The organism is Leptospira ognonensis, from assembly GCF_004770745.1.
In the GTDB taxonomy this organism is placed as follows: domain Bacteria; phylum Spirochaetota; class Leptospiria; order Leptospirales; family Leptospiraceae; genus Leptospira_A; species Leptospira_A ognonensis.
On record NZ_RQGD01000020.1, the window covers coordinates 57,672 to 115,342 of the forward strand.

49 protein-coding genes (2 of these 49 cut by a window edge) are annotated in these 57,671 nt (G+C 39.9%); 12 read left to right on the plus strand and 37 right to left on the minus strand.

What is annotated here, in order from left to right; genetic code table 11:
• From EHQ58_RS05460 to EHQ58_RS05470, 3 genes are all read left to right on the plus strand, one after another.
• On the plus strand, positions 1-29 hold the 3' end of the coding sequence (locus EHQ58_RS05460; protein ID WP_135622868.1) for an LIC10235 family protein. 286 nt of this gene lie to the left of the window's left edge; only the last 29 of its 315 coding nucleotides appear in the window; the start codon falls outside the window, past its left edge; it ends in the stop codon at positions 27-29.
• A 111-nt stretch (positions 30-140) separates the two neighbouring features.
• Positions 141-971, plus strand: coding sequence for a hypothetical protein (locus EHQ58_RS05465; protein WP_246047176.1), 831 nt, complete (start codon positions 141-143; stop codon positions 969-971).
• 59 nt (positions 972-1,030) lie between these two features.
• On the plus strand, positions 1,031-2,395 hold the full coding sequence (locus EHQ58_RS05470; protein WP_135622869.1) for a FliI/YscN family ATPase: 1,365 nt from the start codon (positions 1,031-1,033) through the stop codon (positions 2,393-2,395).
• Here the strand turns inward: EHQ58_RS05470 and EHQ58_RS05475 are convergent.
• A complete protein-coding gene (locus EHQ58_RS05475; RefSeq protein WP_135622870.1) occupies positions 2,392-5,529 on the minus strand; it encodes a SpoIIE family protein phosphatase in 3,138 nt (1,045 codons plus the stop codon). The two genes, EHQ58_RS05470 and EHQ58_RS05475, sit on opposite strands and share 4 nt — an antisense overlap.
• Positions 5,530-5,614: 85 nt before the next feature.
• Here EHQ58_RS05475 and EHQ58_RS05480 point away from each other — a divergent pair, with 85 nt between their 5' ends.
• The gene (locus EHQ58_RS05480; protein WP_135622871.1) at positions 5,615-6,214 is read left to right on the plus strand and encodes a flagellar export protein FliJ; all 600 of its coding nucleotides are present in this window, start codon (positions 5,615-5,617) and stop codon (positions 6,212-6,214) included.
• Positions 6,215-6,217: 3 nt separating this feature from the next.
• Complete coding sequence (locus tag EHQ58_RS05485) at positions 6,218-6,877, plus strand: periplasmic-type flagellar collar protein FlbB (RefSeq protein ID WP_135622872.1); 660 nt, start codon at positions 6,218-6,220, stop codon at positions 6,875-6,877.
• Here the strand turns inward: EHQ58_RS05485 and gmk are convergent.
• From gmk to flhF, 9 genes are all read right to left on the minus strand, one after another.
• Positions 6,829-7,422 carry a guanylate kinase gene (gene gmk / locus EHQ58_RS05490; protein WP_135622873.1) on the minus strand — a complete coding sequence of 198 codons (594 nt, stop codon included), beginning with the start codon at positions 7,420-7,422 and terminating at the stop codon, positions 6,829-6,831. The two genes, EHQ58_RS05485 and gmk, sit on opposite strands and share 49 nt — an antisense overlap.
• Positions 7,423-7,427: 5 nt before the next feature.
• Positions 7,428-7,709: a DUF370 domain-containing protein gene (locus EHQ58_RS05495; protein ID WP_135622874.1), complete on the minus strand. Its 282-nt coding sequence runs from the start codon at positions 7,707-7,709 to the stop codon at positions 7,428-7,430.
• Positions 7,710-7,721: 12 nt separating this feature from the next.
• Positions 7,722-8,660, minus strand: coding sequence for a hypothetical protein (locus EHQ58_RS05500; RefSeq protein ID WP_135622875.1), 939 nt, complete (start codon positions 8,658-8,660; stop codon positions 7,722-7,724).
• A gap of 56 nt (positions 8,661-8,716) precedes the next feature.
• Positions 8,717-9,004 (minus strand): hypothetical protein, encoded by a 288-nt coding sequence (locus tag EHQ58_RS05505; protein WP_135622876.1) that lies wholly within the window; start codon positions 9,002-9,004, stop codon positions 8,717-8,719.
• A gap of 8 nt (positions 9,005-9,012) precedes the next feature.
• On the minus strand, positions 9,013-11,007 hold the full coding sequence (locus tag EHQ58_RS05510) for a DUF342 domain-containing protein (RefSeq protein ID WP_135622877.1): 1,995 nt from the start codon (positions 11,005-11,007) through the stop codon (positions 9,013-9,015).
• A gap of 5 nt (positions 11,008-11,012) precedes the next feature.
• Positions 11,013-11,813: an RNA polymerase sigma factor WhiG gene (whiG, locus tag EHQ58_RS05515; protein WP_135622878.1), complete on the minus strand. Its 801-nt coding sequence runs from the start codon at positions 11,811-11,813 to the stop codon at positions 11,013-11,015.
• Positions 11,814-11,921: 108 nt separating this feature from the next.
• The gene (locus EHQ58_RS05520; RefSeq protein ID WP_135622879.1) at positions 11,922-12,392 is read right to left on the minus strand and encodes a hypothetical protein; all 471 of its coding nucleotides are present in this window, start codon (positions 12,390-12,392) and stop codon (positions 11,922-11,924) included.
• 5 nt (positions 12,393-12,397) lie between these two features.
• Positions 12,398-13,321, minus strand: coding sequence for a MinD/ParA family protein (locus tag EHQ58_RS05525; protein ID WP_135622880.1), 924 nt, complete (start codon positions 13,319-13,321; stop codon positions 12,398-12,400).
• Positions 13,322-13,365: 44 nt separating this feature from the next.
• The gene (gene flhF / locus EHQ58_RS05530) at positions 13,366-14,688 is read right to left on the minus strand and encodes a flagellar biosynthesis GTPase FlhF (RefSeq protein WP_135622881.1); all 1,323 of its coding nucleotides are present in this window, start codon (positions 14,686-14,688) and stop codon (positions 13,366-13,368) included.
• Positions 14,689-14,804: 116 nt separating this feature from the next.
• On the opposite strand from flhF, the gene mnmC2 reads away from it, so the two are divergent.
• Positions 14,805-15,509, plus strand: coding sequence for a tRNA (5-methylaminomethyl-2-thiouridine)(34)-methyltransferase MnmC2 (gene mnmC2 / locus EHQ58_RS05535; RefSeq protein WP_167883545.1), 705 nt, complete (start codon positions 14,805-14,807; stop codon positions 15,507-15,509).
• The gene (gene mnmC1 / locus EHQ58_RS05540; protein WP_135622882.1) at positions 15,493-16,713 is read left to right on the plus strand and encodes an FAD-dependent 5-carboxymethylaminomethyl-2-thiouridine(34) oxidoreductase MnmC1; all 1,221 of its coding nucleotides are present in this window, start codon (positions 15,493-15,495) and stop codon (positions 16,711-16,713) included. The genes mnmC2 and mnmC1 overlap by 17 nt, the downstream gene beginning before the upstream one ends.
• Here the strand turns inward: mnmC1 and lpxK are convergent.
• Both lpxK and hisE read right to left on the minus strand, forming a co-directional pair.
• Positions 16,664-17,740 (minus strand): tetraacyldisaccharide 4'-kinase, encoded by a 1,077-nt coding sequence (lpxK, locus tag EHQ58_RS05545; RefSeq protein ID WP_167883546.1) that lies wholly within the window; start codon positions 17,738-17,740, stop codon positions 16,664-16,666. The genes mnmC1 and lpxK overlap by 50 nt on opposite strands.
• An 11-nt stretch (positions 17,741-17,751) precedes the next feature.
• Positions 17,752-18,030 carry a phosphoribosyl-ATP diphosphatase gene (hisE, locus tag EHQ58_RS05550; RefSeq protein ID WP_135622884.1) on the minus strand — a complete coding sequence of 93 codons (279 nt, stop codon included), beginning with the start codon at positions 18,028-18,030 and terminating at the stop codon, positions 17,752-17,754.
• A 96-nt stretch (positions 18,031-18,126) separates the two neighbouring features.
• On the opposite strand from hisE, the gene EHQ58_RS05555 reads away from it, so the two are divergent.
• Positions 18,127-18,957, plus strand: coding sequence for a thioredoxin family protein (locus tag EHQ58_RS05555; protein WP_135622885.1), 831 nt, complete (start codon positions 18,127-18,129; stop codon positions 18,955-18,957).
• On the opposite strand, the gene EHQ58_RS05560 is transcribed toward EHQ58_RS05555, so the two are convergent.
• From EHQ58_RS05560 to EHQ58_RS05575, 4 genes are all read right to left on the minus strand, one after another.
• Entirely contained in the window at positions 18,958-20,262 is a 1,305-nt protein-coding gene (locus EHQ58_RS05560; RefSeq protein WP_135622886.1) for a UDP-glucose dehydrogenase family protein, read from the minus strand.
• Positions 20,263-20,307: 45 nt separating this feature from the next.
• Positions 20,308-21,513, minus strand: coding sequence for an ABC transporter ATP-binding protein (locus EHQ58_RS05565; protein ID WP_135622887.1), 1,206 nt, complete (start codon positions 21,511-21,513; stop codon positions 20,308-20,310).
• A gap of 6 nt (positions 21,514-21,519) precedes the next feature.
• Positions 21,520-22,269: an ABC transporter permease gene (locus EHQ58_RS05570; protein WP_135622888.1), complete on the minus strand. Its 750-nt coding sequence runs from the start codon at positions 22,267-22,269 to the stop codon at positions 21,520-21,522.
• Between the two features lie 194 nt (positions 22,270-22,463).
• Positions 22,464-22,679, minus strand: coding sequence for an LIC12298 family protein (locus EHQ58_RS05575; protein WP_135622889.1), 216 nt, complete (start codon positions 22,677-22,679; stop codon positions 22,464-22,466).
• Positions 22,680-23,090: 411 nt separating this feature from the next.
• On the opposite strand from EHQ58_RS05575, the gene EHQ58_RS05580 reads away from it, so the two are divergent.
• Entirely contained in the window at positions 23,091-24,521 is a 1,431-nt protein-coding gene (locus EHQ58_RS05580) for a hypothetical protein (protein WP_135622890.1), read from the plus strand.
• Here EHQ58_RS05580 and EHQ58_RS05585 read toward each other — a convergent pair.
• The 8 genes from EHQ58_RS05585 to EHQ58_RS05620 are packed head-to-tail and all read right to left on the minus strand — an operon-like array spanning position 24,518 to position 32,243.
• Positions 24,518-25,018 carry an LIC_11959 family protein gene (locus tag EHQ58_RS05585; protein ID WP_135622891.1) on the minus strand — a complete coding sequence of 167 codons (501 nt, stop codon included), beginning with the start codon at positions 25,016-25,018 and terminating at the stop codon, positions 24,518-24,520. The genes EHQ58_RS05580 and EHQ58_RS05585 overlap by 4 nt on opposite strands.
• A 12-nt stretch (positions 25,019-25,030) precedes the next feature.
• A complete protein-coding gene (locus EHQ58_RS05590; protein ID WP_246047178.1) occupies positions 25,031-26,242 on the minus strand; it encodes a HEAT repeat domain-containing protein in 1,212 nt (403 codons plus the stop codon).
• The gene (locus tag EHQ58_RS05595) at positions 26,151-26,624 is read right to left on the minus strand and encodes a response regulator (RefSeq protein WP_135622892.1); all 474 of its coding nucleotides are present in this window, start codon (positions 26,622-26,624) and stop codon (positions 26,151-26,153) included. The genes EHQ58_RS05590 and EHQ58_RS05595 overlap by 92 nt, the downstream gene beginning before the upstream one ends.
• A 48-nt stretch (positions 26,625-26,672) precedes the next feature.
• Entirely contained in the window at positions 26,673-29,186 is a 2,514-nt protein-coding gene (locus tag EHQ58_RS05600) for a glycogen/starch/alpha-glucan phosphorylase (RefSeq protein ID WP_135622893.1), read from the minus strand.
• Between the two features lie 59 nt (positions 29,187-29,245).
• Entirely contained in the window at positions 29,246-29,701 is a 456-nt protein-coding gene (locus EHQ58_RS05605) for a DUF192 domain-containing protein (RefSeq protein WP_135622894.1), read from the minus strand.
• Between the two features lie 4 nt (positions 29,702-29,705).
• Positions 29,706-30,476 carry an enoyl-CoA hydratase-related protein gene (locus EHQ58_RS05610; RefSeq protein ID WP_135622895.1) on the minus strand — a complete coding sequence of 257 codons (771 nt, stop codon included), beginning with the start codon at positions 30,474-30,476 and terminating at the stop codon, positions 29,706-29,708.
• 15 nt (positions 30,477-30,491) lie between these two features.
• Complete coding sequence (locus tag EHQ58_RS05615; RefSeq protein WP_135622896.1) at positions 30,492-31,853, minus strand: PP2C family protein-serine/threonine phosphatase; 1,362 nt, start codon at positions 31,851-31,853, stop codon at positions 30,492-30,494.
• A 6-nt stretch (positions 31,854-31,859) separates the two neighbouring features.
• Positions 31,860-32,243: a hypothetical protein gene (locus EHQ58_RS05620; protein ID WP_246047180.1), complete on the minus strand. Its 384-nt coding sequence runs from the start codon at positions 32,241-32,243 to the stop codon at positions 31,860-31,862.
• On the opposite strand from EHQ58_RS05620, the gene EHQ58_RS05625 reads away from it, so the two are divergent.
• The gene (locus tag EHQ58_RS05625; RefSeq protein WP_135622897.1) at positions 32,242-33,273 is read left to right on the plus strand and encodes a hypothetical protein; all 1,032 of its coding nucleotides are present in this window, start codon (positions 32,242-32,244) and stop codon (positions 33,271-33,273) included. The two genes, EHQ58_RS05620 and EHQ58_RS05625, sit on opposite strands and share 2 nt — an antisense overlap.
• 23 nt (positions 33,274-33,296) lie before the next feature.
• Complete coding sequence (locus EHQ58_RS05630) at positions 33,297-34,652, plus strand: hypothetical protein (protein ID WP_246047182.1); 1,356 nt, start codon at positions 33,297-33,299, stop codon at positions 34,650-34,652.
• Between the two features lie 47 nt (positions 34,653-34,699).
• Here EHQ58_RS05630 and purM read toward each other — a convergent pair whose 3' ends face one another.
• The 4 genes from purM to EHQ58_RS05650 are packed head-to-tail and all read right to left on the minus strand — an operon-like array spanning position 34,700 to position 38,970.
• Positions 34,700-35,728, minus strand: a complete 1,029-nt coding sequence (gene purM / locus EHQ58_RS05635) for a phosphoribosylformylglycinamidine cyclo-ligase (protein ID WP_135622898.1) — start codon at positions 35,726-35,728, stop codon at positions 34,700-34,702.
• On the minus strand, positions 35,721-36,521 hold the full coding sequence (gene murI / locus EHQ58_RS05640; protein WP_135622899.1) for a glutamate racemase: 801 nt from the start codon (positions 36,519-36,521) through the stop codon (positions 35,721-35,723). Before murI ends, purM begins: the two co-directional genes overlap by 8 nt.
• A 5-nt stretch (positions 36,522-36,526) precedes the next feature.
• Positions 36,527-37,828, minus strand: a complete 1,302-nt coding sequence (locus EHQ58_RS05645) for a pyridoxal phosphate-dependent aminotransferase (RefSeq protein ID WP_135622900.1) — start codon at positions 37,826-37,828, stop codon at positions 36,527-36,529.
• Between the two features lie 14 nt (positions 37,829-37,842).
• Positions 37,843-38,970 (minus strand): S1C family serine protease, encoded by a 1,128-nt coding sequence (locus EHQ58_RS05650; protein ID WP_135622901.1) that lies wholly within the window; start codon positions 38,968-38,970, stop codon positions 37,843-37,845.
• Positions 38,971-38,973: 3 nt separating this feature from the next.
• Between EHQ58_RS05650 and EHQ58_RS05655 the strand changes: the two genes are divergently transcribed.
• Complete coding sequence (locus EHQ58_RS05655; RefSeq protein ID WP_135622902.1) at positions 38,974-40,065, plus strand: aminopeptidase; 1,092 nt, start codon at positions 38,974-38,976, stop codon at positions 40,063-40,065.
• A 3-nt stretch (positions 40,066-40,068) separates the two neighbouring features.
• Here the strand turns inward: EHQ58_RS05655 and EHQ58_RS05660 are convergent, their stop codons facing one another.
• The 9 genes from EHQ58_RS05660 to EHQ58_RS05700 form a co-directional block, all read right to left on the minus strand.
• Positions 40,069-48,027 carry a biopolymer transporter TolR gene (locus tag EHQ58_RS05660; protein WP_246047184.1) on the minus strand — a complete coding sequence of 2,653 codons (7,959 nt, stop codon included), beginning with the start codon at positions 48,025-48,027 and terminating at the stop codon, positions 40,069-40,071.
• Positions 48,028-48,621: a DUF1318 domain-containing protein gene (locus EHQ58_RS05665; protein WP_135622903.1), complete on the minus strand. Its 594-nt coding sequence runs from the start codon at positions 48,619-48,621 to the stop codon at positions 48,028-48,030.
• 10 nt (positions 48,622-48,631) lie between these two features.
• The gene (locus EHQ58_RS05670) at positions 48,632-51,667 is read right to left on the minus strand and encodes an LIC_11026 family protein (protein WP_135622904.1); all 3,036 of its coding nucleotides are present in this window, start codon (positions 51,665-51,667) and stop codon (positions 48,632-48,634) included.
• 23 nt (positions 51,668-51,690) lie between these two features.
• Complete coding sequence (locus tag EHQ58_RS05675) at positions 51,691-52,032, minus strand: STAS domain-containing protein (protein WP_002989181.1); 342 nt, start codon at positions 52,030-52,032, stop codon at positions 51,691-51,693.
• A gap of 64 nt (positions 52,033-52,096) precedes the next feature.
• Positions 52,097-52,915, minus strand: a complete 819-nt coding sequence (locus tag EHQ58_RS05680; protein ID WP_135622905.1) for an RNA polymerase subunit sigma-70 — start codon at positions 52,913-52,915, stop codon at positions 52,097-52,099.
• A gap of 105 nt (positions 52,916-53,020) precedes the next feature.
• Positions 53,021-54,397, minus strand: coding sequence for a Na+/H+ antiporter NhaC family protein (locus EHQ58_RS05685; RefSeq protein ID WP_135622906.1), 1,377 nt, complete (start codon positions 54,395-54,397; stop codon positions 53,021-53,023).
• Entirely contained in the window at positions 54,398-55,654 is a 1,257-nt protein-coding gene (locus EHQ58_RS05690) for an NRAMP family divalent metal transporter (RefSeq protein WP_135622907.1), read from the minus strand.
• 120 nt (positions 55,655-55,774) lie between these two features.
• The gene (locus EHQ58_RS05695; RefSeq protein ID WP_135622908.1) at positions 55,775-57,412 is read right to left on the minus strand and encodes a hypothetical protein; all 1,638 of its coding nucleotides are present in this window, start codon (positions 57,410-57,412) and stop codon (positions 55,775-55,777) included.
• A gap of 14 nt (positions 57,413-57,426) precedes the next feature.
• Positions 57,427-57,671: the final stretch of a porin OmpL1 gene (locus EHQ58_RS05700; protein ID WP_135622909.1), read on the minus strand. Its footprint extends 658 nt past the window's final position; the window shows 245 of its 903 coding nt (coding positions 659-903); its start codon lies beyond the right edge, outside the window; its stop codon occupies positions 57,427-57,429.

Sequence of the window (57,671 nt, forward strand, 5' to 3'; positions counted from 1 at the left end):
AAAAAGCAAAAGCTAAAAAAGGTAAATAATACCTGACTTAGTTTTTTTCTTTAAAGGGGATCTTAATGATCCCCTTTTTTTTTCACTGACATCACTCTTCTTTTGGTTTACTTTCTTTAAGGACCAAGTCTGATTCTAGTATGAAGTTACAAGTCTTAGCATTAACAAGTATCACACTTTTTTCCTTAGGTTGCTCCCAGATGATATGGAAAGAAACAAACCTTCAGCAGGAATTATCGCCGAGTAGCTCGGATACCGCGATTGCCGTGGAAGTGCATTATAAAGAAAAACAATCTTGGAACCCTTTGAACGGTACCACAGACAAGAAAGACTATACGACAAAGTTAAACTTGATACGAGGAAACGCTTCCCTTCGAACTTGGGAGATTCCTTCTTGGGTCTTGGCAGACTCCGTTTTCTACCACCCTGAGTCTGGTCTTCTCGTATTGCTGCATGGAAAGAATGACGAATACGGGACTTTGGCTCAAAGGCTTTCGGTTTATCCTGACAAAGAAGCCTCCTTTTCCTATCCTGCTTCTCCCGAAAACTTAGTGATCTTCCAGGCCAGTCCCTCTCCCAACGGAAAACAAATCGCACTCATCACAGCACTTTCGGATCAGAATTGGGAGTTTTCCGAGTTTGAACTGAGGCTTCTAGATCCGAAAACCAAAGCGGTGGTCTCTCTTCCCATCAGTTTCTGGACCGCACTTCCCCTTTATGGGATGAAATGGGCAAAAGATGGCTCTGCACTCTATCTTCGTACACCCGATCGGATCCTCGTCGTCAAGGATGGTAAATTAGGCGAAGCAAATTCTTTTCCAGAATGCTTTCACCCCAGCACATCTTACGGAAAAGGCGCCTTTGAAGCGAGCTTTGTGGAAAGTCAGAATCCATGGAAATTAAAGATTGGTGCAAAAATCCCTGAGCCAAAGACGATCAACTCTCTGGATAAGATTCAGAACTGTCTTTAAAAAGACCTTCAAATCGCTTGATTTAATTATGTCACATTGCTAGGTTACCCCTAGCCGCCATGATTGAAAAAAAATTTACGGAGCACATCGACGCCATCTCAAAGTATTTGAATGTCGTCGAAAGAATCGAACCGATTCGAAAGAGCGGTGTCGTTGTTTCCGTGGTCGGCAATGTGATTTATTCGCAAGGACCACCAGACTCGAAAGTCGGAGAGATTTTAGAAGTCGAAAGAGGGAGTGACAAAGGTTATTTGGCCTGCGTTCTTGTTGGATTCAAAGACCATTTATATACCTTAATGCCATTAGGTGATACCCAGGAAATTTTTCCTCACGCTTTCGTTTTTTCCTCTGGTAGAAAAATAACTTTAAATGCAGGTGATGAATTACTTGGTCGAGTTCTTAACGGTCTAGGAAAACCAATTGATAGTAAAGGTCTCCTCATTACGAAAGAAGAGCGTGGTTCGGAGCCAAAATTTCTCAATCCCTTAGATCGCCCACCTATAACAGAAATATTAGAAACTGGAGTACGCGCGATTGATGGTATGTTAACTGTTGGTCGTGGTCAAAGAATTGGAATCTTTTCTGGATCTGGGGTTGGTAAATCTAGTTTACTAGGTATGATTGCTCGTTACACGAATGCGGATGTGAACGTGGTTGCATTGATCGGAGAAAGGGGAAGAGAGGTAAACGAATTTCTCCAAGTGGAACTTGGAAAAGAAGCACTCACCAAGTCAGTAGTGTTTGTTTCCACATCTGATTCTTCAAAGATGGAACAAGTGAGCTGTGCTCACCTCGCATGCTCTGCAGCAGAATACTTTAGAGACAAAGGCATGTCAGTAAATCTTTATATGGATTCACTTACGCGTTATGCGGAAGCATTGCGCGAGTTGTCTATTGGTGAACCAGTAGTGACAAAAGGATATGCATCTAGTGTTTTTACAAAAATGGCTAAACTTGTGGAAAGAGCTGGTACTTCACATAATGGTGGATCGATCACTGGATTCTATACAGTTTTGACTGATGCTGAAGATGATATGGATGATATTGTTGCGGATAAAGTACGAGGTTTTATAGACGGACACATTGTCCTCACTCGTAAATTAGCGGAACGTAGTCACTATCCTGCCATTGATGTTCCAGCATCTTTATCTAGACTTATGCAAAAGATCGTTGGCGAAGATCATTATATGCATGCCTCTCTCATACGTGAATTGATATCAAAGTATAAAGGTTCCGAGGACATCATCCTCCTAAATGCTTATGCACGCGGCGCCGATCCGAAAATCGACATGGCGATTGATAAAAAAGATGAAATTGATGATTTTCTAATTCAGAGGATAGAGCAAAAGTCTTCCTATAAGGATTCAGTTAGAAAACTTTCTCAGATATTAAGTAGTAGAGTCAATAAAGAGGATGATTTTTAATTTATTTCAAGTAAGACCAAAGTCACATCGTCATCAGGAGATTTGCCTCCAGTAAAACTTTTTAGTTCTTCCAATATCTTAGCTTTTGCATCGCTTAGACTAAAATTTTTTGAATCTTTTAACATACTCTGCCATTTGTCTTCACCCAACATCGTTTTATCTATCCCCATTGCTTCAGTAATCCCATCCGTATAAAGAGCTAGGCGATCTCCGGATCTAATTTTCACAATTTCAGCTTTCATATCGAGTTCAGGGATCCAACCGATGAGTTTACCTTGAGGCAAGCTGAGTCTTGGCTCTACCTCATTTTTATTTAGTAAGATGAGTGGCAAATGTCCACATCTAGCATGCGTTAATTCCATTTTATCTAAGTTTATATATATATAACTCGCAGTTAAAAATGCACCCTTGGTTTTTCCCATAAGCGTAGAATTGATCTGAGACAATAAGGATACGGGCTCTTTCGAATAACGAAATTGTGTTGAAAAGGCGATCTTTAACATCGCTGAAACGAGCGCTGCAGGAATGCCGTGCCCAGAAACATCGGCTATGATGACCCCAAGCTCATTTGGTGAGATGACATGAAAATCAAAAAAATCTCCTCCTACACTATCCATTGGCTCGTAATAAAAAACCGACTCAATCCCTTTCATTTCCGGAGCCTTTTCGGGAAGAATGGAACTCTGAAGTTTGCGGGCGACATTCAATTCATTTTGGAAGGCAAGAAATTTGTTTTGCTCTGCAACTGCCTTTTTTAATGTGATTAAATTTTTTGCTCTTGAGATTAACTCTCGTTTATCGAATGGTTTTGAAAGATAATCATTCCCGCCTGCCTCAAGCGCAGCTACAATGTCTGTGATCTGGTTTTTGGCCGTTAAAAATAAAATTGGGAGTTCATAAAGCGAATGTGATTCTCGAATGACGGAACAAACGTCATACCCACTCATTCCTGGCATCATAATATCTAACAACATTAACTCGAAAGGTCCTGAGTCTCGGATTTGACTAAGCGCTTCGCCACCGTTTGCAGCATCAAATACCTCACACCCAATCAAAGTAAGATGATTTCGCAGTACTTGACGGTTGATTGGCTCATCATCAACAACAAGAACTTTGACCCTGTCTCCTTTGTTAGAGTTTAAATCTTCATCTTCAATCGGATTAAAGTTAGCGATTTCTGGAATCGAAATCCAAAGATCCCTTTGGATGAGAGCGGATCTTTCTAAAGGGATCTGATTTTCTTTTGCGAGTGGTAAAGTAAAATAAAAAACTGATCCCGTTCCGAGGCTCGATTCAACCCAAATCGTGCCGCCGTGAAGTTCGACTAATCGTTTCGTGATCGCAAGTCCTAACCCTGTACCACCAAACTGCCGTGTTGTGGAAGAATCAACTTGCTCGAAGGATTGAAAAATTTGTTCAAATTTATCTGGTGCGATTCCAATACCTGTATCCGAGATGGAAAACTTCGCCATCTTCTCTAATATTTCTCCAGCGATCTCAATTTTACCGCTATCTGTGAATTTAATCGCATTTCCAATCAAATTAAAAAGAATCTGTTGGATACGCGCTTCATCTCCCAATACGGGTGGGAAATCCATCGGTATCTTATTTCTTACAAGAATATTTTTTTTAACATACAAAGGCCTTGATATCACTAAAACCAAATCCAAAAGCTGCTGCAGGTTAATGGAACGCAGTTCTAAATTCAAATCTCGATTTTTCATTTTTGAAAAATCCAAAATATCATCCACGAGAGAATTCAGTCGTTTCCCTGAACTTATAATCATACCTAAATTCTGTCTCTGCTCAGAATTTAAGGCACCACCAATGCCATCAAACATAGATTCCGCGATCCCAATAATCCCATTCAAAGGTGTCTTCAACTCATGGGAAGTATTTGCGAGAAATTCATCTTTCAACTTATCCAAGACCAAAAGTCTCTTTGACAAAGTCTCAACCTCAGAAAAGGCTCTGCTAAACTTCCGCGATAAGGTAAGAGATTGGATTAAGATAAACAAAAAAATTCCAATCGGGACTGCTTCGATCGAAAACAAAATCTGGTAGGCATTTAAAACATCGATGATGGTGGCAATGGCCATCGCTAATAGGCCCAATAAAAAAAGTATACTCCCTTCTTGTTTGTCCCAGACTGCTCGAAAAACCCCTTGGAGAATGATTCCAATTTCGTATAACAAAACTATGTTAAAGTAGACATTTGTAGATGTGAAGAAAATGGTATCAGTAAAAAACAAGAGCGACATAAAAAAAACAGTGGGAACGCTTACAGACCAGTTCATCCATTTTGCATAGTAAGAAGGATAAAACTCTTTAAAAAAGGAGTAAAATAAATAAGGAGAAAGATAAAAAGTTAAATATTCAAGTCTTAAAAATAGATCCCATCCAAATATGTTCTCATATTCGTTAACTAAAAACCTTTCTCCCGTGACAAGCGTTCGTAAACTTAAGATAATCGCTGCTAAACCAAATAATAAATTACCTCTATCTACCCTCCTCCAATAATACAATCCAAAATGATAAAGAGCTATGATAAATACTGCACCGGCTAAGAAGAGAGATGAAGCGAGATCCTTTGTATAAGCTTTTGTTAACTTTGACCATTCCCCGAAGAGAGGCGGTTCCCACATTCCGCCTTTCGCATGATGATAATTGGAAACTTGGACGAGTAGCTCATTTTCGCCTGGTCCCCAAACCAAGGGAACTAGGTGGAACCGATACGAAGGACGTCCCTCTGTCTTAGTTTTGGCGACGACTCCCGATTGGGCCACTTTCTCCCCATTCCAATAAATGGTATAGGCAGTCGCCATGTCTGGGACCTTAATGCCGTAAGTTTTCTTTTGGCCTTCCAGATTCGGAGACGGGATTCGAAGTGTATAGGTTCCGTATCCAAGGCCTGTTCCGAGTATTTGGTTCCAAGTACCTGGAACTTCAAGGGGAACGGCAGATTTACCTGGGGTGCCGCCGGGAAGGAGAAGTTGGCTCGGGTAAAAATTCCATTCTCCTTCGAGAAAGACAGGCCTTCCTTGGTGTTTTGAGATGAGATCAACCGGCGAGGGTAAAATTCCAAAAGGAACGACTAGAAGCGTGAAAATCAGGAATGTAAAGAGTGGACCCAATCTGCTAAACTTATGCTCACATTTTTTTTAAAGAACAAGTAAAAAAGAGTACAAAAAATATTGAAAACTTCAGAAATAGACAGGTGTGAAACGCTTTCGTTATACTTTAGAGACGGTTTTAAAACTGAGAGAGATAAAGGAAGAGGAAGAACTCAAAAGGCTCTCCAGCGTGGTCTCGGAATTGAATGCGTTAATCGCGGAACGAGAATTCAACGAAAATGAAATTGAGAAATCATATCTCGAAATCGAATCAAGTGCGAAGGTTGGTAAAAGTCTCACAGATTATCTTTCTATTGAAAGTTATATTCACGGATTGACTAAGCTAAATGATGAGTTAGATTTTAAAATCAATGATAAAAACAAAAGTGTGGATCTAGTAAGACTAGATGTTCAGGTTGCACGAAAGGATAAAAAAGTTTTAGAAATTTTAAAAGAAAACCGCTTCAAAGAATGGAAAAAGAAACATAGTCGCGCGGAACGTCGAGAGGTGGAAGAGTATAACGAGAATATTGCGGCACATAGTATTTACATGGACTCTATTTTCTCCGAGGATCCAAAAAAATCCAAGAAAGTACCGAAAACCTTTAAGATTTTAAATCGAGAGGATGGTGGAGACGAATTGATGAGTGATTTTAAAAATATCAGAGATTTTTACGAAAAATTTTATATGGGACAGGGTAGATAAGACATGGCAGGTGTTTCGGACAATACAAGAAGTTTCTTTTTGATTATACTCATTTTCTTTTTGGTTTCTATCGGTTTTTTTGTTTTTGATTACTTTCAAGTGATCAATGCCGAAGAATATTTTCCATTCCTAAAGAAACAACCGAGCCTAGTAAATCAAGACCTGCTTTCTCCAACAGAATTAGAGAAACTTGAAATTGAAAAAGCAAAAGAAAGACTCGTGGAAGACATGGAAGAGCTAAATCGTTTAAAATTGGAATTGGAAACATCAAAATCTTCGCTTGCAACGGATAAGGAACGCCTGGAAGAACTTAAAGAAGGCATCCAACGCAAAGAAAAGGAAATGGCAGAAAAGGCGAAACGAGAATCGGCTCGAAGTGAAAAAGTGAAAGTTCTAGCAAATAAAGTTGCGAATATGCCCCCCGAGTCAGCGAGGGATATGCTTATCAATTGGCCAGATTACGATATAATCGAAGTCTTCGAACAAATGGATAAGGATGCAGAGGAAGAAGGAAGACCTACAATCACTACGTATTTATTAACTCTCTTCCCTTCGGAACGAAGGTCTGTGATCTCAAATAAATGGCTAGACGCTAGCGCCAAACAAGTTCCAGGTTATGGTAAGTCTTTAGATGACGAGGAAGTAGAACCAAAATCCGAGTAAAGAATCGCTTTTACGTCTAAAATGGCTTTTTCTAATTGATCATTTACTACGATATAATCGAAATTAGGAGCCTCTTCGAGTTCTTTTAATCCATTCTCTATGCGTTTTTCTATACTCTTCTTCGGGTCGGTTCCTCGCTTTATGAGTCTTTCGATCCAGACTTCTTGGCTAGGTGGTTCAATAAAAATCGTTACAGAGTCCGGTCTTTTCTTTTTAACCGTGCGGGCTCCTTGGACATCTAAGTCGAGTAATACGACTTTTTGATTGGCAATTGCTTCCATAATGGGACCCTTAGGAGTGCCATAAAAATTTCCATGAACTTCAGCCCATTCATAAAAACCATCATCCTCGATTCGCTTTTTAAACTCTTCAATCGATAAAAAATGATAATTTTTCCCAGGAACATCTCCAGGTCTCGGTTCTCGAGTAGTACAGGATATGGAAAAATAAAAGTCAGGGTGGTCCTTTAGAATCCGCTCAATGATGGTCGACTTCCCACCCCCAGCAACGGAGGAAATGATATAAAGATTTGGTACTGGATTCATAATCTCTAATCTTCTTCCTCATCTTCCATGCCGATGCTATTGTCCGCTGATTCTAAGCGCTTCGTCAGACTATCTGGCCTAATGGCAGAAAGTACAATATGTCCTGAATCTAGAACCAAAAGAGATCTAGTCTTTCTACCTTGTGTAGCGTCAATCAACCTTAAATGATCCTTCGCCTCAGACCTAAGACGTTTTGCGCCCGCAGATTCTGCTTGCATGATCACAAGGATCTTTTCTTTAAAAACAATATTAGAAAACCCGACATTCAGGACGGGGAAAGAAGACATGATTCCAGTTTACTAGACTCTGCGTGATCGATCAAGCCGAATCGTTTCGATCAAATGAATTTCATGGGTTCCAATATTCATAAACTCTGAAATTTCTTCGCGATCATAACCCTTCTTCAATAAAAAAACAACTCGATCAATCTTTGTAGCGCTAGGAGGTAATTCCTCTAGTGCGGATTCTATCGATAAACTGATCTGGTCTTCAAAATTTTTCTGGTATTTTTCAAAAGCCGGATCATTCGCATAAGAAAGTTGAGTCAGGAAATCTCTCCTAGTTTTGCCTTCTTTGTTTTCATCCCGAATGATTGTGGATTGTTTTTCGTCTGCAGCAAAAGGATCACCACCAACCGTATAATCCATCTTAGGTTTCATCACAGGAATACTAACATTACCGATCGCTTCATCAGAAGGTTTTCCATTTTCTTCCATTCCGATGATCCCTTTTACAACTCGTCCCAGTTTTGAAAATGCTTGGTTGACTGCGCCATCCGTCGTTTGAATCTCATCCTCTTTAGCAAGATAAGCATTTGATTGATAGACTTGTCCTATGCCTCCTCTTTGTTCTTTTAAAACAGGAACCTGCGGAACTGGTGGCGTTGGTTTTGCGAGTTCTTCTTGCAAAGACATTCCCATTTCCATATAAGGAGGTACTTCATCGATTTGCTGTTTGGTGGCTGGAACCATTCGGTTTTCAGGGACTTGGTAATGTTTAAATTCTTTTACCAGAAGCTCAGCCTTTTCCATCAAGTTGCGAAGAGCTGAAAGTCGGGATTCAATCACGCCGACCGTACTATCTAGTTCCTTCATGGTTTCTGAAGTAGCCATATCAATAGCACGGTTTAATTTTGTATCATAATATTCTGAAACAGCCTTTTGCACTTTGGCTGAAATAAAAACATACATAACTCCACCGAAGAGCATGTTGATGAGAACAAGGGAAAATAATTCCATTGAGAAGACCTCCACACGAACATTTCCAACAACATTCCCGGAAGGATCTTTAAAGATTAGACTGTAGAATCGAAGACGGATCCTTTTTTCGAAGCGACATCAGCCGTCTCGAGGCCTTTTTTGGTGTAGGATAACAATTCTTCTCTTTCTCCCTTTGCCTTCAAGTTGGCAGAAGTGGTTGTATTTTTTGTTTCTGGAACCACTTGCGCTCGACTTTGACTGGTGATCGCAGCCTTCTGCAATTCGACCACCTGGTTTTGGTGCGTAAAGGGAGTCTCACTTTGAGCTCGCCTAGCAATCTCAAAATGGTGCGTGTTACTGGCAAAAGTTTCATTCAATATCATGACAGTACCTACTCTTTCTTAGGTCTACCACGACCTCGTTTTTTTCTCCAGTCATTTTTATCTTCATCTGGATCTTCGTAGTTGGTACTGCGGACTTGGCCATCCTCTTCGAAAAAGGTTTTTGCCTTCGTTTCGTGGCGGAGTTTGAAGTCTGCGTTCCGAATACGGATGGAGGTCCCCGGGAATATCGTTTTTTCCACAGAGACGCGTCCGTTGGCCGCTTGCTCGTCCATATAAGCTGTTAAGGTTAGAATTTCCTTGTCATGCTCAGCGATCCGCTTTTCTAATTTTTTCGTAGCGGCTTCTAGCTTTAATAATTGTTCATTGTTTTCCGTGGAAAAGGTCGCTGGGTCCGTTTCCTTTCTCGCTTTTAGCGTCCTCATGGTTTTCATGAGCGTATCAAATTTAGTCTGATTCTCATTTTTCTTGGCTTCATAGTCACCAATCTGTTTGAGGATCTTGGGATTGACCCCGACGATGAGATCCGTCTGTGGGTTTGCCTGGGAGCCGATGACCTTTGCCGAGATGAGCTGGGCCGCTTGGATGGTTCCACCCACAATTTGACCCCGCTTGCCCTTACAGCTAATCTTTCCCCCTGCCATCAAATGAGAGTGTAGAATGCCTTCTTGGACGATGATATCCTTCTCTGTGATGACAGTCGCATTCTGGATGAACTTCGCAATGATATTGCCACCCGTGGATTCAATCCGGGCTTCTTCCCTTCCTGTGATCCCTTGGCGAACAATGATATCACCATCTGCTTCCACGACCGCCTTTTGGACCGTGCCGTAGATTTCAATATTGCCGGCGGCCTTCACGGAATAATTATCTTCTACGTTTCCTGTAATGATGATGGATCCAAGGAAGGTCACATTCCCTGAACGAACTCCCACATCGCCATTGATGCGGTATACGGTCTCGACAGAGAGCCTTCCTGCAACATATAACACCTGTCCATTGACCTCTGCTGTGAGTCGCATTTTATCTTCAGAGAGAATGGTTCCCTTCCCTTGCTTGAGATCGATATCGACTCCATCTTTTGCCGGGAGAATCATACCGAAAAGATTCCTTCCCAATTTGGCTTTTTCTGCCGGGACCTTTTCGGCGAGAACCTGTCCGACGACAACGTTCTCGATCATATCTAAGTCTTTGTAGTCTACACGTCCCGACTGGTCCTCTTTGAAATTGATTTTCTTTTCCGTCCGAACATAGTATTTGATTTCTGCATTTTTTCCATTGACTGGGTAATCCCCTTCGGCGGCGATAAAAGGCGCATTGATCTTGTCCTCATCCAATGCTTTTTTGATATCTGCTTCTTTGAGACCATACGCGATTCCCAGATTTTTGAGAGCCACTGTGATATCATTCACCTCAAGATCGCGACCACCAGGACGGGCAGGAAAAACCGTAACCATGGCTTTCATCTTATCTGAATCGATTTCCACGTTGCAACTGGAGTCATTGCCTTGTTTCGGTTTTTGATTTGAGATAAGAACAGGTTCCCCTTTCTGCTCCTTTACGATCTTATTTAATAAGGCAGGATCTGCGCCGCCTACACCTCGGAAGGCTAGGCGTTTCGTTACATCGGCTAGAGTCATGACGGCACCCTCTCCTTGCGGAGGAAAAACCGTTAAGAATACACCTGTTCGATAAATCTTAACAGACACTCGGCCATCTTTATTTTTAGGAGTGACAAGATCTTTTAAGTCTTTGGAAACAAGCTTCCCACTACCGCCTGTTAGTTTATCATCTAATGCGGTGAGCTCTTCCAGGATAAGGTCTTCGGGAATCAGGGAAACACGAATGTGAAACGGCTCCGAAAAAAAGAGCCTTTTTTTCCCACGTTTAAGTACTACGTAATCGAGCTCGTGAATTTTTCGACCGAAATGATTTGCAGCTAGTGTAAGACATTCATCGATAGAGTCAGCAATGACCTCTACTTCTTCCGTTTCCTTTTTTTCGAATTCGGAAAGTTCTTCTTTTAAAAATCCCGTTAAGGACATCTGCCTTACCTTTTCTGGATAGCAGACTTAACTTTTGATAGCTTGCTGCGCAGTCTGGCGACTGCCTTGGTGTGGAGTTGGGAAATTCGTGATTCGGTGACTTCTAAAACTTCACCTATCTCTTTTAAGGTGAGATCCTCATAATAATAGAGAACGATAACTTTTTTTTCTTTTTCAGGGAGGCCTTTGATTGCATCTACGATGACATTTTTGATCTCTTCTTTTTCGATGATGTTGTCAGGATTCATGTTCATCGGAGACTCTAACGTTTCCATAAAAGAAACTTCATCGTTTTCATCTCCGAGAAACCAAATGTCATTTAAAGATACGAGTGAGGTGCCAGAAAGTTTCGCGAGAAGGGAATTGTATTCTTCCATCGAAACGCCAAGCTCCTTGGCAATCTCTTCATCTTCGACTTTTTTACCTTCTTTGTTTTCTAGCATCGCAATGATGCCTTCTAACTGTTTCGCCTTTTGGCGGATGGATCGGGGAATCCAGTCAACCGACCGAAGTTCGTCGAAAACGGATCCACGGATCCTTGTCATCGCATATGTTTTGAATTTAATTTCACGAGAAGGATCAAACTTCTCAATGGCGTCTAACAGACCGAAAACGCCATAGCTAACCAAATCCTCAAACTCAACATTTTGAGGCATACCAATGGCAATCCTACCTGCAACGTGTTTTACAAGTGGGGAGTATTTCTCCACAAGATAACTACGTATCTCAGGGTTCTTGTTGACTCGATACTGTTTCCAGAGATCGGTCTCATCGAATTGGTTGTATTTGTCTAGCAGTCTGGACATAATTTACCGGTTACCCGGAAACTCTTTACTTTATAGTAAAAATCGTAATAAAACGAAAATTACAAGAGCATTTTTTTTCTTATGTCATCTAAATGCGATAAATTTTAATCACTCTGCGGGATCGTCCTTAGCAAGCATCGTCCGTATCGCTTCCGCCATGAGTTTTGGCTCGTTTTTGATGGCAATTTTATCAACCATGATGTGGTCTCCAAATTTACCCGATTTGATCTTAGCTTGCATGATATCGTGGGCGGTAGGTTCCGCATCGGTTTGGACACCAAAGGACTCAGCCGTCATGCCACCGTCCGCGCTCATGCCATCCGAATGGGAGTCGTCGTATTCATCACTCCCCCGGGAAAAACTCATCCCACCAAAGGAAATTTCACCTAGGAATTCTAAAAATTCAGGTACTTTTTTTTCGAGAACTGTATAAACACCAATTCCGAGACCGCCAAAGGAAAGAGTCGAAATACCAGAGACAAATAGGATGTAGGTAATTCGATTTCCGACAAGGAAACCACAGACTGTGCTAATGATGGCTCCCAAAAGGGCAAATCCGATGACAAATCCTACCTGCAAGGTGACTAACCTTCGTTGTCCATATCGCGATCCATTTCTTTCTCTTTGAAATCTACAAAGCTAAAGAACTTTTTGAAAAAGCCAGTCAATCCTTCTTCGTCATCATAGCTTCCTTCCGTTTGCAGGAGGGTATGTGTCACGCGCATGAGGCAAGCTGCCGCCTTGGATCTAGGAGAATTTAGGATAAAAGGCTTTTGTTCGCGAATGGATTTTTCCACCTCTTCATCTTGGAAGATAAAGCCCAAGTTTTCCACTTGGACTTCCAAAAATTGACCAGAAATATCGATCACTCGGTCGGCAACTTTTTTACCTTCAATGGCACTGCGCACTCGGTTCACTATAATTTTTAGATTCTTGTCTTTCGATTGGGAGACAATGGACTTAATGAGTCCATATGAGTCAGTGATGGATGTTGGCTCTGGGGTTGTTACGACAACAACTTCATCTGCGGGCATCACAAGACCGATCACATTGGCAGAAATGCCTGCACCTGTATCAATGATCATGATGTCATAACGATCCAAATCCACAAAACCTTTGATGAGATTGTTTCTTTGGGTTTCGTTTAAGTTTGCCAGCTGGGAATAGCCAGAGGCACCAGCAATGATGTCCACGCCCTCAGGAGTGGATATCACGATATCTTTCAAAGACTTATGGCCTTTGACTACATGGTAGAGATTGTATTTCGGAATGATTCCAAGGAGAACGTTTACGTTTGCAAGTCCCAAGTCGCCATCGAAGATGAGAACTTTTAAGCCTGTTTTTGCAATGGCAATTGCCAAATTTACAGAAACCGTACTCTTGCCAACGCCACCCTTGCCTGAGGCAACAGCGATGATTTTTGTTTTTTTAACGGCGCCAGGTGTCTGGACTAATTTCAGTCCAGGGTTTGGTTCTGTAAGTTTTCGTAAATTTGCTGCTTGGTCCATCGCTTTGAATTTCCCCTACTGTTACCAGGGATAACAAAGCGCGCTTAGGTCTTATCGAAGACCTCGCCAGCTATCCCCTTCAATTTCTCAGGGTAAACGACACACTCAGCAAGAAGTTTTTTCGATGCGTTCAAGATATCGAATGGAACATCTTGTCCTACACTGAAGAATGCGTATTCCCTGTGAATAGTATCGGCTAATTCAAGCATGGAACCTAAAAATTCTGCTTCATCTAGCTTAGTTAATAAAATTCTTTTATAGCCCAGGGAATCATAAGCGTAAGCTACCGACTTTGCATTAGAAGGAGAAACCGTTGAGGAAAGCACCAAAATGTTTTCAATGTAATCCTTTTCTCCAAAAGCCTGGTAAAAATCCTTAAGTTTTGCAATATTTTCTAGGTTTTTGTGAGAGTAACCTGCCGTATCAACAAGGATGAGCTCCGATCCGTCTCTAATCACTGCTTCCTTCAATTTCCTAACATCTTTGGCTGCATAAAAGGGAAGTCCCATGGCATCCGCATAAAACTTCAATTGGTCAATTGCCGCAATACGGTAGTTATCTGTCGTATAAAGTGAAACTTTTTTTCCCATATGAAGGGAATATTTAGCGGCAAGCTTTGCGATGGTCGTTGTTTTACCCGCACCCGTTGGTCCGATAAAAAATATGACTTTTCTTTTTCCTCGTGGGGTTCCGCTGAACAAATCAAAATCAACTTGGATGCGGTCCTCGAGAAGGTTGACTGCTTTTTCACAAACCGTTGCATAACGAGAAACATCCACGGAAGATAGATGACCTTCCAAACTTTGTATAAAATCTTGCGTGTATGACTCGCTCATTCCTTCTGCTTGCAATCTCATCGCCAACTTATCTAAGTTTGGTGAGCGCTTAGGAATCTGTGGAATTTCCTTTAAAATTGAAGGTTTTTCGTAAATTTCTGGAACATTCGCAAGAGAGAGACCAACTTGACTTGGCTTAGAAGGAGGGATCATTTCCTCTTCGTCGATGACAATGGGTTCGTATCTTTCGGAAACGGATGCCCTTCTCCGTCTCTCTGAATAAGGCCGAACAGCTTCCATCGTACGGACATACCTTTTATCTTCATTGATAATGGCAAGCTCAGGCTTTTGTTTTTGTTTGATGAGTTCTTTTAGATCTTTAAGTTTTTTTTCTATCCGATCTTTTGAATTTTGTTTTTCCGGAATACCCACATCGATTTCATACATTTTTGAGGCAAGCAGTCCTGTTCCAAATAACCCACCTTCGGTGATCACTCGGTGCTCATAAATATGAGCCTCTGGCCCATGTTTCATCTTCATCTGCATGATACAGTCTTGTAAGTCTTTGCCTCGGATTTTCACAAAATCCATTTGGATTCCCTCGTTTATGGGAAAATTTCCTCATTCCCTTAATTTTGGAAAGCACTTTTTATGAGACATAATTTTGTTATCTTGATTCTAGTTAGGAAATTTGGGAGTTTGGAAGAATGAATCCGATTTTCATGTCAGATGAGTTTGATGATATTTATTTCTCAAAAGAGGATGGCATCGAAGAAACGAAACATGTCTTTCTAGAAGGGAACCAAATTCCTAGCAGGTGGAAACTAGAAAATCAAGAAGTCTATCGCATCGGAGAGCTTGGATTCGGAACTGGTCTCAATTTTTTTGTCAGCCTCGAGCTATGGATGAACCTTTCGAATCCTCCCTGCGTGGAGTTTTTTACCCTCGAGAAATTCCCATTAGAAAGAACCATACTCCTCGAGATGAAAGAATCTTTCCCAGACTTAAAAACTTGGGAGGACGAGCTACTCCAGGCATACACTCTTTTCCTCGCAGATCCACTCGACGCGGTGGAAGGAAATCGAAAATTAGAATGGAAGGTCCAGCACCCAATGAACCAAAATACATTTACACTGCACTTGTTCCTTGGCGATGTTTTAGACGTTCTTCCGAAGTTCCAACCGCCAATAGATTGTTACTTTCTGGATGGTTTTGCTCCCAAAAAAAATCCCGAGATGTGGTCTGAGGCAGTTGTTTTACAATTAAAAGCTCATGCAAAATCAGGAACGAGTTTTGCAACTTTTACGGCTGCAGGTTTTGTCAAACGGAATTTAGAAAGCGCGGGCTTCACTGTTAGAAAGGTTTCGGGATTTGGCAAAAAGAGAGAGATGTTAGTTGGTTTCCTTGCCTAACAATCATTTCGATGCCATTATCATCGGTGGGGGCATTGCCGGTACAAGTGTCGCCTACTCTCTTTCAAAACGAAAAATAAAAACACTACTTTTAGAAAGAAAAGAAGACTTAGCTCTCGAAGCAAGTGGCAATCCAACGGGACTCGTTTACCCTCAGCTTACAAAACATCCATCGACAGAGGGAAATTTTTCCTTACATGCCTTTCGTCATATGTTGCGAGAGTTACAGGTATTATGTGACGATGTAAAAGTATTGGATCGAACCCAAATCAGCCATGGAGTATTTATAATCCCGAAAGGACAGGCTGAAAAAGATAGATACCTTGGATCCATACAGGCGTATAATCTAGATTCAGAAGAAATGGAAATGAGATCCGACTCTTATTCAGGAAGAGAAGGATTTCTCTTTAAAAAAGCCTTCGCCATTTCTCCGAGAAGTCTCGCGCAGGCTTATGCCCAAATGGCAAAACCATTTACTGAATTCCAATTTTATCAAAATTTTAGAAAAGTTGAATTTCAAAAAGAAATTCACGTATCTACAGAAACGGATGCATATACAGCAAAACTACTCTTTCTTTGTCATGCGAATTCATTTTTAGATTTTCCGGAAACGAATTGGATTCCAATCCGTAAGGTAAGAGGCCAGCTCCTTTGGCTCCCAATATCCGAGGAACTGAGTTCATTACCACATTCGTATCTGTTTGGTAATTATCTGACAAAAGACATTGGTCACGGTTCTGTCCTTGGAGCCAGCTTTGACGAATACAAAATGGACGAAAGTGCTCGTGAAGCCGAGAGTTTATCATTTATTTCGGAAGCAATCAATGCATTGCCACCCTTGCAAAACTTTTTTAACCGTATAAAGGAGAATGGCATTTCCAAATTAAAAACACGTGTTAGCTTTCGGTCTCAATCCAAAGATAGAAGACCCATTTTCGGTAAATTGCCTGATTTTGTGCTGTATGAAAATAATTTACCTGCCAAACCTAGTGCTAACTTTCGTCAGAGCCCAGATGTGCCCTACTTCGAGAATGCATTTCTATTGGGTGCTCTCGGTTCAAGAGGACTCACTCATGCGCTGCTTGCGAGTGAAGAGATTGTTCGCGATGCCCTAGGCGAGAAACAGTTGATGAATCCCCTGGAATATTCGGAATTTAATCCAGAGCGTTTTCTTTTACGTAACTGGAAACGCGGGAAACAATAACATCGTTAAACTGCTGTAATTCTTCCATTTCCAATTTGATTTTTATTAGAAAGATACTTATCCTTTTCTCTTTGGCCTCATTTAAAAAATTTGTTAGTATGCTCACTTTCACCCAATCTTTTTCTGTGAGAAGAAGCGCCGTTGAACTTGGTAGATCTGCAATTATGGCATGCATATCTTTTTCCTGAAATGAGTAGTGGTCTGAAAAATATTTGTATGCGATGACTTTGGAACCAAGTAATTGTTTTGCGCTCTTCATTACAGATTCTGGATTTCCAACTCCAGTCACGAGAAAATAACTCCTGATCATATCAGCTGATTCTTGTTTGGCGTCTAACTCGGGAGTGAATTTCGAGTGATACCTCGGTATCCGTTTGAAATCCCCGTCCAAATTAGATTCGAATTTATCTACCTTTTCTGCATTTTCCTCATTCCATTTAGTAAAGACGACGGCATGGGCTCGTAAAAGCGCTTGGCGAGTCTCGCGTAAACTTCCGAGAGGAAGGGTAAATCCATTTCCTAGGAGGTGATTGGCATCCAAGAGTACGATCTCAAAATCCCGATACAATTTATGATGCTGGAATCCGTCATCCAGGATCACTACATGTTTTGAACTTTTGTATTGATTGAAAGTTTGGTAACTTTGAAACCGATCGCTTCCGATGATCACTTGCACATCAGGAAAAGTTTGCTTATGTAACAGAGGTTCGTCTCCTACATCCATTGGTGATGCGTTGCTTTCGACGAGGGCACCTTGAAGCGAAAGTCTAGCTTTATAGCCGCGAGAGAGTATGGTGAAATGGAAATCCGGAAAATGGTTCTTTAAATCTCTGATTAAAAACTGAACAAAGGGTGTTTTGCCAGTTCCGCCTACCGTTAAATTGCCAACACTAATGACATAACAATTGGTAAGCTTTCTCGGCTTTGTCCTTCTCCGGTCTATCCAAAATAAAACTTGGTAAAGAAAAGAAAGAGGACTGAGGACCCAGAGTAAAATTTTAAAGGAAAAGGAAAGAAATGATTTCAATCCAATCGGTTCTAGCTATGACGTTTTTCTAATTCTTTAGAAATGATTTCGAGACTGAGCCCTTTTTCGACAAGTAAGACTTCGATGTGAAACATCAAATCCGCAACCTCGTGAATGAGTTCCTTTTCATCTGTGTTTTTTGCGGCGATGATGACTTCACCCGCTTCTTCGCCAATTTTTTTTAAGATACGATCGATTCCATCTCGGAACAGTTCCGCAGTGTAGGATTTTTCAGGGAGATCGTGTTTACGTTTGCGAAGGACTTCTTCTAATTTTTTAAAAAATTCCATTTATAGGTACCGTCTACCAAGGAAATAAGTAAGTAAATTTCTAAAAAGCGAAAATTACGGATTGAGTAGATTTCAAAATCGACGAGATTAGAGAAAATGATACGCCCCATCGCCAGCTTCGCGATTCTTTTTTGCCTTTATAGCACTTGTCTTTTCTCAGAGACGCTTTGGGAGACATCCATTCAGAAAGGTATGGAAAGGTCAAAAGCCGAAAAAAAGCCAATCCTCATCGATCTCTATGCCGATTGGTGCACGTATTGTAAAGTATTGGAAAAAGAAATCTTCCCGGATAAGGATGTGGCGAAGGTTCTCGAAGGTTTTGTCACAGTTCGGTTAGATGGAGAAGAATTTCCCAATCTCCGCCAAAAGTATGCGATTGAAGGCTATCCCACGATTTTATTTATCGATGGACATTCCAACTTTTTGGACAAAATCACGGGACTTGCGACAAAACAAATGATCTTGCAGATGGCTAAAAAAGTTTTAGCTGAGCCGGACATTGAGGCTTCAATGCAGTCGCTTCTTAAAAGAAAACCGAACTCACCCTTTGCCCACTTTCGTTTGGGGACTTTTTATTTCCATGCACAGAAATATGATTTGGCGAAGTCCCATTTACAAAACGCCATCCAATATGCTCCTAGCGATGAAATTTCTCTCAAAGAGGATGCTTTGTTTAATTTAGGAATTCTCTACGTGCAGACAGAAGATTGGACAAAGGCAACGGAACTTTGGAAAAATTTTGTCAGTGTATATCCAAAATCTAGAAATGCAAATGCCTCAGAAATGTATTATGGAATCTCTTTGAGAGAAGTTGGCGAAAAAAAATTGGCTCTGATGGTGCTTGAAAAACTAAGAGCCCGCTTAACAGACGATGATGACATCGAGGCAGTTGAGCAGACTCTAGCAGAAATCAGAAAGGGCTATTAGCTAACGATTTCCAATGGAAAAATACTGGTATCCAATTTCCTTCATATAGGCAGGCTTATACTGGTTACGTCCATCAAAGATGAGTGGTGACTTTAAAAGTGTTTTCATTCGATTAAAATCAGGCTCTCGGAACTCTCTCCACTCAGTAAGCAAAAGGAGTGCATCGGCACCTTGCAGAGCAGAATATGGATCTTTTTTATACTCCACTTTTCCTTCCAAATAGTATTTTGAAGATTCCATAGCCGCTGGATCGAAAGCCTGCACCTTCGCTCCATTTTTATGAAGTTCATAGATCAATGGAATGGACGGAGCTTCCCGCATATCATCTGTTCCTGGCTTAAAAGAGAGACCCCACACTGCAAACGTTTTACCTTTCATATCCTTTGATTTATAAAAATCAAAAATCTTATCGGTGAGTCTCGTCTTTTGTTTTTCATTCACATCCTCTACGGATTGAATGATATTCATTGAAGAATTATATTCCTCTGCGGTTCGAAGGAGTGCTCTTACATCTTTTGGAAAACAAGAACCACCGTAGCCGATACCAGCGTAGAGGAACTGACGTCCAATCCTAGAGTCTGACCCCATTCCCTTGCGCACGTCTTCAAAATTTCCGCCGACAGCATCACAGAGATTGGCAATTTCATTCACGAAAGAAATTTTTGTCGCGAGAAACGCATTACAAGCGTATTTTGTGAGCTCGGCACTGCGAATGCCCATGACCAAAATCGGATTGCCATTCAGAACAAAAGGAGAATAAAGCTCACTCATTTTTTTTGCTGCTTTCTCTGATTCTGCACCTATCACGACTCGTTCCGGACGCATGAAGTCATCAATAGCAGCGCCCTCTTTTAAAAACTCTGGGTTAGAGACAACATCAAAAGGATGTGTTGTATGTTTGGCGATAATTTCTTTGACTTTGTCTGCCGTGCCTACAGGAACCGTCGACTTATCCACGACAATCTTATATCCGTTCATCGCCTTTCCGACTTCTTCTGCGACAGCAAAAACAAATCGCAAATCAGCAGAACCATTATCAGATGTGGGAGTCCCTACCGCGATAAATACAAACTCTGATTTTTCGACACCCTCTTTTAGAGATGTAGAAAATACAAGCCTACCTTCGTTATAATTTCGAATGACGAGCTCTGTAAGGCCAGGCTCATAAATGGGTATGACGCCATTTTTTAAGTCATTTATCTTCTTTTCATCTTTATCTATGCAAATGACTTCATTGCCATATTCTGCAAAGCAAGTACCTGCGACGAGTCCTACATAACCAGTTCCAACTACACAAACTTTCATCGTGCCTCCAGTGTTTTTGTAAATCGAATGAGGGAAACTGTTTTTCTAGCCAAATTTGTCGGATTCGACACTCACAGGAAGATACACTGTCCCCACAGATTTAGGTAAATTGACGCGTTCCACTTCGAAATTATACACTGATTCGCTCCAAAGGTAACTTCCCTCTAGGTGAGACTCACCTTTGTGTAAGGCAATTCCGATCGAATATTTACCTTCGCGAAAATTGACGGGAAAAGTAAAGGCTACCTTCATGGTCTCGGCAAGGCCAAGCTCCAAGGACGCATGTCCCAATAACTTGGTATTGGTTCCAAATATCCGCAGTCCCTTCTCATCATCAATATGGAAGCCAACAGTAAGAGATTCCATGGGCAAGGCCGCAGTAAATTGAATTTCAAGCGTCACCAGATCACCAACAAAACAAATGTTTGGCAATACTGCTTGATTTTTACAAATACGAACCTGCAATTGCGAAAGATATGAACCCAAAGTGGCATTTCCCTCAAGTGATCCGACCTTACTTTCATCCGAAGCAAGCAGTTGCATATAGTTTTCAATCCCTTCTCTAGGGCTGCCATCAAACAGGAGTTTACCTTTATCGAGGAGTAAAACTCGTTTACAAAAATGTGTAACAAGACCCAGGTCATGACTTACAAAAAGTACGATCGAACCCAGATTTAAAAACTCCTCAAATCTCTTTAAACACTTTTGTTGGAAGCTTGCGTCACCAACTGCCAATGCCTCATCCACGATCAAAATCTCGGGACGTATAGCGGTCGCTAAGCTAAAACCTAAGCGCATTGCCATACCGGAGCTATAATTTTTTAAAGGTACATTTCTAAATTCATGTAGACCCGCAAATTCAAAAATTTCAAAGAATAAGGACTTGATTTCCTCTGGCTTATAACCCCAAACAAGACCATTATAGTAAACATTCTCTTCGCCAGACAACTCGGCGTTGAAACCGACTCCTAATTCCAAAAGGGCTCGTATCGATCCATTGACTGAGAGCCTACCTGCCTCTGCTTGGCTCACACCCGCCAGAATTTTTAGTAAGGTAGATTTCCCTGCCCCGTTGCGTCCGATAATGCCAACGGCCTCACCTGGTTTTGCTTGGAAGGAGATACCATCAAGCGCCAGATAACGTGTGTCAATGCCAAGGTATCCAAAAGTTAGACCCGCTAAAATTCTTTTGGAAGCACTGGAGAACCCAAGATATTCTTTGGTTAGGTTTGAAATCTCAATATTGCCCATGAAAGCTTAAAGATGATCTAAAATCACGGTTTGAAATTTCTTTTTCGCAAGAAGATAAACAAGTATAAATGTAAATAAAAAGGGAAAGATCCCCATCCAATCAAATTGCGGGACAAAACCTTTGATGACTAGACTTCTAAATATATCCAAGGGAATGGTCAGTGGGTTTAACAGATTAATTTCCCGAAGGAATCCCTTAGGATAATATAAAACAGGTATCCCCCAAAAAAGAACCTGACTCACCAAACGAACCAATGGCGATATATCTTTTAATAATACGTTTAAACGAGAGAGGTAGTGCAAAAATAAAAGTAAATACAAACCAACTCCCACTAAACAGAGAAGACCTGAGAGAAGGCCCCAATAATTCAATTTGTCGTAATAGGCAAGTAAAAGGAAAACAGGGAGGGATGTTACGAGCATGTGGATTAGGTATTGGACAAAGGGAATCCAAATAAACAAGTCGAGGCCAAGGGAGGATCTCTTGAGGAGAGTGCGGTTGTCTGTTAAGATGCCAGTACCTCGAACGAGAAACTCTTGCAAGGGGATCCAGAAAAGTAAACCCGTAAGGAGGTAAGCTGTAAAGTCATCTTGGGTACTGGGAGTCTTTAAGTTCAAAACGAGAAACACGACTGCATAGAGGGAGATGAGAACCAAGTTTTGGAGAAACATCCACGAGATTCCCAAAAAAGAACCCGCGTATTGAAGCGCATAGTCTCGTCGGACGAGTGCCCAGAGGATTAAAAGTTTCTCCATACATATAGTTTCGGAGAAACACACCCCAAATCTGGAATCCGGTTAAGAGAAACTTGAAGATAGCAAAGCTTTGTCGTGAGTAAACATAGCCCGAGTCGTCAGGAGCTTCTTACCGACGACTAGCCTGTGGGAGCAGCCGGTTTACGGTTTCCAACTGCTCACGAATATCCTAGATGATACTAGGATGGTTCTGTCTAAAGCCTACGTAGGTTCTTTTGGCCCATTTCAGAGAGCTTTGGCGAGAGCCACTCTCCTTTCTGTACCACTTCCCCTTGGAAGGCTTCTGTCAGATACTCTTCAAACGTTTTTCCACCATTTGATTGGGAAAAACCTTTTTTAGGACCTTGTCCTGCGAGGCCACTCTCTTTGTGGCGGTTATAAGCGGGTTGATGGATGGATCGAACGATCATATTTTTTTCCTCCCCGTCATCTTTTAGACGACATAAAACTAAAAATTAGCACCAATAATCTACTATACGCTTGTTTACACTACTTAACATACGAGAAGTAAAGTCAATGTTTTTTCGCATCTCTTACTGGTTTCTTAACAGTAATATACCCCGTCCGTGAGACAAAATACCCCCTTGGTCGCTTTTTTTTCCAGAAAAAGTACCAGATTATGACGCATAAATGGATTTGTAGCAAGAGAAATTAGAAAAATAAGACAGATTTAAACCTTGTTCAGGGTGAAAGGCAGAAAACACCTTGCTCAATTTTTTCGTATTTTCTCGTTCTCTATCTATTTTCTCTGCCTAGGTTCGCTCGCGGCGACTCCTACCTTCCGGTTCCCTGTCGATTTTTGGTATAAGCAGGGTTTTACTTTGCCCGAATCGGTGGAAATCGCAAGCCAAGGTGCCAAAGAATCCTCTCAATTTATCGCATGGCTAGACCGACAAACAGCGAAAAAGCGATCAAAGATCATCGCCATATTAATCACAAAAGGTATCAGGCTCAATTTTACAAAAAATACAAAGTTAGCTGCGAAAGCAAAAATAGTAACGAATCACCACCTGGCAAAAAAAGAAGGTTCGCCAAATAGCAAGACGAACGCTGATTTCTTTTTTGTCGGTGGCACCTACCAAGTCATTGATGCAAGGTACCTTCCCTTAGAAAAAAGAAACCATTCCTCGCTTTTTCTCGGTCAGGTTCAGACCTACGGCAAATGGATGGTGGAAAAAAGAGACAATAAACTCACATATGGCCTAGAGTTCAATTATAAACTGATACATGCCTACTCGGGTCATCGATACAAACCACTTCCTAATTTCTATTTCGCAAAAGATTTAAATTTTTTTTCCAATTTTGATCGTCCTGATTCGCATATACCTCAACCACTGAATGAAAGTTACTTTATGGGTTTTAATCTATTCCCAGGTGCAGGAAGTTATAAGCTGGGTATTTATTCTGCCAAGACAGTCTCAGAGGAGCCTGGTTTCTATTTTGTCAGTCCGCAAAAAAGTTTGGCGATGACCTTCGCGCCCTATTCAAAAATTGGCTCTCTTTATATCCATGAAAATTTCAAAAATATATTGTCCACAGATTGGCATTCCAATCTGCAAGCAGAAGGAATCGGTCGTGCCGAAAACTATCTTGGATTTTTATACCTTCGCGCAAATTCTGATTCTGCAAAACTTAAAATAGATGCGACAGCTTTTCGAGACAATCAACTTCTCTCAGTCCCAACAAGTGAATCTGTTGATAAAAATGGAGTAAAACAAGACTTAGGTTACTCTAGAGTTCGCTACCGTGAATACTTTGCGATAGAAGGCCTCCGTTCCAATGAAGGTTTAAGATATGAATCAGGTTATGCTTTTCACGTACCACTCTGGATTACCGAATGGGGAACAATCGTTTTAAGATACCGCGATTATACCGAGGATGGATTTTATCTGGCTCATTCGATTGGAAGAGGAATCTTTTATGAATATCGTAACCAGAAAACGATCATCAGTCTCGGAAGTGAGACAAGGGATAATCTTAAACAAGCAGAAGGCAAGGTAAGCCTTCCTTTCTCTGGGAATTATTATTTTGAGATCAGTTGTTTGTATCGGGAGAATGGAATTCCAATGAGATCTTGGTTTGAAAACTGGAGTTACGCAACAGATTTTAATATCAATCTCGTTGATCGAAAAGAAATTTGGAAATTAAAATTAATAGGTCCTGAGATTTCTTTAAATGTGAGCATTTCAGAAAAGATGGACAGTCCAACTTATATCTATTATGCTAACTTCCAGTTCAATCAAAGTTTCTAATAGAGGATTTGCTCACTGATCATTTCTGTATAACCGAGGAGCTTAAAAACCGGCACTGAGTTTGGATCCGTAAACTCGTTCGCATTTGCTGGAAGCTTTTTAAATTCGTATGTTGCCTTTCGCTTTCCGCGAGAATCTTGAGGATAATAATAATATCCGATCCATTCGCCCTTTACTTGGTATGGATTGCCTGCAATGAGGTCCCTTGCAAAGTAATCTCCATCCTCATCAAATTTATTTCTCCGAAATCGGAAATGCATTTCATGCCCGTTCCAGTCGTAAAAGACAGCAAAGTCTCCTTCTTTTGTCTTAAAATACAATTTCCAATCTACTGGAAATTGCCCCTTGGTTTTGAACTCGTTTTTTCCATCGATAATCCGCTTTTCGCTAAGCGAAATAGAATGCGTGTATTTTTCATCCTTCGTTTGTGCCGATAGATTTGTCGCAATGGCAAGAAGTATCATCATCAGTATAGATTGTAAGTATCGATTATTCATTAATGCTTTCGTTCACTTGTCTGTCTGGGCATCCTTTTCCGATGCATCTTGGTCCAAATCTAATGGTTTCACTTCTTTCCCTTCAATTTGATCTATGGCTCTCTTTGCGGCTTTTTGAACCTTTGGACTTGGGTCTCGATCTTTTTTATAATTTAAAATTTCAAGTGCCGCGGGGTCTTTCATATTTCCCATAAATTCAATCACACGCAAGCGAACCATCGCATCATCATCACGTGCAAATTCATTTAGCTCTTGAATCACAGCTTTGTCACCTAATAGAACCAAAGCGCCAATTGTATATATTTTTAACGACTGCGCTTTTTTTCCATCAAGTTTTCCCGCGGTTTTTTTTAAGGAATCCAGAAGCTCAAACAATTTAGGTTTCGCAGCTTGCGATTTAATTTTTCCGAGAGCGTTTATGGAATAGCATCGTAAGGTTGTTGGCAATGCATCATCAAAAGCAACATCTTGTAATAGCGCATCTGCATCGGAATCTGCCACAGATCCAAAAAACAAAGCAATCTGTGCTCTCGTATCAGAGTTGTTAAATTTTTCTTTGAACTTCGTTTGTAAAAAGGGCGAAGCATCTTTTCCGTTGGGTAGTTCCGAGAGAGCATTCAAGTAAAGCGTCACTGCATTTGAATTTTTAGTAAAATCCTCCTTCTTTAATTTTTCAATCAGTGGAGGAACGGCTTCAGGAATTTTTAATCTTTTGGCAGTAGTGACAGCTTGTTTGGTGACATCTTCATTCGGATCTTCAAATAATAAAATCACGGAGTCTTTATACTCTGATAATTGAAGTTCGGCAATCGTTCGAAGTATCACCACCTTCATTCCTAAATCTTTCTCAGTGCGGATCATCTCACCAAGATACAAATACAATTCTTTCGCATGTTCTTTTGGAAACGAAACTAGTTCAAAGAGTGCCTGTTTTCTTTCTTGTGAGGTGCCATATCTAAGGACCTTCGAGAGGACATCTCGTTTTTTATCTATTTGTTCTGAGGTGAGCTCTTTTGTTTTTGATTTCTGCGCTGGTGGAACAATCGAGGCTGGTTGTTCCTTTGGTGGATTGGGTTCTGTGTTTTGTGAGAAAATTGAGAAAGAGCTGACTAAAAGAAAAAGGCAAACGAGGTCAAGTCGACCCCGGTCCTTCCAATTCCATAATTCTACGATTGAGAGCTTGGATGAGATGTTGGTTTTCCAAATTTTGCCTAAATTTTTCAAGCAAATCACTGATATCTTTGGAGAGTTCTTCGATGTTCCATGGTTTCTCCACATATCGACTCAATCCTCCGTGATTGACGGCATAAATCGCAGAATCGAGACCTGCCTGTCCAGTGAGCAAAATTTTAATCGCATCTGGCAGTCTCTGGTGAACTTCTGCAAGGAACTTGTCCCCTTTCATACCAGGCATTACCTGGTCAGAAACAATCAGTTCGACAATGTCATTGCCAGACTGGATCTCATCAATGAGTGCGAGTGCTTCTTCCGCGCTACCAGCCGTTTCAACTGAATGGGAATCCCCAAATCTAGAATTCAATTGTTCTGCTAGAGTCTCTAATACCGATACTTCATCATCGACACAAATGATATAACCTTTACTCATTCTGAAACCCCTTCTCCGAATCTACGTAGAGACTTGAATGCTGTCGATCTACTTTTCATCAAACGAATACTGTGTTTTTGGAGCCAAAGTAGGCAAAATGGGAACTTTCCAAATATCCTCTGCATATTCACGGATGGTCCTGTCCGTTGAAAATTTTCCCGAGCGAGCTACGTTATAGATGGCTTTCCGATTCCAAAGATCTTGGTTCAGATAATCATTTGCGACAATGTTTTGCATTTGATCATAAGCATCAAAATCTGCAAAAAGCAAATAATTATCATTAAAGACTAGACTATCATAAATCGGCGTAAAAATACCATGCTCATTTGGAGAGAAATAATTTTCGCGAATCATATACATGACTCGTTTCAATTCCTCATTTTTCTCTAAATATTCGTTCGGGTTGTATCCTCTATTTTTTAGCTCAAAAACTTCAGGTGTTTTTAGTCCAAAGATATAGATATTCTCTTCGCCAACTTCTTCTAACATTTCGACATTCGCGCCATCGAGAGTTCCAATTGTTAAAGCACCATTTAACATAAATTTCATGTTACTTGTCCCCGATGCTTCCGTTCCAGCTGTGGAAATCTGTTCCGAAAGATTGGTTCCTGGTATGATTCTTTCTGCGAGAGAAACGCGGTAGTTTGGTAAAAAGACAACTTTCAATCTGTCTCGAACGTCCGGATCCCGGTTTACGATATTGGCCACATTACTGATGAGCTTAATGATTAATTTTGCCATGTAGTAACCAGGTGCGGCCTTACCTCCGAAAATGACAGTCCGCGGAGTGACATGTCGATCTGGATTTTCTTTAATCCTGCGAAAGAGTGCAATGACTCGCAGAACATTGAGTAATTGTCGCTTGTATTCATGAAACCGTTTGATTTGTACATCGATCAAGGAATGTGGATCAATGGTAATCCCTGTTTCACTCTTAATCAATTTAGCAAGAATCTCTTTGTTCTGCTGTTTGACCCGAGCCCAATCATTTCTAAAATCCGCATCATCAATGAATTTTTCAAGGTCTCGAAGCTTGTATAAATCGGTAGCAAAACCACTTCCAATCCTTTTGGCAATCAGTGATGTCAATCCTGGATTTGATTGGATCAACCATCTTCTTGGTGTGATGCCATTCGTTTTGTTATTAAACTTCTCTGGATAAATTTTATGAAAAGATTTAAAAATCGTTTTGATGATGAGGTCTGAATGAAGAGCAGCCACTCCGTTCACTTTATGGGAACCGATCACAGCTAAATTAGCCATGCGGATTCGTTTTTCATCGCCTTCCTGAATGATGCTTACCTCACTGATCTCAGCTTCGCTCAGTTTTTTGGTACTTCGTGCGAAGTTCAGAAATCTGTGATTGATTTCATAGATGATTTCTAAATGCCTTGGAAGCAATTTTTCGAACAGACTGACTTTCCAGGATTCGAGCGCTTCTGGTAAAACTGTGTGATTCGTATAAGAAAATATCTTAGTCGTCAAAGCCCAAGCTTTATCCCATTCCCAGTCTTCCACATCGAGTAAGACGCGCATTAGCTCTGCGATTCCAATACTTGGATGTGTGTCATTCAACTGGATGGCTACTTTCTCACCCAAATACTCAAGAGAGGCATGAGTTTGTCTGTGGTGTAAAAGTATGTCCTGGAGTGAAGCACAGACCATAAAGTACTGTTGCTTCAACCGAAGAATTTTTCCTTGTTCGGTGGTATCGTTCGGATATAGGACTTTCGAAATATTTTCAGAAATGGATTTATCTTGCACGGCCTTCATATAATCGCCGTGATTAAAATAATCTAAGTTAAATTCTTCTGACGACTTTGCTGCCCAAAGTCTCAGATAATTTACTGTGCTTGTATTGAAGCCAGGAATAGGACAATCATGCGCAGAGGCAAGAACCGTTTCACCAGGAATCCAGTAGTGTTCCAGTTTACCTTTTCCAGAAATTTTTGTTTCTGTATACCCATAAAAACCAACCGAATGGCTAATGTCTCCACGAATCACTTCGTAGGGAACTCCATCGGCATCCCAATGGTCGGGAAGTTCCACCTGTGATCCGTTAGCTATGATCTGATTAAAAATTCCATAATCATAGCGGATTCCATATCCAAAGCCTGGTATATTCAAAGTCGCCATTGAATCAAGAAAACAAGCAGCAAGCCTTCCTAAGCCTCCATTTCCAAGACCCGCATCCATTTCAAATTCTAACACTTCCTCGATCTGGAAACCAAAACCGTCAATCATCTGCTTTACGACCTCGTATAACCCAAGATTGATGAGAGCATTCAAAAGGGTTCTTCCCATTAAAAATTCGAGGGAAAAATAATAGATTTGTTTGGGATCTTCGGCCCGGTAACGCTCATTGGTGACATTCATGCGATCGATCAAAAAATCACGAATCGTATGACCCAGCGCTTTGTATATGTCCTCATTTTTTATCGTATATTTACTTTTACCGATCGTATATTCGAGGTGGTGGGCGAACTGCTTCTCAAGGGAGCCGATGTCCGCCTTTTGTTCTTCAGAAAGGAGAGTGAGTAAGCGTGAGTTTTCTACGATCATGGAAGGAAATTCTACACTTCCTTCAAATTAGATTCAAGTAAAAAGAAAGGAAAAAAAAATTAATCTCGAGCGGAGACCTTTCTGTCCAAAATGAGATAGGTTCCCTTGGCGATTTTATTCTTCTTGAACCATCCCAAATTTACTTCCAGAGCATATTTTGCAGGCTTTTGGGAGTTGTAAACTTCCGTAGTTTGGTTAGGTTTCATATCGTGGGTTTCCATGAGCATGAGATCAGAATCAAAATAGCCCAGGGATAGCGGAATCATTGTGTTTTTCATCCAAAAGGAGAGCGGTTCGGCTTTCGGAAAAACAAAAAGCATACCTTGGTCTTCGCTTAACTCAGTTCTATGCATGAGCCCAACAGCTCGATCCGTAGGGTTATTTGCGACCTCAAGTCGGATGGCCTTTTCCCCAAGAGAAGCAAAGATAGTCTCAATTTGTGCGGGGTAAGATTCCGTCGGGTCGCAGTTGGTTAGAGACGCGAATAGGAGCCAAAAGATCATCCGAAAGATCATTTTCTTATCCTCCGAAGTTTGGTTTACGTTTTTCAAGGAAAGCAGATAGTCCTTCCTTTGTTTCTGCGTCAATGAACCTTCCACCGAACAGTTGTTTCTCCCACTCCATCCCTCTGTCAAGACTTGTTTCCATTCCTTGACGGATCGCCATTTTCGCAGCACGAATCGCGTTTGGTCCTCTCGAGAGAATTGTTTGCATTATTTTTTCTGACTCTGGGAGCAAATCTTCAACGCTTGTAACACGGTTCACAATGCCCAAGCGAAACGCTTCTTCCGCATGAATCATATCTCCTGTGAAGATGAGTTCGCTTGCTCGTCCTACACCGATCAATCGAGGAAGTCTTTGGGATCCACCAAATCCTGGTAGCAGCCCGAGTGAAACTTCTGGCAATCCTAGTTTTGCATTTGTGGAAGCAAATCTGATATCACATGCCAAAGCAAGCTCGAGGCCTCCTCCCAGTGAGAAGCCATTGATGGCAGCGAGAGAGACCAACCTAGAAAGCTCTAATTTGCGAAAGACAATCTGGCCCAATTCAGAAAAATTTCGTCCTTCTGGTTCATTATAAGTTTTCATTTTTGCGATGTCTGCACCAGCAACAAACGCTTTGCCTTCACCCGTTAGTATAAAAGCACGTATTTGAGAATCGGATTCTAATGTATCAACTGTTATACCGATCTCTTTGATCACTTCCTCATTCAGGGCGTTCAATGCTTCTGGACGTTTAATTGTGACGAGCGCATAATTGCCTTTCTTTTGTATTTCTATAAATCCCATAAATTCCTACCTTCTCTATTCTATTTCTAATATCAAAAACATCGTATCGTCTAAAAAGGCATCAATTCCGAAATCGGATTTGATATCTGCTAAAATGGCAGCTTCGAGTTCTTCGATTTTCCGAATCTCTTTGTGCTTATTTAAAATTTGTAAAAGACCTTCAGTCCCCAATTCCATGCCACTCGAGGTGATGGATTCAATCAGACCATCCGTATAAACAAAAAATCTATCTCCTGAGCCAAACGAAACTGTTTTTTCAACTGCAATTGGATGGCGAATGTTGAATCCTAAAATAGCTCCATCGGTTTCAATTTCGTAATACGAATCACCGCGCGGACAGTGAATCAGATAGGGGTGGCCTGCATTGCCGATCCTTAATTTTAGCTCTTGGAAATCAAAGAATAAATAGATTGCTGATGCATGGTATTTATTTAAATCCTTAACCAGTCTCTCATCTAAGAAATCTAAGAGTTTGCTTGGTGATAATTTGTTTCGATAGTTAATCGTTGAGACAAGGACTTTTAGAATGGATGCGACAAGTGCTGAAGAAATACCATGTCCCGCAACATCTGTCAAAAAAACTCCAACGTTACCTTCCCGAAGTTGGACAAAATCAAAGAAGTCGCCGCCAATCATATTGGGATTTTCACGATAGTATTTATAGCGCAGTCCTGGTATCACGAGATCTTTCGGAAAGAGTGCATCCTGTACTTTTTTTGCAAGTTCCAATTCTTGCTGCATAAACCTTCGCTCTTCCGAAAGCCTATATAAACTCGAAATATTTTTCCTCTTATTTATGATAAATATAGAACCGATAAAACCGGAACCAATGAATGTCAAAATAGGGAAGGCTCTTGCAAAAAAACTTGTCTCCGAGATGAGAGTTTCTGGCATAAAACCAATATATGTTAGGTGAAAAAGCGAAAAGTAAATTGCTCCGATAAGACAGGACAACTTGTTAAGTCGCATACTATACAAAAGTATCAGAATGCTACTGACCATTAGGTAGGCGTTGGAAAGATAAAAATTTTCTAGCGTTGGCAGTTTAATAAGCGCGTATCCGATAGAAACATAAAACAAACCATCCGCCATCATTCCGATCCCAAAGATTAGATTCTTTAAATATTTGTCCTTGCGCTTTCTTTGGATGAGGAGTAATAATCTCGCAACGGTGATTCCGAGAAGGAAAGGCAGTACCTCTGGTATGAGATGGAAGTACGGAGGTAGAAGCAGTAAAAAATAAAAGAAAAAATGGAGGATAAAAGAATAGGAAATATATTCCCGATCATAACTTTCTTTTAGTATCGCGACGACCTCACTTTCGATCTTAGTCTCAGACCGAAAAAAATCTAGAATCAATTCGCGAAGTTTAGGCATTTGCATTTAGGGCTCTCCCCAAATCAAACTCGTCACTTCTGAGCCCGAAAGGGTAATTGTAAAACTTTTACCACTATCTAGGTATGTATCTAACTGTGTAGCAAGTTCCTTGGCTTTTTTTTCATCTTCCATGCGAAAGAAAAATGGAAAAGAATTCGCTTTGTAATTGTAAGGAAAGCGCTCTGATACGAGAAGTGTGACACGGACATGGTCTGTTCTGGCCTCGAGGACGATGTGGCTTACATCCTTTCGAGAAAGAATGCGAGTGGTTGGCAAACGATTCCACGGATTTGATTGTGACAAAAGAGAGAAAAAAACTAAAAAATAGAGCCCAAAGATTCCTATCCTATGATAGAATTTATGGACTGCTCTGCAAAGAGAATCATTCATGAGAAAATTTACATTGCCCTTATACATCCTTTTTTTGCTTCCAATCCTACTTGTCAACTGTAGAGCCAAGGATGTTGTCATTCCCGACAATCCATATGCTTCTTGGAGCCTTCGTGAACCTGGATTGCAAAGAAGGTCTCTCAATTTCCCCTTAGGAGAGGAATGGGACGCACGGTCACAACCACTAGACCAAATGAGAAGAGAAACTCTCATTGCCATTAACGAGATTGATGGAATCAAAGATAGGCCTATTGCTTCGGATCATGCACAGGATTTTATTTCGAAACTATCTGGAATTAAGAAATCATTCCCAGAAAAAGTAAACGAACAATTCAACAAGTATGTCTTTGCAATTTACTTCGTTAAAAATCTTGGTTCTTCAGCTTTATCGGGCATTATACGATACAATAAAGATCCCATCGGTGGCATTATCTTTATTGATACAGATTGGCTAGGTAAACCTGCAAACGAGTGGGCTACTGCCAAAGAGAAGACTGTTTTTTCTTTTGGTTCAGGTGAGGATTTGAAATTAGTATTGGAAAAGGAAGAAAACAATACCGTTTCGAATGCCCTCGCTTTTATTCTATTACATGAGTTTGGTCATATCATATCCATTGTGGATAATGTAAGTCCTGACTATAGTTTACCAAAGCGAGACTTTCGCAGTTTTCCATTCTTCAAAGACATTTGGCTTAGTGAAGTAGAGTCAGAACACGATAGTGAATTAACAGATAAGAAAAAGATAAAATTCTATTCCAAGGGGATGATTCCTTTTGGATCGGAAGGGATCAAACTTTATTCCGAACTTGAAGATACTCCCTTTGTTACACTCTATGCTTCTACAAATGCGGATGATACTTTTGCGGAGGCCTACGCTTCTTATGTTCACGTTGTCTTACAAGGTAAGCCATATGAAGTACATGCGATCAATGGTTCAGAAAGTAAGTTGATCTTCGAAAACGGAATCTCAAGAAGCAGTGGAAAATCGCAGAGGCTCTTTCTGAATAAGATTTTTGGGATCAAAGAATAATTTTTATTTTTTTTTTACCAAAGGTGTTTCCCTTTTTTCGAATCGGAATCATTGTATTCTTTTTTATTTCCGTGAGCATCTCACTCATTGCGCAAGCCTTACCGCTTGAGACCACAAAGGCGCAATCGAAGGCAAGCAAGGAAAGTGTTACGATCATTACGAATACGGAAATTGTTTCCAATTTCATTTGGAGGGGAATTGACATAGGGGGAGATATGCTCCGTCGCAGAAATGGTGAAATGTATTCGAGCTACACGTATTCGCCCGCATTGCAACCAACCATTGATATTTATTCTCCAAGTAAAAATTTTCAATTTCAAATGTTTGGAAGTTTCCAATTGCGAAATCGAGAGGATCGGGACTCAGATCGTAGGCTGTTCCAAACAGGAAGCGGGGGTGTGGGTCCGAGTTATATCTCGGAGGAACCAAAATACTGGGATGCGTCAAATCAGGATCTCTGCGCCCAGAATATACAAACCCAAAGTACTGGAGCGATGCCAGATTACTCAACATGCGGAAGCCGCGTGCCAGGTAAAGATGTAACACCTACTACAGAACCAAACGGTATGAGACGAGCGGATGGTTTATTTACTGCTTTTATTTATAATTTTGATGAATCTCGGCTTGGGAAAATATCTGCGGGTATCTGGTTTTATAATACCTTTAATAAATCGCCTGCCTTTGCCATGTCTCCCTCCACACAAAATGGGAATCCTTATGCCTCAGGTGGAACGGGGACGCCCTATTCTCCGAATGTTTATAATTCCAATAATACCAATGCCATAACGAGGCTGTCCTGGCATGAATACTTTATTTTTTGGAAGCTCCCATTTTTAGAAAGTATCGAACCGACCTTTTCCATCTATACACAGTATTCAACAGATAATGGTGGTTACATGGCTGGAAAAAACTATCTTTCCTTGGCTATGGGTCATGAATTTAGAAAGGACCAGTTTTTCAGAATCCAACCATCGCTTCAGTTCGGATATGCCGCAGCGAACAATTTACTGGACAATCGAAATGGGATTCAAGATATCACCGGTGGATGGACCTTTTCTCTTGGTGATTTTTTTGCGCGTATCGTCGGTATATACCGACCCGATTTGTATATCTGGGATACGAACAATGCATATGGGTATGCAGGTGGTGATCCAAGCCGTGCGAGTTGGAATCGAACTTCGGAGGATGGACGGATACCTAACCCTGCTCGCATGTATGGCGCTGACAATACCTTCGTGCTCAATGCCATTGAAGGTTTAAATACCGGAAATGCAAGTGTCGATTCAGTTGCAAAATTATACCTACGAGAAAAGTATACATTACAAAAAATACCTCAGACGATTCTCTATTATTCTTTCGGAGTCACAAAATCCTTTTAGGATGTTGATGCTTTTCGAATTTTTTTCTAAACAGAATCAAATTTTTTCTAACGAATATCTACCTTTCCGGAATTCGTGACCTCGCCAAAAACAAATGCGTTTTCTCCAAGTTCTCGTAACACCGAACATACCACTTCAGACGTGTTTGGCGAAACAACTAAAATATACCCTACTCCCATATTGAAAGTTGAATACATATCATCCTTTGCAAGCTGATAGTCTTTCTCCAATTTTTTGAAGACATAGGATTCAGGGATTAGACTCGATTCTACTTTTACGCCCATACCTTTTGGAAGGACACGTGGTATATTTTCGTGAAATCCGCCTCCCGTGATATGCACCATTCCTTTGATGGTGTGTTTTTCAATCAAGCTCAGCACTGACTTAACATAAATTTTCGTAGGTTTAAAAACATGGTCTTTGATAAATGTGAGGTCATCCCCGGAGGGGAGTCGATTGTCCTTTAGTAATAGTTTTCGAATTAAGGAAAATCCATTGCTATGTGGCCCCGAGGAAGCAAGGCCAATGACTTTATCACCGGGAAGGATCGTCTTTCCATCAATCATTTTATCTTTTTCAACGACACCGACGACGAATCCTGCAAGATCATATTCATCCTCTCCCATTGTTCCTGGATGCTCCGCAGTCTCGCCGCCAACTAACGAACAATCTGCTTGGTGGCAGCCATCAACGATTCCAGAAACGATCTGTTCCATTTTTTGGACATTCAATTTGCCACAAGCTATATAATCCTGAAAAAAGAGCGGCTTGCCGCCGTTTACTAAAATATCATTCACACACATGGCGACCAAATCGATGCCAATGGTATTATGTGTATCGAGTAATCTAGCAATTTCCAACTTAGTTCCCACCCCATCGGTCCCCGATAAAAGAATGGGCGTTTGGTAAGATTTTAAAAAACTCACATCATAACACGCTGCAAATCCTCCAAGACCACCTAACACATTTTTTGAATGGGTTGTTGCGACATTTTTTTTTATTCGTTGGACGAAGGCTTGGCCCTTCTCGGTATCTACACCAGCTTCTTTGTAAGAGAGATTGATATTTTCAGACATGAGAGCTTTTTCCTAGTTGGTGATTTACAGAAATGGAGAAAGAATTTGAAAATTGAGAAGCGATATCTTCTGTCACGGAGATATAGTGGGAATCGCAAGAATTTAAAATGATATCCAAAGTATTACCCTCTGTTCCATTTAGGTTGAGTATTTTTTTCATGTGTAATGCAGTGCCTTGGTTGCCATCGTATATTTTCGCATTCGGATAATGTGATAAAATTTTTTCTTTTAAAAATACGTAATGAGTGCATCCCAAAACAAAAATATTTGTCTCTTCTATCACTCCTTTTAGAATCGAATTTAAAAATTCCCATGCTTTTTCCCATTCACCTAGATCTATAAGTCTTGCAAGGCCTTCACAAGGAACGGGTAAGTAGGTGTTATGTGAACCTAACTGTTCGATTAGATTTTTAAATTTTTCTTCTTTTAAAGTGAGTTCTGTGGCAAATACTGCAATTGGTTTCCCTGGATTCGCAAGAGTAGCTGGTTTCACTGCTGGCTCCATTCCAAAAATAGGAATGCTATGATTTTGTCTTAAGAATTGAGCGGCGGCTGAAGTTGCGGAATTACATGCAAACAAAACGGCATCTACCTGTTTTTCCAACAAAAATTCAAAAGATTTTATCGATATCTCAAGAACCTTCTCCTTGGTTAGTTTTCCATACGGGCCGTTGTCTAAGTCTGCATAGTAAATGAAATGTGATCCTGCGGTCTCAAGCCAAATGGTTTTTAAAACAGACAGCCCGCCGAGACCAGAGTCAAAAAGTCCGATACGTTTCTTGCCAGCTAACACAGATATTATGAACCTAAATATTTCCGAATGGAATCTGCAAGAGTATCATAAATCCACTTGAATTTGGCAGGATCTTCTTCTAAAAGCGTAACTCTAAAACCATTTCGTGTGCAACAAAAGGAACTTAACGGCACTACACATATCCCTGTAGAGGCAAGTAGATGTAACACAAATCTTCTATCTAAGGCCGCTTTTGCAAGAAGAGGTTCGACATATTTCTTTACCTCCTCGTTTGGAATAGGCAATGTCATATCGTCTTTTAAAGCACCATCATCAAATAAAACGGTTAGGTAAAATGCACCCTTTGGTTCGATCACTTTTACACCACGTATACCCGCGAATGAAAGTGTCGCATTATGGGCTCTCAATTTGAATTTTTCATTTCTTTCTTTGAGATGAGGCAAAAATCTTGGATGTGAATAAACCCTTGGAATAGAAAGCTGAGGCAATGTCGTTGAACAAACTTCTAACATCTTTGCATCTAGCAAACTTTTGATATATCTTTCAAAAACTGGATCATTTTTTCGATTGAAAATTTCTAACCAGCCGCATCTAGCACCTGGCCAAGGAAATTCTTTGGAGATAGACCTGAGGGCAAAGCCACATACCTTATCCCCAATAACCTCCGATAGATGGACCGAGCCCCATTCTGAATAATTTACATGGGCATAGGTTTCATCACAAATAAGTATAATATCATATTTCTCACATATCTTAACGATCTCGCGCATGACATCCTTAGAATAAACTGCGCCAGTTGGATTATCAGGATTGATCAGTAAGATTCCGGCAATGGAATCATTGTATTTTATTTTATTTTCTATATCTTCAAGATCAGGCATCCAATCATTATTTGGATTTAGATCATAAGTTAGATGCTCATATCCAGAGTGTGCGGCTTCCGCAGAAGAAAGAGTAGAATACGCTGGCGATGGTCCGAGTATCCTTGCTTCTCTTCTCATAAATCCAAAAATTTTTGCAACCGCATCGCCTAGGCCATTAAAGAAAAGGATGTCGTCAGAAGTGATTTGTGCACCACCTCTTTCATTCACTCTCTCACTTAAAAACTTTCTTGTGCCTTCATCACCTTGCGTTGCCGTGTAAGCCCATGAAACATTTTCCTGAACTAATTCTTGTACGATGGACTTCATCCAATCGGGGACGGACTCTCCCTTCTGGATAGGATCTCCAATATTTTCCCAGGTGATGGGCACACCCAGAGCTTGGATTTTTTTTGCAATTCCGACAATTTGGCGGATTTCATAAATCAGTGCGTCTGCACCTGAATGTACAATGTTTCTTCTCATGATGGTTACTGAACTTATTTCCCTTTGCGGTAGCTAAGCTCCACTAAAGGGATGGATAATTCCAACTCTTGGGCCTCCCTCAATATCTTCAACCGTAAGACTCCACCGAGTCCTACCAGCCCGACCTGCTCCCTCAGATCATTGATATTGCGGACCGTCATCGCGTTGGCAGCCAGTATAAAATCATACCTATGCAGACCGCCTTTCTCCGCGGAGGAGGCAGGTTCAATATCGTATACGAGCACTCCGATGGCTTCCTTGGGGATGCCTAGGGACTTTCTATGGTCCGGGAGGGGGATGGTAGCCATCACACCTAGGGTCGCAGGGCGTATGTTTTGACCGACATTCTGCTCGATTTGTCGCAAAACTTTCTTGGCATAATTGATCGGAATGGCAAATCCAATGCCTGCACTCGCCCCTGTGCTGGAACGTATCATTCGATTGATTCCGATCACTTCCCCATAAATATTCAATAGTGGGCCACCACTCGATCCTGGGTTGATCGCCGTATCAGTTTGGATGTGTGTTTGGCCTGTCTCATCCAAGTCTTCACGGGATTTTGTAGAGACAACTCCGACCGTAAATGTTTTTTCCAGACCGTAGGGTGATCCAACGGCGATGGCCCAATCCCCTACTTCAATCTCATCAGAATTGCCCAGGAAGGCAGGAACAAATTTGTCATCGCTTGGAATTTTGAGAAGGGCAATGTCAGCACGCTCGTGGCTTCCTACATACCTTGCGGGAAAAATTCTTCCATCAGGCATGATGATTTCTATGATTTCTGCATCTCTAATGACATGGTAATTTGTCACAACAAAACCGCGTTCATCGATGACAAAACCACTGCCGAGAGAGGAAATTCTTTCGTCCTTCGTCTCACCGAACGCATACGGATGGAAAATCATCTCTGTTTTTTTGGTCCGGATGGAGACGACAAATTCTTGCGCGACTCTGTAAACATTGCGAAAGCTATTTTGTAATTGGATGGCTTGATTTTGTTTGCTCGCGGAGATCGGCTTTGGCGTGGCAAATAATTTAGTAACACTAGATCTTATCTCAGGAAAAAAAAGTACAAACAAAAGAAAGAAAAGAAGGCTGAAGTTAAGGTAGACGACTGTTGGAATCGAGTATTTTCTTTCCATAGAATGCTGATCTCCCCACCATGCTCCCCCTCTCTTCTCTTATGTCGAACCAAAAAGGCATTTCTCAAACTCCTGGCACTTTGCCTGATCTTTAGCTTTCTAGGCTGCATCCCGTATTTATTTCATGTCGGCTCAGAGCAAGGTAGAATCCTCTGGCACAGACAAAAAATTGAAAATATCATTTTGGAAAACAAACTAGAGGAAGACTCACTTCAAAAGTTAAGATTGATAACAAAAGTTAGAGAGTATGCGATCTCCAAACTCGCATTAAATGAAAAGGGAGGATTCAAATACTTTACCAAACTAAATCGCGAAGCGATCGGATGGAATGTCAGTGCCTCCGAGCCATTGTCATTCACCTCTTATACCTGGTGGTTTCCGATTGCGGGAACAGTGCCCTATAAGGGTTTTTTTGATAAAGAGTACGCAATCGAATTAGAAAATGAATTAAAAAATCAAGGACTTGATACCCGTATTCGAGTCATAGGTGGCTATTCTACTCTTGGTTGGTTCTCAGATCCTGTGCTATCTCCACAACTAAAATGGGATGAACATTTGCTAGTTGGTCTCGTATTCCATGAGATGGCTCACGCAACTGTTTATTTACCTGGAGATAGCGATCTGAATGAGTCCTATGCAAGTTTTGTAGAAGAAAAGGGTGTTGAAAGTTACTACTTAGAAACAGAAGGCACCAAAAGTAAGTCCTTGGAAAAAATTTATAAAGAGAAGGAATCCAAAAAGCAATCTTTGTTTTTATTAAAAAAATATGCCAGAATGCTTGATCAAGTATACAATTCTAATTTGTCATCCGAGGAAAAACTAAAGTCTAAAAAGGAAATCATCCATGCTTTTAAGGAAGAGATATTGAAAATAGGAATCATTTCCGAAAAAAAAACTGAAGAGTTTCGAAAACGGGAATGGAACAACGAGGACTTTCTTGGTTTTCTGCGCTATCATTCCGGCGTAAAAGGTTTCGAGACAATCTTTCAAAATGTGAATCGTGATTTCAAAACCTTTCATGCAGAGATCAAAAAGTTATTTGATTTATCTCCTGAAGAAAGAAAAAGCTTCCTTACTCCCGAAGAAGACTTTTAGCATTTAATTGTCCTCTATGATAGCACTTGTGTAAAGTCGATATCCAGTCCAATACCGATCCTCAGGAGACTCAACTCTTGCTGCTTCTTTGGCCTCATCAAGACGGACTTGGATGGGTTTACGTCCTTCAAATTTCTCAAAAAAACGTTTTGTAAATTTTATATTATGGGAACCAGTCTGAATTCCCGAATGAAGCAAATACAAATCTTGAACATTCGTTCCAACAAAATAACTAAGGTTAAAGAAATCATTTGAATAAAAAGTTTTCTCGCCTAATTTATTGTTCGCAAAATAAGTCATTCCTCTCTTAGCATTTAAGGAAATTTTCCCTATAGGGGAATCTGCATATTCTACAAAACTATTTTGATTCCAATCAATTTTCTGATTATCTATATTTGTTGACTTATTCTCTCTTTTTGCTCCCAATTCCCAAGCGATTAAATCTAATCTAATTTTTTCGTCTGGCCCGAGCTTAGTTGAATCGTAATTCAAACCTGGCACTCCGTCATAAACATCAATTTTCGATTTCTTCAAGAAAGGATTATCAATAAAATTTGAAATCGATGAAACGTGGTAAAGTTCGATGTCTGGGAAATTGATCGGTACCTTAGCGTGAAACCCACTCACATATAAATAATGTCGTCTACCTTTCGCTAAACGAATCGAATTCCTATATCTGTCGGAGACGGAATCTCTAAGGAGAGTCTCAAGCCCTCCTAATTCTGATGCCACAAAATATCGCAATACGTCTCGGGTAACCTCTTTATTATCTACGAATAATTCGCGACCACTTGATTTATTTTCCATAAAACTCAAAGTATATGTTTTTTTACCGACATCAATCAAGGCAGTTAGCTCTTGATTTTTCGGAAGTCGTTTCTTTAGTCTCTCGCTATATAGATCAAATCTGGGCAAATCCCTGATAAATACCTTCTCACCGAAATAACGTTCACTATATGATCCCAATCTATCTCTAGCAATGGCCACATCGAAAAAAGTTTCTGAAGAGTTTTTTTGTAATGATTGCTTGAGCATATATAGAAAAACAAAATCAAGCTCTGTTCTGAGATTCTCACTTAAGTATTCACTTTTTAGAGTTTTCATTAGTTCATTAAGTAAGGGAATATAATTTTCAGGGGAACTCGATTTTATCTTTGGATAGAGCGATGATATCTCGCTTTTAAAATAATAATCATCCGGATTTCCCTTTTCAAAAATATAACTAGTCTTATACTTTAAATTAGTATAGTAATCATCTAAAAATGAATTTCCAAATCCGATATCTTCATATTCTTTTTCAAATTGCGTTATCAATTCATCAGCAGCCTCAATCTCACCGCGTAGATATAATTTTTCTGCTTGTAGTAAACGAAAAGTCAAAGCACGCATAGGTCTTTTCTCCGACGTCTCTTCTTTTAAAAGTAAACTAATAAGAGCATTAACCTCATTTTTCTTTTGCAGTTCAATTGATCTCTTTAACAACGAAAACATGAGTGTCCGATTCAAATGGGATAACTTTTCAAGTACGGACGAGCCAGAAGTAAGATATTCTGGAGTGAGCATTAATGGATCAAAATATCCTTTGTTCTGTTGGTCTTTCCACCCTTCATACATTTTCTTTCGATACAAATCATAGATTGAATCAGCATATCCGAATTTCGTAAATTCCCTGGAGTATATTTTCTGATCATATTCTTTCCAAAGCTTGCGAAAACCCAGGCTATAAGCTGACGTTGACGTTAGGTTCGTTAAATGAATTCCTTTATCACCAAATAACAATCCTTTATGAAATAAAATTTCTAGTTCCCTATTCTTTGTTATATTCTTCTCTTTTGGAGTCTTTGCAAATTGATAAGATCTGGACAGTTCTTTCTCGGCCTCCTTAAACAAATAATTCTGAATATAAAGAGTACCCAGGCGATAAGATTGTATGAATTGATCTTCATTTGATTCGAGTTCCGCGCGTGCTTTATTAAACTCTGCAATTTTACTTACTTTTCCAAATCTAAGACTTGTATAAAATTGAAACGCTTTTGCATATAGAACTCCGGAGGATCCTTGCCAGGATTGTTTCAATTTTTCACATTCTCGTATATCTTTATCGCTATAACAGCTTACGAAATATTGGTATCGAATCCTATTCTGCAAATCATCCTCGTTATATTTTTTCAATAACGGTTCATAAAAAACATGCTTTGCAATTGAAGGGAATAACTCAACTTTCAAATTCGCTAGTTTTAATTCCAACTCAGGAAGACGAGGATCTGAGTTTTCGAGCAAGGTAGATGCCGTATAATACTGATTATATGCTTCCGTGTAATCCTTATCCTTTTCAAATAGAGAACCTTTCTTCAAAAACTCTTCTAAGCGAGCTTTTAGGTTACCCTTCCCCTCATTACTTTGCCAATTTCCGAAAAGATAAACAGATGGATTGCGATTCAAAGAAGTTAGATCTGGCTTACCAGAGAGTAAAGCGTTCTCAACATCCTTCGAGGAATAGGATACTAAATTCTGGATGCGTTTAGATCTCAATACCTCGTATAAGTAGCCAAGACGATTCCAGTCAGACTGAGCTTTCATTTCATCAGAATGTAAACCAACGATAGATATTTCGGATCCTGATGTGGAAAAAATCTCTCTCAGTGGTAATCTTTGTGATATTTCATCCCCAAACAAACTTCCGCTCATTTTTCTTAACTTCGAGGATACTAAAATATCTGTATCATATAACAACGAACCGAGTTCATCAGTTGGAGGTATCCTTACATTTGAAGAGGAGGATTCAATTTTCTTATCCGCCAATAATGTGGTCCATTTCCAATTGCGTTCGTTCTTTTCATCAAAAAGTTTTACATGGCTTCTATCAAAAATAAATGAAATCGATTTACCATCGAGGAGTAGGAATTTTTGTATCTCGTCAACATCTGCCTTGGAAAAATCAGAACCTATACCTTGAACGAAAATTTTTTCAGGTATAATTTTTAAGCCACATGTATTTAAATTTGTTGGTTCACAAAGTCTAATTTCCAGTTTTGATTTTTGACTCTGAATGAATAAGCTATCTCTTCCCCATTTATAAATACCAAGCCAGGCATCTGGGAAATTTATTTCTGGTCTTTCATTAGGATGGAAAAAAGCAAACCTTGCAGGACTCATTTCCTTAATTTTTGCGAGTAATACAGGAAATTTTTTATTCTCCCTGTCACGAATGCCATTGATTTGGACAATATTCTCTCTACGCTGGGTTTTTTCCTCTAATGAAGAAATTATTTTTTTATAATTTTTCATCCATTGAACAATATCCGCATAAGCTAGATTCAGTTTTGAATCTTCAAATTCAAATTGAGAACCCATGGCATCACGAAATAAATAAATGTTTCGAATCTCTTCCCAAATCGAGGGAATGATTTCATATTTCTCATTAACAAGGTAATAATCACTCAATAAATTTCCAAATTTATCTAATGATGTTCTTCTAGAAAACAATCTTAATTCTGGTTTTGACTGCCAGGCATTTTCAAGCTCGGTCACCACACTCTTAATCTGAGAAGATCGTTCTACTTTGGGGATAGATTTTCTTCGAAGTAGCAGTTCCAATTTTAAATTATTAATCCAAAAAGATTCTTCCTCTAAACGAAATTCATACGCTAACTCGGAAGCCTCTTTTAACTTTCGATCAGACAATAAAATGTCACCCAACCTGTCATAGATCGCTGCAAGATTGTAGAGCAATCGGATTCGTTCTTTACGTTTCAGTGGATCACCTGCCAGGCCAATTTCACTTGGATTTACCTCTCCCGGATTTTCTAACAGTTCCGCAGCAGTAGCATAGGATTCCATTGCATTCTCCTTGGATGAATCTCGTATTAACTCACCTAAATAGTAATAGGCGATACCTTTTGTAATATCATATCGAATATTACTTCTACGAAAGGAAAGCTCACAATCTACTATAGCACAATTTCCTATATATGCCTGCTTCCATGAATCTAATTCCGAAATTAATTTCCTTACCTTACTAAGTGCTTCTTCCTTCCTATTTGCATTTGACTCAACAAAGGAAAATACGGACGCAGCATAGCCCGAAAAAACTTTCTCCTTTGGATCTTTATTCTCTGGCTTTTTAACGAGCTCAATAAGTTCTTCAAAGGACTCGACTGCCAAATCTGATTCTCGATTTTCGTAATGAATTTGGGCGGCGATTTGTTTTGATTTTGCCAAAATCGATCTCCCCATGATCGTTTTGTCTAAAGATTTATCTAAAATAAAATTATTTCGTTTTTCTAACTCTGATAATGCGAGACTGTATTCTCTTTGTTCAATATGATTTTCAATTCCGACACCTAGGCCGAGTAGGTATTTGAAATCGTCTGGAAATTCGCCTGGGAAACGCCCCTCACCTATCACTCGAGAATCAGCAGACAATAAAAAATTCCAAAAATAAACCGATTTCAAGCGAGTAAGAAAATTAGGTCTAGACTTTTCGTATTCCGATTTGGCTAAAGTTAACATTTCATAGGAATTACGGAAACGTCCTGCTTTCTGAAAAGCAATTGCCAAATAATTATACAAGTTGATGGGATTTACAAAATTTATCCCATTATTATAGGCGATTGCGGTTTGAAAAGAAACTATAGACTCAGCGTACCTTTGACTTTCAAGTTCGGAAAGACCTTTCAATGAAAAAAGTAAAGCCAACTTTGACCTCACATTGGCTAGTTTATCTCTATTTACTTGGCTATCCTCAGATGCCTGTAAATTGACAGCTTGATAATATTCATTTTTAAAATAAAGTTGTATGGATAATTCAAATTGTTCAATGGCTTTAGTATATAACCCCTGATAAATTAGAGACCTTCCAAAATTATAGCGAAATACCGCCTCCCTTCTATATCCTTCAAATTGATTTTTAGATAAAAGTAATTTCGAAGTCTCCTCAACCTTTGTATATCTTTCATTTGCCTTCGGATAATTATTTAATAAAAAGTAATTATTTCCAAGATTTAGATTCAAGTCAGACAAAACTTTCGGATCGGTTTTACCCTCATCCAAGAAGACTAGAATTTGTGAGTATAACTCTACATTTCCTTCTAAGTTTTTTTCAGGAAAAAATCTTTTATACAAGGAAAGATACATTTCTTCATCAGTTTCCGAACTCGTATCCGTTTTTCTGAGCTTGATTAGATCTATATATTGGTATAACCAGCCTAACAGTTGATACGCATCATAATATGTGGGCTCCGCAAAGATGATCCATTTCAATTCCCATTCTGCTTTTTTATAATTCTCCAATATTTCTTTTTTACGAGCATCCGTCATCGTATCAGTCGCATAGTAGTAAGATTCATAGATGACATATTTATTTATTAAAAAATAAGCATACCCATAGAGTGTTGCTAAATCCAGATGAGGTCTAGCCCTCGGAACTGCTTGTTTATAATATAATTCCGTCCATCGAAGTGCTTCACTTGATAAAACTTCGATTTGTTCTAGGTCTTTTAAATCAACAACACTTCTCAAATATTTATTATCGGTAACAACTGATGTTAAATCTGTTATGTTTCCAATTACGTTTAACTTATCCTTACCAAGAATATTCAGTTGGTTTAATAATGCTTTCTCTTCCTCTTCTCGTAACTTCTTACCATAATCAAATATCGTATCTACCATTTTGCGTTGGTAATATACGGCATATTCTTTGTATAAAGAATCTAAATACAAATTTCTTGTCTTAACAAGAAACATATTTTGATTGTTAAAAAAATAATGAAAAGAAGACTGAAGTAGATTGCCTAGTCTCTCGAATTCCAAGGCTTTATTCTCAAAATAAAGAAATGCATTTTGGATTTCTTCAACCTTCAAATCAACACCTAAAACTGGATCGTAAAACTCTAAATAGATTTTCATATTTCGTAGCGCATCCGAAGTATTGCCGAGCGATTTTTGATTTTGATATTTGAGTAAATTCGATCGTAACAATATAGGATTTTTATACGCGACTTGGAATGCAGTCATTTCAAAAATTGTAGGTTTACCTGGTGGTTCGAGGTCGATATTTATAGGAATCGGAACTATTGAGTCTATTACTGTATTTGATTCCGCGAATTTTCGTGTCTCGGCAAGTGCTTTCGCCTTCAAATACTGCAGCGTTGTTTGGATTAATACTTCCTTCTGCATTTCAGGATTTTGCAAAAGGTCTGTTGTCCACGCAATCACTTCCTCAGGATTTCTACCTGATTCAATTTTTGTTGTCATGTCTTCTAGAGCATACCGTAAATCTCGTTTGCTATCAGTTGAAAAAGGAACCTGTGGGTTTTGTAGAAAACGCTCTTTTTCCCGATGCCAGTTTGCAAGGATCAAACGGTAGACATTCGGAATGGATTTAGAATCTTTTGTAAATTCATAGCCACCTAATCTTCTTCTTATCTCTCTGATTTGATGGTAATCTGGGAACTTTTCATTCAACTCAGCAATCAAGTGCGATGACAATTGAGACATGCCTACGTGTTCATATTCGTCTATCAGAATATGCATTAGAGAGGGAATAGTATCAAGGGAAACAGTTTCAGAGTCCACAAGAGATATGTATTTTTTTAATTCTTCATTGCGTGAACTTGGATTTCCAAGCAACCATCGACCATATCCAATTTCAAATACAGAATTAGGGGAAATTTTTTGGTTTCTCATTTCTAAGAATATAAGCTTTGCCTCAGATGATTTCCCCATTTTTTCAAAAGCCTGTGCCTTTAAGGCTTTTGCACGTGCGGAGTAAATAGGGAAAAGTGGATCTTCCGAATGAAATAACTCAATCGAATCAAGACCCAAAAAGTAAGAATCTAAACTTTGTTTATCCTGAAATGCTTTTGTATACTGATACTGCTCGGCGATAGAGTTTTGTCTGGGTACAGATCCATTTTCTGGGATAAAATAAATGTTTATAGAATTAAAATAAGGAGCAGAAAAAAGAATCGAACCGCCATTAAAATTGGAATACCGAACATCAAAGTAAGAAGCTTCGCCCGAGGAAAGGACCCTTTCTCTACCCGTTTGTAAATTTCGCATAACAAGTAAATTTGTATCTCTTTCATCGAGTCGACCGTTTAAATTTGTATCAGTTCTAATAGAAGAATAGTAAAGAAATGAATTTTTGGCATCAACAGAAGGAGAGTAATCTAAGTAGTTATTTTCAGTTAAACGAGAAATCGACTTATCCGATAATCTCAATTGATAGATTTCGCCTCTCGGATCATCTTTGTACGATATGTAGTAAACATAATCTCCTTTGGCAGAAAAAGAGGGATTCACTCCTCCATCTGCTGTTAGCTGAAAAATTTCTTCAGGTTTTCGAGGATTGATCACGACAAGATTTGGCAATCCTGGTGAAAACCTATCAGAAACAAATAATACATATTTCCCATCAGGAGACCAAACTGGATCGGTATCGACAATCTGTTGTTTACTATATTCCCCCTTCGATTTTAAGTTTGTGAGGTTGATGGTGTCCTGGTTTATAAATCGATTGCCTTCCAGTAGTTCTTTTGTCCATTCTTCGATATCCATTTCGAGGAGTATTAGATCCCCACTTGAATCAAATTCCTCAGATACATAGACCAGATACTTTCCGTCAGGCGAAATGCTCGGCTTCGATTCGGAAAATGGGCTATTCGTAACAGGAACTACAACGGAGCTTTGAAGATCTCGAAACCAAATATCATAATTTCCTTTTTGATCGGTCGCATAAAATAGATAGCGACCATCGATCGTTGTAGAGTTATATAAGTTGTTACCTCTTTGCACAGTTAACGGAAACGGCTTGGATTGATTGGGAGAAAAATAGTTATTCGAAATGGCTTTATAGTCAAAGGTAACAGGTGCTATCTTTACAGACCTTTGTAATAAATTACATTGAATTAAAAAGAAAGTTACTAATTGGACGAATAGGATTGAGCCAGTGTATTTCATTCACAAACGCTCCCACTTACCGGCATTCGCTTCAAAGTATTCTCCCTTTGTAACAAACTTTTGGTATCCATCTACTAGACTTTGCTTAAAAATTTTCAGCTCATCTTCTTTTTTTCCCTTCTTGCGTTCGGCATCAACTTGCTTTTCTATAATGATTTTCCTAGATTCATTGATTAAGTTAAGAACATCATCAATTCGTTTTCGCTTTGATGGCAAATCATACTGGCCAAAGAACGGGGAGGCGCTCGCTAGAGGATTGTTTTTTAAAACTCCACCGTAACCCTCACCTATCATTCCATGAGTCTTATATTTTTTTACTTCAGGTGCTAGATAATTCAATCTCATCAAATGACCCGAAAATTCAGGATCTTCACCGCCCGAAGGAGAGACAGATTTCGAGGAATTCGATCCAGATGAGGATTGAATCGATGAAACGAGCCATCCATCCTTCTCGAGATCCCTGTCTTCACCTATCATTTGTTTCTCAGCCGCCGTTTGTGCGTTAGTGATAGTAAATGGTGGTACTTTAAAGTTTATCAATGCTTGGCAATGAGTAAGTAATAAAGGAATGAATATAACAGAAAATAATTTCATAATTTGCCTCTTATTGGTAGGATTGAATTTCAGATTGTGCACGTTTTAGAAAGTTTGCCAAAGGCATCCGTTGCTGAGAGATTTTGCTATCCTCTAAATTTACAAATATAGATAAGAATGACCTTCTAAAAAATACATCTGCATAAACAAGCCCTTTGGATAAAGATACATCAATTTTATTTACAGAGTAACTATCTGCAATTCTATCAATTAATAAATTCTGTTGTGAAATCACATTGAGTGCACTCTTGCCAAAATCACTCCCGATTTGGAAAATGTAAAAAAACAAATCCATATTCGCGACTGGTTCCGTTAAATTTCTTACGGAAATGTTTAAGTCAGCTTTTATTTTTCCATCTTCTATTTTATCTCGAATCTTTGGTGCCATCAATTGTTTAAGATCAATGTCACGAATTTGTAAATTGCCACGAAACTCCATGAACGCTGGATCTCCGGAGCCAACGTTAAAAACCATATTTTTGCCGAGTATCAATCCATCTAAGGAGTATGCTTTTAAATCATCAATCGTGGCGTAATTTTCTCTATAATCAATTCTTGCTGTAAAACCAGGAAGCGCACCTTGTTTTTTCACATATTCAAAAGGAAGATCGGGAATGCTTGGATGAGTTCCTATAACCTGGGCTATCTTTAAATTTGGTTCTGCGGTTCGACCATAAGTTTTAATAAAAACAGATTTATCGCCCACGATTAGGCTTTCTTGTTTTTTCCAGGCGAGGTTGTGTTGGAAAGGAATATTTGCCTCCATATCCTCTACAAGAAAAACACGACAGTCGACCCCAGGACATTTTTGATTCGTTTGATGGATGTGTGAGTGGTCGGATAGTAGTAGTCCAGAGATATCAAAATCTCGTACTTTCGCTGTTAGATCCAAATTTCCCATAAAGGAAATGCCTTTTAGTAGATATCGTTTTTCCTTTGAATTGATTTTAAGTTTCGTATCAATGGAACCAAAATAATTGCCAAATGGTGCTTTAACATCCCCTTGTTTTTCAGTCAGTATCCCTTTTAGGTTTAGCGAAATGACTTTTTGATATGCCGTGATAAATACGTCATTGATCGTTATGGTTTTTTCTTTGTTTTTCGAAATACTTGCATCTAACTTAACATTCAAATCTTTTAATTCTAATCCAGGTATCACTCCAGTAAGGTCTAATTTAAATTTTTGTCCCAACTCATTTAATGTGATGTCTGATTTTATATTCAGAAGAGGCTCATTCCCTACAATGCTCTGAAGAGGCGCAATTTTTTCTTTTAAAACTAAAGGGAGAGTTTGCAAAAGATTTGAAATACCAAGTCCGATGCTTGCTTTTGAAGTTTGAATGCGAGTGGCATTGGGAGAAAGAGAGAGACTTCCAACCACGTCAACTACCAAGGCTTTCCCACCTGCAGTTGTTTTCTGTAATAGATTCAAATTGGAAATCGAAATCGCAGAAAGACCAAAAGGTTTATCAAAGGCGAGACCGAGATTACCAACCAAACTCAAACGTGAGTTCGGAGACCTAGAACGATCAATCGCATACCTAAATCCCTCTACTCCTAAATCTACATTCAATGGTAAGTAGGAATAATCCAGTGCACTTATTTCTATTTTTGCCTTTGCTTTTCCTCCCACAATGGAAGTAAATTCACCTAAATTTAAATTCTCCACATTTAACAACAAATTTAAAAACTTTGTTTTTTCATAAGATGCTATGAGTGATAATATGATATCATTATAAGTTAACATTAATTTTTCGATCTGGAAAGTCTTAACAAAAGGCAGAGGATCCTTCGCCGTTTTCTCATTCTTTGTCAAAAAATCTAAACCCGAATTTGCATCTATAACAACTGTTTTGATGTTGTGTTTCTTTCCATTGCCATTTGCAAAAAATAAATTATTCCCGCTTAAATTTAAGTTAAGCAAGACGTCACTCCATGATCCTTCGATTGAAGTATTCGCGAGACTTAAATCCCCACTTAAGGAAATGGGAGGAAGAATGCCATTCAATTGGCCGATCAAACGACTTAAAGGTGCTAAGTGAATATTTGACTCAGCTACTTTTATGGAAACTTTCGGTTCTGGTGTTTGGATAAGTTCCATCTTTCCAACAAGTGAAAGCCAGGTATCTCCAAGGATTTTGAGGAAAAATCGCTTAAAAATCAATTCGTCTTTATCGGGAAAGTATTCTATATGATGATTGAGAGAGACACCAAATTGGATGGGTTTCTTTTTGTATTCGAGTTGAATTTGATCTGAGCCTATGTTGGATGAAAATAAGAACAGGGGATTTTCTGATCGGTTTTTCCAATCGAGAAGAAGGCTGAGAGGGATCGTTTGCTTCCAATTAATGTCCTCCGAATCTATTTCAATAGGTAATGACCTATTGGGATTTAGTGCCAAATAAAAGTTATCTATTTGATCCAGAATTTCAAAGTTTAAAGGCAAGGTGGTAAAACGGTTTGTGATTAGATCCAAACGGAGATTAAAATCATACACATCTGCAAGAATTCTTTTTTCCGACTCTTTCCAATAACGTAAATGGAACTGGTCAATGTTTATATGTGCCTCTGCAAGGAGTGGTAGATACGTCCGAATCTCCTCTAACGGTGGTGATGTTTCTGCAGTGGGCTCTATGTTAGGACTCGTTACCTTCGCAATACGTGCGTAGTTCCAGATACCGTTCCGTTCATGTAAAAAGAGAGTTCCCGACTCAATCGCTACCTCACTGATTTTTAGCTTCAGATAAAAGAGGGATAATAAATTGTAGCGCACGGCAAGTCGTTTGGCTTCAAAAAGAGATTCATTCGGGAACTCATTTTTTATTTTGAAACGAATGGAGTTTGTTTCGAATCCGAAAAAAAGGGAGAATACTTTCGTATCGATCTCTAGTTCCGCATTGGTATAGGTTTCTACCAATCGGGGAAGCAAATAATCCGCCGAATAGACGTTAAAGATAGATTTATAAATTAAAAATAGAGATAAAAGGAGACGGAACCAAGTTTTCGTCGCGATCCGATGCAAATTTTCCAGAAATAAGGAACCCACACTCGAGATCGCTCCAATAGGTTTTAGTATTCGAAAGAGTCTTCCGCCTCTTCCAGAGTTTTGTAAATCTCAAAAACGCTGGAAAGTTTCGTGATTTCCATCAGGTTTTCGATGTCGGAATTTAGATTCGCAAAGACCAATCTTCCGTTTAAACCATCAATATGCTTATATATATTCAAAAACGTTCCTAATCCAGCTGAATTGATAAAGGGAACCTTTTTCAAATCAATGATAAATTTAGGAACTTGGCCTTTCTTGATGTACTGTTCAATTTTCTCGGACAGTTCAAATTCATTTCCGGCTTTGATGGCACCCTCAATTTTAATGATGTGCACGTCGTTTTTACTCGTAACTTTGATTTTCATAACCCTTCGGTAGGTGGTATAGGCGTAAAAATGCTCGAAAAAAACGACTTTGTAAAGCAAATTTTTATGCAGAGCGCAATAAATCTCGCCGGCGTAAATAAAGGAGTCGAATTCCCTTCGAAATCAAACTTCTGATTTCCTTTCTGGAAAGCCCTAAGATCAGTGAGATCTCGCGCTCAGAAAAAAAACATTTGTTAAGTGCTTTGTCCCGAAGGACAGCCCATTCTTTCTTCTTTTTAAGATACCATCTTCTTTTCTCATTATCTAGACAATCGAGTAAAAGTCGAGTATAACGTACGACTCTAGCCGAATACGTATCTATTTTCTTCAGATGCTTTTCCTTCTTTTTGTCATAGATACGCTCAAAATTAACATAATTTCTATCGAGTTCTTTTAATCGCCATTCCATGGATTTTCTATGCTTACCGATCATAGGTAAATCGTAGCGAAGCGCTAGCACCAAACCTACCATTGGTGGCATAGAATCTAGTTGGAATTGGATATTCTCATGGTCATACTTCTCAAAGAACAACAAAGTATCTTCGTGGTATTTTTTCTCCTGCCAAAGCTCAATATATTCTACATTGCTATCCAACTTTTTTGATTTTCTGGCAGCATTTCGAAAGAGATTGAAACCATAGGTCACAAAGAAGCCTAGCACAACTTCTGCATCATACTTAAGTGACAATTTCCACATCTCTTTTAGCTTTTCAAGAATTGCCAAAAGGAGCTCCGATCTTTCATCCTCGCTCATTTTCCGCTTCTTGGAAGTTTTCTCAACCATCCAAATGGGAAGTTCTGATTGTAACTCACTGAAATTCCCTGAAATCCGAGTTTCTAAAATAATCTTTTTAACTTGTTCATCTGATATTTTTGGTAACATGAGTTAATCATTCTCAATCCAAAAAAAATCATACTACTTTAACCGACACCATCATTTACTAACGGAAGAAATGCGAACTAATTTGGAAGTAAGGCGAACTTATCGCTATTTTTTGTATTTTCGAAAGAGGAGTAGAGATGTAGCAAGCGCAATGTGAAACAAATTAAACCAGGCATAAGGTAAATAGGCAAATGTCGATATTTTTAGCGAGGTTGCCATAAATGCTCCACAGCTATTCCAAGGAATGAGAGGTGAAGTGATAGTCCCTGAATCTTCCAAGGATCTGGACACTTCCTTCCCATCGATATGATATTCTTCTGCTAAATGACGAAATGCCCGAGCCGGAACTACAAGGGAAAGATATTGATCAGCGGTTGTTAGATTTAAAATGAAACTGGAACCCATACTTGCAAGTAGAACATCCCACTTGACATAAATCCATTTTTTCATCAGAGTTAAAATTTCTGACAGATAACCCATTCCTTCCAAAATTCCACCAAACCAAACTGCTGTTAATATCAGAATTTCCGTTGGCAGTATGGCAATGATTCCGCCACCTCCTAGTAAGGCATCTACGTTGGGATTTCCAGTTTCCGGATAGAAACCAAAGAGGAGCGATTTTCCCATATCGGTTAGTGGCGCACCTCCAAGATAAGTGAAAAGCATGGAGGAAAGGATTCCAAGGCTCAGGGAATAGACAGCTTTTAAGCCGAACATCGCAGAGCCAAAGACAAGAATTACAGGAACCATATGGTATGGTTGAAAAGATAAGTATTCACTTGAGAAGAATTGATTTAAAATATCATTTTGCACCACGAGAAGAGGAGGATTGTAAAAATTCCAAAGAGCATAGGCAATCAAACATAAAAGAAAGCTTGGAATTGTCGTTTTCATCATATAGCGAATGTGTGTGCCTAAAGGCACACCAGTAAGGGAGGAGGCAAGGTTTGTCGTATCAGAAAGAGGAGATAATTTATCACCGAAATAACATCCTGAGACAATGGCACCGGCGCAGATTTCAGGCGAAAATCCTAAGATATTTCCTACTCCCATCAGTGCCACACCGAGCGTGCCTGCGGTGGTCCAAGAAGATCCAGAGATAACAGCGGTAATGCCACAGAGGATCGTTACTCCCGGAAGAAAGGTGGGCGCAAATAAAATTTTCGTTCCGACAAAAATCATGGAGCTAAGAATTCCTGCGTTTGCCCATGATCCAATGAGCATTCCCACAAATAATAAAATCAACATCGCTGGCAAAACGGATAAAAAATTTCGCCAAAGAGATTGTCTCAAAAGACTCTGGATGTGGTGTTTTCTAAATCTTTGCAGTAAGGCGACAAATCCTGCCAAAAACAAAGACAGTTGGTGAGATCCATATAACGGATCCGAGGTGAACACGAATCGAAATAGGATCACAAAAATCAAAAGGTAAATTAACGGAGAAAGGGATAGGAGGACCAAAGCCCTTTCTCTTCGTTTCATCTAAGAAAAGAAACGCATTTGCAAGAAATAGATCGAAAATCCGAAAAGAAATAATATCCCGCCCCAGGAAAGTAGATTCATCAACGGACCTGGACGATGCTCTTTGGGAATGTCTTTTCCAAATAAAATAAAATGATGGATGAGTGCAAGGATCGGTGCATTTAAGAAGGAGACAGTTGTCGCAAAATCGACAAGTCCTTTCATACTCGTTAAGAAAAACCCGAGAATCAGGACTGATCCCATACCTACGACGAGGATCAAAATCCAATACAATTTTTCACTACTAACGGCCTTTAAACGAGGAAAAACCCTTTGACTGGCATTGGTAACCACACGCGGATAGGCATCGAAACAAGTTAGCGTGGTTGAAAACATGGTAAAAAAGGCAGCAATGAGAATGATGGGATACGACCAAGATCCTATCGAAGCAGTATAGAGTTCGATTAGCTCGCCCGCAAAAACGGCAGCATTTCCAGAAAACTCTTTTCCCGTATTGTACATCATATTGGCACCTAACGTCAAAAAGAAGACGGCAAGGATTGTAGTCCCCCAGTAACCAATGTTAAAATCGAGCATGGCCCATTTCATGGGAGGAAGTTCTCCATTTTGTTCCTTTTTAGCGAGAGTCCAATCCGATTGCCAAACTGCAGCTTCAATGGGAATGGGCATCCAACCCATCAAGGCAATGAGAAAGGAAATATCGACAGCATTTGCCAAGGAAAAACTCCTTCCTGGAGTTGGAACTTTTGGGACATGGGCAGCGAAAGAAAAAATTACAGCAAGGATGGTAGAAAGTGTGAGACCCACGACGATCCACTTCATCAGTCGATCCAATGCGGAAAACTTTCCGATAAAAAGTAAACAAAAACAAAAGGATAAGATGAGACTGCAAAGCACCCATGGCTCAACCTGGATGCCGAGTATGATTCCTAAAAGTCCCGATGTAACCAACGTTACCGTCGAGACAATCACACACATGGTACCGGCGGAGATGATAAAAAAGATCCAGATCGGGAGGCGACCCAAGTTCTCATAACCATCTAAAAGTGATTTTCCAGTGACGATGGTATACCTGGTCCCAATTTCAAAAAATGGATATTTGATGATATTTGCAAAAATAACGACAGCTAACAGCTCGAAGCCGTAGACCGCACCTGCCCGAGTGGACTGGACGAGATGAGAAACTCCTACAGCGGCACCGGCGTACATAAGGCCTGGACCTAAAAATTTAAAAAAGGAAACTTTGGAAATGGGCATGATATTTCAGAAAAACGTTAAGGCTCAGGTTTGGAAAATGAAATTTTTTGGACATAAAAAAACCCCCGAGAGTTTCCTCGCGGGGGCCTTCTTTCCAAAACGGAAGGTCGAAAGTCGATCTTACTCGTTGTTTGGGAAAGCTGTCAGTTTGTCTAATCCTGAGTCACCAAATTTGGCAGCACCAGCAGACGCGCCTGCAGGGCAGCTTCCGATGCCAGCAAGAGATGTCGTAGCAAGTAGGCTTCCAGAAGTGGTTCTTCCTGCCGCTGTTCCACCATACAAACAAGTCGTAAGGTTTGAAGTAGATCCACCATCACCGCTGATTGCAGAGTTCAGAACTGGGAGTTTTCCCCCACCAATTGCTTGTGAAATCACATACTTAGAACGGAAAGAGTTGTTACACGCAATCGCATCCAATTCAGTTGCAGTTGCTGTTCCTTGGACTGCTCCTCGAGTCGTTGCATACAAAGCAGCTGCCGTATTTTCCGCAGAGAATGCGTAAGCAATTTCTTTTGTGCTCGTGAGTTCTTTTCTGTTCGCAATGTTTGTGCTTCCGATTGCGATTTCAGAAATCGGACCATAACCAGAAAGGCTCAAACCTTCACAAGCATCCACTTGAGATAGGTTGATGTTCGATGCTTTATAGTATTTTATGGAACTCTCATCTTGTTTTGTGGTTCCGATCGTTAAAGGGAAAGCCACATTGAACGCTGCGGAAATGTTGCTAAGGGCCGGAGAAACTGGATACGCGGTTTCTGGGAAGATCTTGTTATTCCCGAAAGTAGAACCCTCTGAGATTGGTGTAACAACGTCTGTAGTCGGGTGTGCCACTACGAATGCATAAGTGTGCGTTGTAAAACCAGAGATGATCGTATTCCTTGGTGTTCCTGTGAAAGCTCCACGGATCATCGAGTTAGAGAAATCTGAATTTGGTTTTCTACAGTCTGTGTTGTTGTTCACTGCATCAAATGCTTTTACGATGCTTGTGAAAGCAGCGGCACGGTCAGCCGTAGTCAGACCAGTAAAAGTACAAGAGGATCGAGGGATTCTTGCACAAGCAAGGATACCCGTTCCGTTCGCATACGCTTGTCTCGCTTGGTAAGCCGTTGCTGTTGCCGTAGATCCACCAAAAGCAGTATAAGTCGCTGCCAAGGCACCCGCGATAACACCACATCCACCGGCAAATGCAGTTCTAACTCCAGTTACACTCCCGCCAGCCGCAGTAAAAACGGCACCGAGTGAAGTTTGTTCTGCTGTTGTAAAGGTAGCAAGGTGTGCGTCTAAAATTGCCTGAAGGGTTGCACCCGAAGTCGTTCCAGCAGCTGAGCATGTCGCTGCAGCAATACCTAAGTAACTGGCTGCGTCAACCGATGCTTTTCCAGTGGCGATGTCTGTATTTCTTGCAGTCGAATCGTAAGTTCCACCACCTCTGATAAATGCATCATACTTTACATTGTATGGTACACTCGCATAAGTCGTGTAATTCTGACCTGTTCCAATCGATGTTCCCGATGCTTGTGTAAACTCTGCTTCGGTAAACGTTGTGGTGCTGCTGATAGCTGCTTGCATGATCGCACCTGAATACAGTGTTCCCAGGTTTAAGCTGATCGCACAGTTTCCAGAAGCAGCATTCTTGATGGTAAGGGAAAGAATCGCTGCTAAGCCTATTTCTTCCTTCACTCTGTCTGGGTGGCAAGCAGTCAGCGCGAGAGCACTGATCATGGCGATGCCAGTAAATTTAATTATATTACGTTTCATCTATATCTCCTAGATTATAACTCGAGTTTGTAACCAACGCGGTAGGTTTGGCCACCAACGATTACAGGGTATGCAGCGATAGGAGCGATAGCGTTCGCACCACCAACTGATTGTGTTCCACCAGTTCCCATTGCTCCAGAAAGGATAGTTTCTAATTCAAAGAAGACGTGTCCTTTTTCTGTTACTTTTGTTTGCGCACCGACTAACCAGTTTAAACCGAAACCAGATGCACCAAACTTGATGTTTTCTTTGTAAACGC

Excerpts from the sequence above, each read along its gene's own strand:
- EHQ58_RS05465 (WP_246047176.1), top strand. The coding sequence starts at position 141 with ATGAAGTTACAAGTCTTAGCATTAACAAGTATCACACTTTTTTCCTTA.
- EHQ58_RS05470 (WP_135622869.1), top strand. The coding sequence starts at position 1,031 with ATGATTGAAAAAAAATTTACGGAGCACATCGACGCCATCTCAAAGTAT.
- EHQ58_RS05485 (WP_135622872.1), top strand. The coding sequence starts at position 6,218 with ATGGCAGGTGTTTCGGACAATACAAGAAGTTTCTTTTTGATTATACTC.
- gmk (WP_135622873.1), bottom strand. The coding sequence starts at position 7,422 with ATGAATCCAGTACCAAATCTTTATATCATTTCCTCCGTTGCTGGGGGT.
- EHQ58_RS05495 (WP_135622874.1), bottom strand. The coding sequence starts at position 7,709 with ATGTCTTCTTTCCCCGTCCTGAATGTCGGGTTTTCTAATATTGTTTTT.
- EHQ58_RS05500 (WP_135622875.1), bottom strand. The coding sequence starts at position 8,660 with ATGGAATTATTTTCCCTTGTTCTCATCAACATGCTCTTCGGTGGAGTT.
- EHQ58_RS05505 (WP_135622876.1), bottom strand. The coding sequence starts at position 9,004 with ATGATATTGAATGAAACTTTTGCCAGTAACACGCACCATTTTGAGATT.
- EHQ58_RS05510 (WP_135622877.1), bottom strand. The coding sequence starts at position 11,007 with ATGTCCTTAACGGGATTTTTAAAAGAAGAACTTTCCGAATTCGAAAAA.
- whiG (WP_135622878.1), bottom strand. The coding sequence starts at position 11,813 with ATGTCCAGACTGCTAGACAAATACAACCAATTCGATGAGACCGATCTC.
- EHQ58_RS05525 (WP_135622880.1), bottom strand. The coding sequence starts at position 13,321 with ATGGACCAAGCAGCAAATTTACGAAAACTTACAGAACCAAACCCTGGA.
- flhF (WP_135622881.1), bottom strand. The coding sequence starts at position 14,688 with ATGGATTTTGTGAAAATCCGAGGCAAAGACTTACAAGACTGTATCATG.
- mnmC2 (WP_167883545.1), top strand. The coding sequence starts at position 14,805 with ATGAATCCGATTTTCATGTCAGATGAGTTTGATGATATTTATTTCTCA.
- hisE (WP_135622884.1), bottom strand. The coding sequence starts at position 18,030 with ATGGAATTTTTTAAAAAATTAGAAGAAGTCCTTCGCAAACGTAAACAC.
- EHQ58_RS05555 (WP_135622885.1), top strand. The coding sequence starts at position 18,127 with ATGATACGCCCCATCGCCAGCTTCGCGATTCTTTTTTGCCTTTATAGC.
- EHQ58_RS05560 (WP_135622886.1), bottom strand. The coding sequence starts at position 20,262 with ATGAAAGTTTGTGTAGTTGGAACTGGTTATGTAGGACTCGTCGCAGGT.
- EHQ58_RS05565 (WP_135622887.1), bottom strand. The coding sequence starts at position 21,513 with ATGGGCAATATTGAGATTTCAAACCTAACCAAAGAATATCTTGGGTTC.
- EHQ58_RS05570 (WP_135622888.1), bottom strand. The coding sequence starts at position 22,269 with ATGGAGAAACTTTTAATCCTCTGGGCACTCGTCCGACGAGACTATGCG.
- EHQ58_RS05575 (WP_135622889.1), bottom strand. The coding sequence starts at position 22,679 with ATGATCGTTCGATCCATCCATCAACCCGCTTATAACCGCCACAAAGAG.
- EHQ58_RS05585 (WP_135622891.1), bottom strand. The coding sequence starts at position 25,018 with ATGAATAATCGATACTTACAATCTATACTGATGATGATACTTCTTGCC.
- EHQ58_RS05595 (WP_135622892.1), bottom strand. The coding sequence starts at position 26,624 with ATGAGTAAAGGTTATATCATTTGTGTCGATGATGAAGTATCGGTATTA.
- EHQ58_RS05600 (WP_135622893.1), bottom strand. The coding sequence starts at position 29,186 with ATGATCGTAGAAAACTCACGCTTACTCACTCTCCTTTCTGAAGAACAA.
- EHQ58_RS05605 (WP_135622894.1), bottom strand. The coding sequence starts at position 29,701 with ATGATCTTTCGGATGATCTTTTGGCTCCTATTCGCGTCTCTAACCAAC.
- EHQ58_RS05610 (WP_135622895.1), bottom strand. The coding sequence starts at position 30,476 with ATGGGATTTATAGAAATACAAAAGAAAGGCAATTATGCGCTCGTCACA.
- EHQ58_RS05615 (WP_135622896.1), bottom strand. The coding sequence starts at position 31,853 with ATGCCTAAACTTCGCGAATTGATTCTAGATTTTTTTCGGTCTGAGACT.
- EHQ58_RS05625 (WP_135622897.1), top strand. The coding sequence starts at position 32,242 with ATGAGAAAATTTACATTGCCCTTATACATCCTTTTTTTGCTTCCAATC.
- EHQ58_RS05620 (WP_246047180.1), bottom strand. The coding sequence starts at position 32,243 with ATGAATGATTCTCTTTGCAGAGCAGTCCATAAATTCTATCATAGGATA.
- purM (WP_135622898.1), bottom strand. The coding sequence starts at position 35,728 with ATGTCTGAAAATATCAATCTCTCTTACAAAGAAGCTGGTGTAGATACC.
- EHQ58_RS05645 (WP_135622900.1), bottom strand. The coding sequence starts at position 37,828 with ATGAGAAGAAACATTGTACATTCAGGTGCAGACGCACTGATTTATGAA.
- EHQ58_RS05650 (WP_135622901.1), bottom strand. The coding sequence starts at position 38,970 with ATGGAAAGAAAATACTCGATTCCAACAGTCGTCTACCTTAACTTCAGC.
- EHQ58_RS05655 (WP_135622902.1), top strand. The coding sequence starts at position 38,974 with ATGCTGATCTCCCCACCATGCTCCCCCTCTCTTCTCTTATGTCGAACC.
- EHQ58_RS05660 (WP_246047184.1), bottom strand. The coding sequence starts at position 48,027 with ATGAAATACACTGGCTCAATCCTATTCGTCCAATTAGTAACTTTCTTT.
- EHQ58_RS05665 (WP_135622903.1), bottom strand. The coding sequence starts at position 48,621 with ATGAAATTATTTTCTGTTATATTCATTCCTTTATTACTTACTCATTGC.
- EHQ58_RS05675 (WP_002989181.1), bottom strand. The coding sequence starts at position 52,032 with ATGAAAATCAAAGTTACGAGTAAAAACGACGTGCACATCATTAAAATT.
- EHQ58_RS05680 (WP_135622905.1), bottom strand. The coding sequence starts at position 52,915 with ATGTTACCAAAAATATCAGATGAACAAGTTAAAAAGATTATTTTAGAA.
- EHQ58_RS05685 (WP_135622906.1), bottom strand. The coding sequence starts at position 54,397 with ATGAAACGAAGAGAAAGGGCTTTGGTCCTCCTATCCCTTTCTCCGTTA.
- EHQ58_RS05690 (WP_135622907.1), bottom strand. The coding sequence starts at position 55,654 with ATGCCCATTTCCAAAGTTTCCTTTTTTAAATTTTTAGGTCCAGGCCTT.
- EHQ58_RS05695 (WP_135622908.1), bottom strand. The coding sequence starts at position 57,412 with ATGAAACGTAATATAATTAAATTTACTGGCATCGCCATGATCAGTGCT.